42 protein-coding genes are annotated in these 47,173 nt (G+C 69.2%); 22 read left to right on the top strand and 20 right to left on the bottom strand.

The window, feature by feature from the left end; genetic code table 11:
- Positions 1-425 precede the first annotated feature (425 nt).
- Positions 426-668, bottom strand: a complete 243-nt coding sequence (locus tag JWP54_RS02700; RefSeq protein WP_297366840.1) for a DUF3499 family protein — start codon at positions 666-668, stop codon at positions 426-428.
- A 44-nt stretch (positions 669-712) separates the two neighbouring features.
- On the opposite strand from JWP54_RS02700, the gene JWP54_RS02705 reads away from it, so the two are divergent.
- From JWP54_RS02705 to JWP54_RS02715, 3 genes are all read left to right on the top strand, one after another.
- Positions 713-1,159: a metallopeptidase family protein gene (locus JWP54_RS02705; protein WP_297366844.1), complete on the top strand. Its 447-nt coding sequence runs from the start codon at positions 713-715 to the stop codon at positions 1,157-1,159.
- A 195-nt stretch (positions 1,160-1,354) separates the two neighbouring features.
- On the top strand, positions 1,355-2,038 hold the full coding sequence (locus tag JWP54_RS02710) for a hypothetical protein (protein WP_297366847.1): 684 nt from the start codon (positions 1,355-1,357) through the stop codon (positions 2,036-2,038).
- A gap of 162 nt (positions 2,039-2,200) precedes the next feature.
- Positions 2,201-3,784: a glycosyltransferase family 39 protein gene (locus tag JWP54_RS02715; RefSeq protein WP_297366850.1), complete on the top strand. Its 1,584-nt coding sequence runs from the start codon at positions 2,201-2,203 to the stop codon at positions 3,782-3,784.
- Here the strand turns inward: JWP54_RS02715 and JWP54_RS02720 are convergent.
- A complete protein-coding gene (locus JWP54_RS02720) occupies positions 3,759-5,171 on the bottom strand; it encodes a glycosyltransferase 87 family protein (RefSeq protein ID WP_297366853.1) in 1,413 nt (470 codons plus the stop codon). The two genes, JWP54_RS02715 and JWP54_RS02720, sit on opposite strands and share 26 nt — an antisense overlap.
- Positions 5,172-5,282: 111 nt before the next feature.
- Between JWP54_RS02720 and JWP54_RS02725 the strand changes: the two genes are divergently transcribed.
- Together JWP54_RS02725 and JWP54_RS02730 are read left to right on the top strand one after the other, a co-directional pair.
- Entirely contained in the window at positions 5,283-6,515 is a 1,233-nt protein-coding gene (locus tag JWP54_RS02725; RefSeq protein WP_297366856.1) for a molybdopterin-dependent oxidoreductase, read from the top strand.
- 44 nt (positions 6,516-6,559) lie between these two features.
- A complete protein-coding gene (locus JWP54_RS02730) occupies positions 6,560-7,003 on the top strand; it encodes a hypothetical protein (RefSeq protein ID WP_297366859.1) in 444 nt (147 codons plus the stop codon).
- Here the strand turns inward: JWP54_RS02730 and JWP54_RS02735 are convergent.
- Genes JWP54_RS02735 through JWP54_RS02745 form a run of 3 tightly spaced genes read right to left on the bottom strand, consistent with a single transcriptional unit; the run spans position 6,952 to position 8,947 of the window.
- Positions 6,952-7,644 carry a methyltransferase domain-containing protein gene (locus JWP54_RS02735; protein ID WP_297366862.1) on the bottom strand — a complete coding sequence of 231 codons (693 nt, stop codon included), beginning with the start codon at positions 7,642-7,644 and terminating at the stop codon, positions 6,952-6,954. The two genes, JWP54_RS02730 and JWP54_RS02735, sit on opposite strands and share 52 nt — an antisense overlap.
- Entirely contained in the window at positions 7,641-8,282 is a 642-nt protein-coding gene (locus JWP54_RS02740) for a DUF2064 domain-containing protein (protein WP_297366865.1), read from the bottom strand. The genes JWP54_RS02735 and JWP54_RS02740 overlap by 4 nt, the downstream gene beginning before the upstream one ends.
- Positions 8,279-8,947, bottom strand: coding sequence for a glycosyltransferase family 2 protein (locus tag JWP54_RS02745; RefSeq protein ID WP_297366868.1), 669 nt, complete (start codon positions 8,945-8,947; stop codon positions 8,279-8,281). Before JWP54_RS02745 ends, JWP54_RS02740 begins: the two co-directional genes overlap by 4 nt.
- A 99-nt stretch (positions 8,948-9,046) precedes the next feature.
- On the opposite strand from JWP54_RS02745, the gene JWP54_RS02750 reads away from it, so the two are divergent.
- Together JWP54_RS02750 and JWP54_RS02755 are read left to right on the top strand one after the other, a co-directional pair.
- On the top strand, positions 9,047-9,808 hold the full coding sequence (locus tag JWP54_RS02750; protein ID WP_297366871.1) for a response regulator transcription factor: 762 nt from the start codon (positions 9,047-9,049) through the stop codon (positions 9,806-9,808).
- Complete coding sequence (locus JWP54_RS02755) at positions 9,805-10,938, top strand: cell wall metabolism sensor histidine kinase WalK (protein WP_297366874.1); 1,134 nt, start codon at positions 9,805-9,807, stop codon at positions 10,936-10,938. Before JWP54_RS02750 ends, JWP54_RS02755 begins: the two co-directional genes overlap by 4 nt.
- A 136-nt stretch (positions 10,939-11,074) precedes the next feature.
- Here the strand turns inward: JWP54_RS02755 and JWP54_RS02760 are convergent, their stop codons facing one another.
- The 6 genes from JWP54_RS02760 to JWP54_RS02785 all read right to left on the bottom strand — a co-directional run bounded on the left by JWP54_RS02760 (position 11,075) and on the right by JWP54_RS02785 (position 18,496).
- Positions 11,075-12,127, bottom strand: coding sequence for an NAD(P)-dependent oxidoreductase (locus JWP54_RS02760; protein ID WP_297366961.1), 1,053 nt, complete (start codon positions 12,125-12,127; stop codon positions 11,075-11,077).
- 71 nt (positions 12,128-12,198) lie between these two features.
- On the bottom strand, positions 12,199-13,653 hold the full coding sequence (locus tag JWP54_RS02765) for a DUF5719 family protein (protein WP_297366877.1): 1,455 nt from the start codon (positions 13,651-13,653) through the stop codon (positions 12,199-12,201).
- A complete protein-coding gene (locus tag JWP54_RS02770) occupies positions 13,643-16,777 on the bottom strand; it encodes a glycosyltransferase (protein WP_297366964.1) in 3,135 nt (1,044 codons plus the stop codon). The genes JWP54_RS02765 and JWP54_RS02770 overlap by 11 nt, the downstream gene beginning before the upstream one ends.
- An 87-nt stretch (positions 16,778-16,864) precedes the next feature.
- Complete coding sequence (locus tag JWP54_RS02775; protein WP_297366880.1) at positions 16,865-17,200, bottom strand: WhiB family transcriptional regulator; 336 nt, start codon at positions 17,198-17,200, stop codon at positions 16,865-16,867.
- A gap of 147 nt (positions 17,201-17,347) precedes the next feature.
- Positions 17,348-18,313 (bottom strand): UDP-glucose 4-epimerase GalE, encoded by a 966-nt coding sequence (gene galE / locus JWP54_RS02780; RefSeq protein ID WP_297366883.1) that lies wholly within the window; start codon positions 18,311-18,313, stop codon positions 17,348-17,350.
- A 51-nt stretch (positions 18,314-18,364) separates the two neighbouring features.
- Positions 18,365-18,496: a hypothetical protein gene (locus JWP54_RS02785; protein ID WP_297366886.1), complete on the bottom strand. Its 132-nt coding sequence runs from the start codon at positions 18,494-18,496 to the stop codon at positions 18,365-18,367.
- 101 nt (positions 18,497-18,597) lie between these two features.
- Here JWP54_RS02785 and JWP54_RS02790 point away from each other — a divergent pair, with 101 nt between their 5' ends.
- Positions 18,598-19,647: a GlxA family transcriptional regulator gene (locus JWP54_RS02790; RefSeq protein ID WP_297366889.1), complete on the top strand. Its 1,050-nt coding sequence runs from the start codon at positions 18,598-18,600 to the stop codon at positions 19,645-19,647.
- Here the strand turns inward: JWP54_RS02790 and manA are convergent.
- Entirely contained in the window at positions 19,560-20,852 is a 1,293-nt protein-coding gene (manA, locus tag JWP54_RS02795) for a mannose-6-phosphate isomerase, class I (protein ID WP_297366892.1), read from the bottom strand. The genes JWP54_RS02790 and manA overlap by 88 nt on opposite strands.
- A 133-nt stretch (positions 20,853-20,985) precedes the next feature.
- Between manA and JWP54_RS02800 the strand changes: the two genes are divergently transcribed.
- From JWP54_RS02800 to JWP54_RS02810, 3 genes are all read left to right on the top strand, one after another.
- Positions 20,986-22,164 carry an acyl-CoA dehydrogenase family protein gene (locus JWP54_RS02800; protein ID WP_297366895.1) on the top strand — a complete coding sequence of 393 codons (1,179 nt, stop codon included), beginning with the start codon at positions 20,986-20,988 and terminating at the stop codon, positions 22,162-22,164.
- A 79-nt stretch (positions 22,165-22,243) separates the two neighbouring features.
- Positions 22,244-23,728: an NAD(P)/FAD-dependent oxidoreductase gene (locus tag JWP54_RS02805; RefSeq protein WP_297366898.1), complete on the top strand. Its 1,485-nt coding sequence runs from the start codon at positions 22,244-22,246 to the stop codon at positions 23,726-23,728.
- A 4-nt stretch (positions 23,729-23,732) separates the two neighbouring features.
- Positions 23,733-24,176 carry an SRPBCC family protein gene (locus JWP54_RS02810; protein ID WP_297366900.1) on the top strand — a complete coding sequence of 148 codons (444 nt, stop codon included), beginning with the start codon at positions 23,733-23,735 and terminating at the stop codon, positions 24,174-24,176.
- A 70-nt stretch (positions 24,177-24,246) separates the two neighbouring features.
- Here the strand turns inward: JWP54_RS02810 and JWP54_RS02815 are convergent, their stop codons facing one another.
- Complete coding sequence (locus JWP54_RS02815) at positions 24,247-24,558, bottom strand: rhodanese-like domain-containing protein (RefSeq protein WP_297366903.1); 312 nt, start codon at positions 24,556-24,558, stop codon at positions 24,247-24,249.
- A gap of 114 nt (positions 24,559-24,672) precedes the next feature.
- Between JWP54_RS02815 and JWP54_RS02820 the strand changes: the two genes are divergently transcribed.
- The 3 genes from JWP54_RS02820 (at position 24,673) to JWP54_RS02830 (ending at position 28,650) form a co-directional block, all read left to right on the top strand.
- Positions 24,673-25,986 carry an O-antigen ligase family protein gene (locus JWP54_RS02820; RefSeq protein ID WP_297366906.1) on the top strand — a complete coding sequence of 438 codons (1,314 nt, stop codon included), beginning with the start codon at positions 24,673-24,675 and terminating at the stop codon, positions 25,984-25,986.
- Positions 25,983-27,287: an O-antigen ligase gene (locus tag JWP54_RS02825; protein WP_297366909.1), complete on the top strand. Its 1,305-nt coding sequence runs from the start codon at positions 25,983-25,985 to the stop codon at positions 27,285-27,287. Before JWP54_RS02820 ends, JWP54_RS02825 begins: the two co-directional genes overlap by 4 nt.
- Positions 27,288-27,366: 79 nt before the next feature.
- Positions 27,367-28,650 (top strand): hypothetical protein, encoded by a 1,284-nt coding sequence (locus JWP54_RS02830; RefSeq protein WP_297366912.1) that lies wholly within the window; start codon positions 27,367-27,369, stop codon positions 28,648-28,650.
- A 1-nt stretch (position 28,651) separates the two neighbouring features.
- On the opposite strand, the gene JWP54_RS02835 is transcribed toward JWP54_RS02830, so the two are convergent.
- Positions 28,652-30,541 carry a hypothetical protein gene (locus JWP54_RS02835; RefSeq protein WP_297366915.1) on the bottom strand — a complete coding sequence of 630 codons (1,890 nt, stop codon included), beginning with the start codon at positions 30,539-30,541 and terminating at the stop codon, positions 28,652-28,654.
- Positions 30,542-30,676: 135 nt separating this feature from the next.
- Between JWP54_RS02835 and glf the strand changes: the two genes are divergently transcribed.
- From glf to JWP54_RS02855, 4 genes are all read left to right on the top strand, one after another.
- The gene (gene glf, locus JWP54_RS02840; protein ID WP_297366918.1) at positions 30,677-31,843 is read left to right on the top strand and encodes a UDP-galactopyranose mutase; all 1,167 of its coding nucleotides are present in this window, start codon (positions 30,677-30,679) and stop codon (positions 31,841-31,843) included.
- 15 nt (positions 31,844-31,858) lie between these two features.
- Positions 31,859-33,868 (top strand): glycosyltransferase, encoded by a 2,010-nt coding sequence (locus JWP54_RS02845; protein WP_297366920.1) that lies wholly within the window; start codon positions 31,859-31,861, stop codon positions 33,866-33,868.
- Between the two features lie 93 nt (positions 33,869-33,961).
- A complete protein-coding gene (locus JWP54_RS02850; RefSeq protein ID WP_297366924.1) occupies positions 33,962-34,834 on the top strand; it encodes an ABC transporter permease in 873 nt (290 codons plus the stop codon).
- Complete coding sequence (locus JWP54_RS02855) at positions 34,818-35,570, top strand: ABC transporter ATP-binding protein (RefSeq protein ID WP_297366927.1); 753 nt, start codon at positions 34,818-34,820, stop codon at positions 35,568-35,570. Before JWP54_RS02850 ends, JWP54_RS02855 begins: the two co-directional genes overlap by 17 nt.
- A gap of 91 nt (positions 35,571-35,661) precedes the next feature.
- Here JWP54_RS02855 and JWP54_RS02860 read toward each other — a convergent pair whose 3' ends face one another.
- The 4 genes from JWP54_RS02860 to JWP54_RS02875 form a co-directional block, all read right to left on the bottom strand.
- Positions 35,662-38,013: a hypothetical protein gene (locus JWP54_RS02860; protein ID WP_297366930.1), complete on the bottom strand. Its 2,352-nt coding sequence runs from the start codon at positions 38,011-38,013 to the stop codon at positions 35,662-35,664.
- A 170-nt stretch (positions 38,014-38,183) separates the two neighbouring features.
- Complete coding sequence (locus JWP54_RS02865) at positions 38,184-39,023, bottom strand: glycosyltransferase (protein WP_297366933.1); 840 nt, start codon at positions 39,021-39,023, stop codon at positions 38,184-38,186.
- 2 nt (positions 39,024-39,025) lie between these two features.
- Complete coding sequence (locus JWP54_RS02870; protein ID WP_297366936.1) at positions 39,026-39,979, bottom strand: glycosyltransferase; 954 nt, start codon at positions 39,977-39,979, stop codon at positions 39,026-39,028.
- Complete coding sequence (locus JWP54_RS02875; RefSeq protein WP_297366939.1) at positions 39,976-42,207, bottom strand: hypothetical protein; 2,232 nt, start codon at positions 42,205-42,207, stop codon at positions 39,976-39,978. The genes JWP54_RS02870 and JWP54_RS02875 overlap by 4 nt, the downstream gene beginning before the upstream one ends.
- A gap of 99 nt (positions 42,208-42,306) precedes the next feature.
- Between JWP54_RS02875 and JWP54_RS02880 the strand changes: the two genes are divergently transcribed.
- From JWP54_RS02880 to JWP54_RS02890, 3 genes are read left to right on the top strand one after another with little or no spacing between them, the layout of a single operon-like run.
- Positions 42,307-43,215: a glycosyltransferase family A protein gene (locus JWP54_RS02880; RefSeq protein ID WP_297366942.1), complete on the top strand. Its 909-nt coding sequence runs from the start codon at positions 42,307-42,309 to the stop codon at positions 43,213-43,215.
- Positions 43,216-43,255: 40 nt separating this feature from the next.
- Positions 43,256-44,272 (top strand): glycosyltransferase, encoded by a 1,017-nt coding sequence (locus JWP54_RS02885; RefSeq protein WP_297366945.1) that lies wholly within the window; start codon positions 43,256-43,258, stop codon positions 44,270-44,272.
- Complete coding sequence (locus tag JWP54_RS02890; RefSeq protein ID WP_297366948.1) at positions 44,269-45,237, top strand: NAD(P)-dependent oxidoreductase; 969 nt, start codon at positions 44,269-44,271, stop codon at positions 45,235-45,237. Before JWP54_RS02885 ends, JWP54_RS02890 begins: the two co-directional genes overlap by 4 nt.
- 83 nt (positions 45,238-45,320) lie before the next feature.
- On the opposite strand, the gene rfbA is transcribed toward JWP54_RS02890, so the two are convergent.
- Positions 45,321-46,187 (bottom strand): glucose-1-phosphate thymidylyltransferase RfbA, encoded by an 867-nt coding sequence (rfbA, locus tag JWP54_RS02895; protein ID WP_297366951.1) that lies wholly within the window; start codon positions 46,185-46,187, stop codon positions 45,321-45,323.
- Positions 46,188-46,190: 3 nt separating this feature from the next.
- A complete protein-coding gene (locus JWP54_RS02900; RefSeq protein WP_297366954.1) occupies positions 46,191-46,799 on the bottom strand; it encodes a dTDP-4-dehydrorhamnose 3,5-epimerase family protein in 609 nt (202 codons plus the stop codon).
- A gap of 124 nt (positions 46,800-46,923) precedes the next feature.
- Between JWP54_RS02900 and JWP54_RS02905 the strand changes: the two genes are divergently transcribed.
- The coding region (locus JWP54_RS02905; protein WP_297366957.1) for an NAD-dependent epimerase/dehydratase family protein at positions 46,924-47,173 on the top strand (250 nt) is incomplete at its 3' end.

A 47,173-nucleotide genomic window follows, 5' to 3' on the forward strand; every position in this document is an offset into this window, starting at 1 on the left:
CCTTCACCGCTAGAAACGGATCCAAACCACGAGGTTTTTGGCATTTGACATTGTGCACGCTGTTGAGTTCTCAAGGATCGGACGCACCCGACTTCAGGCCATTGTGACTGGCTTTCGCTCCGGGGCAACTTGTCTAACTTAGCCGCCGCTCGAGTCCGTGTCAAATCAACTGAGCGGTGAGTTTTCGGCAGACTAATGCCGAAAAACACTCCGTTCGACCGTTCGAAGGATGTGGAGCGAAGAGCTGATTCCCGGTCAAAACCAACGCCCACATCGGTGATGACGTGGTGTGTTTTGACTGGGAGATGGTCCCGCTTGAGGCCGGAAGCTCTGCGGCTTTTCCGAACCTGTGGGGTGACGAGAGATGACATTACGGGGATTCCGAGGGGGCTGCAAATCACCTTCGGCGCCCGGGCGTGTCGCGCCTAGGAGGGCCGGTTCGACGCGTCCTGGCCGGCATCCTCGATCGACACGATCCGGTGCCGAATGAGTTGCCAGCCCTGTGGTGGGGAGGTGAGTCGCGCGTGCCGATCGCAGAGGTCATAGGTGTGCGGTTCGTGGGTGTCGGCGAGCGGGCCGAGCACCGCCATCGAGTCGACATAGGAGAAGGTCAGCGTGGCAACGGCATCCTCGCTGCAGGAGATTCGGGAACAGGCTCTGGCTGACATGGTGATTCAGGATACCTCCGAAGGCTCGGAAGTAGACTGTGGGCATGTTTCGTTCACGCCGCACCACCGTGCAGACCCCGATCCTGCGGGGCCGGGGACGGGACCGGCACGGTCGCGGATTTCGGAGCTCGGCCACCGGCCCGTTCCTGCCTCCCCTGCGCACGAGGATCGACACGTTCGACATGACAATCGCCTCCACGGTGGACTACCTGCGTATGGTGTGGCCCACCGAACTGTCCGACGTCATCTTCGAGGTGGCTCCCGGACCGGCATCGGTCGTTCCGGATGTCGGCGTGGAGCGGTACTCGGTGGACAACCGCGAGCGTCGGATCACGTTCTACCGGTTGCCTATTCAGCGTCTCAGCCGGTTGCACCGCAATGATGAGTTCCACCAGCGCATGGTCATCGAGAGCTGCGTCTTCCGCGCGGTCGGGGAGTTGCTCGGCAAAGACCCCTGGGACCTCGCGCCCGACCGGTTCCGCCACTTCTAGGCGGCCGCTTCGCTGCTTCGCGCGCGCGCGACGCAGCCGTGCGTCTGCGGGTCACTTCGGCGCGCTCAGCACCGCGTCGACGAGATCGATGGGCGACGGTGCGGAACTTCTTGTGCGAGGGACCAAACCTTTTTCGAGGTGGGGCCGAACCATGTGCAGACCAAGCAACACTCCATCACAGCGAAGGAACACATCATGCGCAGCTTCACCAAGACCGCACTCGGACTGACCACTGCCGGCCTGCTCGTCGCCGGGCTCGCCGCCTGCTCCACCCCCGCAGCCGAGACCTCGACGTCGTCGTCCGGCTCATCCAGCTCCTCCTCCGCCGAGGCCACCCCCACCCCGGTCGCCTCGATCCCCAGCCTCACCGGCGTCGACACCGCCGTGCTCCTGGACGCCGACTTCGCCGCGGCCCTGACCAGCCTGGGCCTCACCCCCGGCACCGTCGGCACCGCCACCCTCGAAGAGGGCAGCCTGCACTTCCCGATCACCGGCGGCAACGTCGACTACTACGACCCGGCCGAGGACTACCGTCCCTACGTCCAGGGCAACATCGAGCACGAAGGATCCGGCTTCTCCCTCACCGCCGGCGAGACCGTTGTCGAGCTGACCAACTTCACCATCGACCCCGGCACCTCCGAGCTCTTCGGCGACGTCACCGCGAACGGCGAGTCCGCCGCCACGCAGGTCAAGCTCTTCGACCTCTACGGTGGAACCCTCAAGCCGCTCCAGATGGACGGCGACAACGGCATCCTGACCGGCACCACCGTGCACATCTCCGCTGAGGCCGCCGAGCTGCTCAACGCCACCTTCAAGACCGACGCCATCGCCGACCAGCTCCTCGTGGGCATCGCGACGATCACCGTCAACACCAAGTAACACCACGCAGCACCCAAAAACGGCCGAGCCACGCTCGGCCGTTTTTGTCGTGGTGACGGCCAGCTCCGGGTAGATTCTCCGGAAAGGTCGCCTACCCTCGGGTGAGGGGTCACGGTGGCCGCACGCCGACTTGACTGGGAACGAATGCGAGACCGATCGACCATGACCTCCGCCAGCGCCACCGCGATGCGACCGGCCGCCCCGGCCTCTGGCCGCATCCCCGTGCGGCGGGGATACCGCGACGCGCTTCTGGTCGGCCTGTTCGGGACGCTGCTCTCCCTGGCCTGGTCCTGGCAGCCGTCGATTTGGTTCGACGAGGCCGCCACGGTCTCCGCCACGATGCGCAGCTGGCCGGAGCTGGCCCGCATGCTCCACACCATCGACGCGGTCCACGGCCTCTACTACGCCGGAATGCACCTCTGGCTGGACCTGGTGGGCTATACGCCCTTCACCCTGCGTCTGCCAAGCGCCGTCTGCGTTGGCGTCGCGGCCGCCCTGCTGCTGTTGCTGGTGCGGTCCCGGGCATCCCGCCGCGCCGCCCTTCTCGCGGGAATCGTGTTCTGCCTGCTGCCCCGGGTCACCTGGATGGGCGCGGAGGGGCGCTCCTACGCGTTGACCGCCGCCCTCGCCGTTGCGCTCACCCTCGTGTTCCTCGCCGCGTGGCGTCGCGGTCCGGCGCGCCGGCGCGTTCGCGTGCTCTGGTGGACGCTCTACGGTGTCACCGCCGTCGTCGGCACGGTGACGTTCATCTACCTCGCCTTCCTGGTGGCCGCTCACGGGCTGACCGCGCTGTGGACGCTGTGGGCAGGCCGGCGAGAACGGGCCGTCCGGGCGTCGATGCTGGGCTGGGCTTTGGGCGCCGGAGCGGCGGCCGTGCTGCTGATGCCGTTCGCACTCAGCGTGGTGCGGCAGTCCGGCCAGGTGAGCTGGATCGCCCCGATCAGCTGGGGCAGCTGGCGCGGCGTGTTCCTCACCCAGTGGTTCTACCTCAACCGTCCGTTCGCCCTCGCGGCCTGGGCGTTGGTGGCCGTCGGCCTGGTGACGCTGGTGCTCGCCGCCCGGCAACGGCGCGGCAGCCGGTCCGCCGCGGCCGGCCCCGGCAGCCGGAACCCCTCCCTGCTCGCGATAACACTGCCGTGGCTCGTGGTGCCGACACTCGGGGTGATCGGTGTATCCGCGTTGGTGGCGCCGCTCTATTCGCCCCGGTATCTCACCTTCTGCGCTCCCGCCGTTGCGATCCTGATCGGTGTCGGATTGGAAGCGCTCCGACGCCGTTGGCTGATCGTCGCGGTGCTGGTCGCGCTCGTCGGCCTTGCCGCCCCGCAGTTCATCGCCCAGCGGCAGCCGGAAGCCAAACAGAACTCGTCATGGAGCGAGGTCGCCGATCTCATCACCCGCGAGCGGGCCGCGCATCCGGGCGAAACCGCCGCCATCGTCTACGGGCCGGTGCGCCAGCATCCGTCGGCGACCACCCGGGTGATCGCGTACTCGTACCCGGATGCCTTCGACGGGCTGATCGACGTGAAGCTGAAGACCCCCGCCGCGCAGACCGGCGACCTGTGGGAAACCCGGTACCCGCTGAGCGAGGTTACCGACAGGTTCGCCGGCGTGGATGCCGTGTGGCTGGTCACGAGCGACAAGCAGGATTGGCGTCCGGGCGTCACCGCGAAACTCGGCGACCTCGGCTACAGCCGTGTCGAGGAATGGGCCCTCACCGGCGTCAACGTTCTCCGCTACGAACGCTGACCGGCTCCGGACCGCCCCGGCGGCGGCCGAGACTGCGCCAGCGGTCCAGCGCGCCGGGGCCCGCGCGTCGCACCGACACGACCACGATGACCACCAGCGCGATCGTTAGCGACACCCGGGTGACCGTGAGGGAGGGCACCAGCAGGCGCACGGTCAGCGCCAGTGGAATCGCCAACCATTCCCACCTGCCGCTGAGCGCGATGAACGGCAGCAGCAGGAGCGCGTACCAGGGGTACCGGGGGCTGAGCACCAGGAGGGTGCCGCCGATCATCAGGAGCTGGCCGAGCCAGGGGCGCTCCGGATCGGTCTTCCAGATCGTGACCGCGGCCAGGCCGGCCAGGAACATCGCGGCCACGACGATGGCGGAGCTGCCCGGCGCGATCAACGACACCAGCGCGAACCGGGATCCGTCCTCGTAGCCTTCCTCGGTGAGGTAGCCGGGCAGGTAGCCGAGCACCCCGATGCCGGTGGCCAGCACGTACGGCACATAGAGCAGGGCGAACGTCACCACCGCTGCAGCCATCACCTTCCAGCCCTGCCGTGCCAACAGCGCCGGCGCGGCGATTGCCGGGATCAGCTTGACCCCGATCGCCACGCCCAGCAGGATTCCGCCGCGCACATATTTAGCGCTGCTGATCCAGAAGACGGCGGCGAGGACGAAGGCCACGCCGAGCAGGTCGACGTGCGAGTTGGTGATGCCTTCCGTTGCGACCAGCGGGCACCACGCCCAGAGCGCCGCGTGCCGCTGGTCCAGGCCGCGGCGGTGAAGGCCCAGCAGCAGCATCCCGCTGATGCCCACACACAGCAGCAGCCCCGTCACCTGCAGGGGCCAATACCCCGCGTCGGCGCCGACCACCGCGCGGACGCCGGCGAAGTAGATCTCAGCGGCGGGCGGATAGATGGTGGGCACCGTGGTGCGGTTCAGCGCTGAACACAGGGGCGGCCCGGTGTCCCGGTCGACGGTTTCGATGCGCTCCCCCGCGCAGCCCGGTTCGGCGGCGTCGCCCACCGGCGCCGGGAACAGCCAGTCCGGCCGCAGGCTGTCCAGGCGCTCGTCAGCGGGAACGAAAGCATACGGCGAGATCCCGGCGTTCTGCACGATGCCGTCCCAGGCGTACCGAGCGGAGTCCGTGCTCGTGTTCGGCGGGCCGGCCATCGCCGCGCCGCCGAGAACAACCGACCCGGCCAGCACCAGCACCACCACCGCCCGACCCTGGACCTTGCGCAGGGCGATCACCGCGGCGGCGAACAGCACCCACAGAACCAGCGTGCCAACGAGGAGCGGAATCGTGTCCCGGTACGGGCGGAACAGGTCGAAGGACACCACCAGGGCCGCGGTGACGGCGGCGCTGGCGGCCAGGAGGATCGAAACGACGATGGTGCGCACCCTGCCATCCTTCCGCACCCGACGGCACCCGGACCGATCGGCCGGCGCCGATGTCAGCGAAACGTAAGGATTGCAGACGCTCCCGCGCCCGCCGGGATGGTGGAATGGACTATGCGCCGATTGATGTACGAGGCCAGGGCCCAGCTCGCCTCTCCGGTGCGGAATCCGCGGATGGCCACCGTGATCGGCCGGCTGCTCGGCCTGGCCTTCCTGCTCTGCTTCGGCACCGGCCTGTACAGCCATTTTCTGCAGGAGCCCCTATCGTGGATGGTGTTCCCGACCCGGCCGGCCGGGCTCTACCAGCTCACCCAGGGCACCCACATCGTGGCGGGCATCGCATGCTTCCCCCTGCTGCTCGCGAAGCTTTACGTGGTCTTCCCGCAACTGTTCGTCTACCCGCCGGTGACATCGTTCGCCCAGTTCCTGGAGCGGGCGTCGATCGCGTTGTTCGTCGGCGCCTCGCTGGTCGAGATCACCATCGGCCTGCTCAACACGTACCAGTGGTACCCGTTCCCGTTCCCGTTCCGGCAGGTGCATTTCGCGTTGTCCTTCGTGATCATCGGGTCGTTGCTGGTGCACATCGGTGTGAAGCTGCCCCTGATCTCGGCGCACTGGCGGGCCGAGCGCACGGCAGGGCCGCCGGAGCAGCTCCGCGCCGGCCCCACGCAAGAGGGCCTGCCTCGCACCCGTGGCCTCACGGGACGGATCCTGTCCTACATCGACGCCACCCCGACGGTTCCGGCTCGGACGAGCCGCCGCGGATTCCTGGCCACGGTGACGCTGGGCGTCGCGACGGTCGTGGGCCTCACGGCCGGCCAGACCTTCACGCCGCTGGATGCCCTGAACGCGTTCGGACCGCGCAAGAAGGGTGTCGGCCAGCAAGGGGTGCCCGTCAACCGCTCGTCGGCGCAGGCGAAGGTGGCCACGGCCGCCATGGCCACGGACTGGGTGCTGACGGTGGCGTCCGGAGACACCGAGCGGTCGTTCAGTCGCGCCGAGCTGGCCGCCCTCCCCCAGACCGACGTCGACCTGCCGATCGCCTGCGTGGAGGGCTGGAGCCAGATGGCCTCCTGGCGCGGCGTGCGCCTGCGCGACCTCATCGACGAGGCCGGCGGCTCCCCCGACAGCGATCTCCGGCTGATCAGCCTGGAGCAGCGCGGCGGCTTCCGGCAGACCGAGATGGGCCGCGAGTACGTGCGGGACCCGCTCACCCTCGTCGCCCTCGAACTGAACGGCGAGACCCTCGACCTGGAGCACGGCTACCCGGCGCGAATGATCGCGCCGGGCCGGCCCGGCGTCCTGCAAACCAAGTGGCTCAGCCGAATCGAGGCGATCGACGCGTGATGGGATCAGAAGCGGAAGTGGCGCTGCCCTCTCGACGGATACGCGTGGCGCGGTCCGTCCTCGTCGCCGTCGGGGTGCTCGGTCTCGGCCTTGGCGCCTACGTCCTGGTCGACTCTGTCGCCCTGCGGCGCCTGCCGGGGCTGGCGCTGTGGATCGCCGGTGCGATCGTGCTGCACGACGCCGTGATCTCGCCCCTGGTGTTCGGGCTCGGTGTGCTCACCCGCCGCGCAGGCCACCGGGTCGCCGGCAGCGTCGTCGTGACGGTGCAGGCCACGATCGTCCTCGGCTCGTTGATGACGCTGATCGTGCTGCCGGCGATCGCGGCCCAGCGGCAGGGCCCCAGAAACCCCACCGTCCTCCCCCTGGACTACGCCGCGAACTTGGGCCTGTTCTGGCTCATCCTGGCGGTGGCCTGCGCTGCCGTCTCGCTGTGGTTCTACCTGCGCACCAGACGGGCGAACCAGCGCCCGTCCCGGATCCAGTCCTGACTGACCCGCAGGCCGGCTGATTCGGCACGCGCCCGGAGAGCGACGATACCGATCTCCGCCCAGGGGAACACCGCGCTGCGCCGGCCCCTCGCGTCCTCGAGGATACCCTCGTAGGCATGGTCGCAGTCGGGGTCGCCGCTGACCTCCACCAGGAGGGCACCGTTCCCGCCGATCAACTGAGCGCATCGGGCGAGCAGGGCTCCGGGGTCGCCGCCGATGCCGATGTTGCCGTCGAGCAGGAGCGCCGTGCCCCAGCCACCCGCGAGCGGCAGGGGGTCGAAGACCGACCGGTTCAGCACGGTCAGGCCGGCCGCGGTGGCGATGCGCACGGCGGTCGGTGACACGTCCACTCCCGCGGCGGCCAGTCCCAGGTCCAGCGCCGCCCGAATCATCCGGCCGGGTCCGCAGCCGATGTCCAGGACCGGCCCGGTCGCACCGTCCAACACGGCGAGGTCGGTGGCATCGGCATCGGCGCTCCACCGGCCGGCGTCCATGGGCACTGACGCGGGCAGTCGCGCCGTGTCGTGCCGGAGGAACAAGACCGCAGTTTCCGCCACGAGCGCTGCCGCGTAAGGCTCGCCACCGCCGGATCCGAAGGTGCTGGGGGTGTCGAGGTCTGGCCGGCCCGCGAGCATCGTCATCGCAGTGCCTCGCTCAACTGGGCGACGCCGAAACCGGCCAGGGTCGCCGCGAACCGGCCGTGGGGCTCGAGGGCCGCCACCGTGTAGGCGTCCTCGATGTGATCGACGTCGGTGAGCGTCGGCAGCATCCGCACCCGAAGCCCGGCTCCGCGCAGCCTGTCGAGCTGGCGGGCACCGGTGTCGGCCCGGGACATCGGCACGCCGCGGACGAGGTCGCCGTCCGGGTTGCGCAGCGCCAGAGCCCAGAAGCCGCCGTCGGCGGCCGGGCCGAACCACGCGTCGACGTCAGCCGGCCAGTCCGCGAAAAGAGGGGCCAGTACGCGGGCGGACACCTGTGGGGTGTCCATCCCGATGAGCACGGCGGGTTCGGTGCAGCCGTCGAAGATCGCACCGATCCGGGCGTCCAGGCCCCCGGCCACCTGCGGCACAACGTCGTACCCCGCGGAGGCCGCGGGCGCGCGATGGCCGTCGAAGGCGAGCACCCGGCGAGTGGCCGGCAGCGACCTGACCGCGGTGAACGTGTCGTCGAGGCTGGCTGCGGCGAGCTCCGCCGCCTGCTCGAGGCTGAGCGGCGGGTGCAGCCGCGTCTTCACCTTGCCGGGCAGGCACTCCTTGGCGAGCAGGATGAGCGTGGTCATCGCCCGGCCTGCTTGAGGAGCCGGGACATGTCGCCGATGGCGGTGAGGGTGCCGCGCACGGTGCCGGTCACTTTGCTGCGTCCCACCCGCGGGGCGTAGGGCGTATCCACCTCGCGGATGCGCCAGCCTGCCGCGGCGGCCTTGAGGAAAACCTCGAGCGGGTAGCCACTGCGTCGGTCCTGCAGGTCGAGGGACAGGAGGTCTTCCCTCCGGGCGGCCCGCATCGGGCCCAAGTCATAGATGTTCACACCTGTTATTCGGCGCAGTCGCCAAGAAAGAGTGGTATTTGCTATCCGGGCGTGCAGCGGCCATGATCCGGCGGTCGTGGGGCGGCGCCGGCCGAGTACCAGATCGGCGTCCCCGGCGGCGACGGGGTCCGCCACCAGGGGCAGGTCCCGCGGGTCCATCGACGCGTCGGCATCGCAGAACGCCACGACAGGAGCGCTCGCGTGCAGCAACCCGGCGTGGGCAGCGGCCCCGAAACCGCGGCGCGCCTCGTGCACCACGGTGGCGCCGGCGGCGAGGGCGATCTCGGCGGACCCGTCGGTCGACCCGTTGTCCACGACGATGGCCCGGTAGCCTTCGGGCAGCCGGCCCAACAGCCACGGCAGCGCGCCGGCCTCGTTCAAACACGGCAAAACGACATCGACCCGGAACTCACTCACTCTCCGACCCTACGGCGGGGGACGCCGCCGACCGGCCCGCGAAACGTTACGGAGTGCGGACGGATCCGAAAATAGCGGCGAAGCGCATAACCTTCAGGAGTGACTCCATCGCCCAGCGCCGGCTCGCCCGACGCGCCACGCCGCGTCCTCGTCGTCGACGACGACCCCACGGTATCCGAGATCGTCTGCCGCTACCTGAGCGCGGCCGGGTTCGCCGTCGAGCGGGCGCCAGACGGCCTGGCCGGCCTCCACCAGGCCGAGGAGAATCGGCCCGACCTGGTGGTCCTCGACCGCATGCTGCCCGGGCTGGACGGACTCGAGGTCTGCGGACGACTCAAGGCGGCGTGGGCCGTGCCGGTGATCATGCTCACCGCCCTCAACGAAGAGGAGGACCGGATCGACGGCCTCGAGGCCGGCGCCGACGACTACCTCGCCAAGCCGTTCTCCCCGCGGGAGCTCGTGCTGCGGGTGCAATCCGTGCTGCGCCGGAACGCGCCGGAGCCGGCACCAGGTGGGCCGACCGAGGTCGGGCCGTTCTCGTTGGACCTGGCGGCGCACGAGGTGCGGATGTTCGGTGTCCCGCTCGTGCTCACCGCGCGTGAGTTCGACTTGCTGGCCCACCTGATCGGGCGCCCGCACCTGGCGCTGAGCCGGGAGGACCTCCTGAAATCGGTTTGGGGTTGGGATTTCGGTGACCTGTCCACGGTCACCGTGCACGTGCGACGGCTGCGCGAGAAGATCGAGGTGGACCCGACCCGCCCGCTCCTGCTGAACACCGTCTGGGGCGTCGGCTACCGGTTCGACCCGTCACCGCTGGGCGCCTCCGGTTCCGCCCAGCAGGACGCCGGGGCCCGCCGGTGAACGTCACCGGACTGGTGAGCGTCGTGGTGATCGCGCTGGCCAGCGCCATCATCGTCGGAGCGCTCGGCCTGATCACCCTGCGACTGCTCTCCCGGTACTCCCTGGTGCTGCAACTGCTGGTGGTGGCCCTGGCCACGATCGTGTCGGTGGTCAGCGGGATGGCCGCGGCCGCGTCGCTGATGTACGTGTCAGACCACGACCTGACCGTGTTCTACTTCGTCGCCGGCGTCGCCGGCAGCGTGTCGCTACTCATGGCGGGCCTGCTGGGTCGCGCACTGGTGCAGGACAGCCGGCACCTCACCCGGGCCGCCGCGAACCTCGGCCGCGGCGAGCCGATGACGTCGGTCGAGCGACACAGCAATACCGAGTTCGCCGCGCTGGCCGGCCAGCTCGCCGCCACCGGGGAGCGCCTGCAGGAGCTGCGTGACCGGGAGGGCCGGATCGATGCGTCCCGCCGGGACCTGGTCGCCTGGATCTCCCACGATCTGCGCACCCCGCTGGCCGGCATCCGGGCGATGGCGGAGGCGCTCGAGGATGACATGGTCGAGGACCCCGCCCGGTACCACCGTCAGATCCGCGGGCAGGTGGACCGGCTGAGCGGGATGGTCGACGACCTCTTCGAGCTGTCCCGCATCCACTCGGGTACCCTGCGTCTGAGGGTGGTGCAGGTGGCCCTGTACGACCTGATCAGCGACACCGTCGCCGACCTCGGGCCGGTGGCACGCGCAAAGAGCCTCGACCTGCGTTTCGAGGGAGCGATGGGACTGACGATCCCGGCCGATCCGGCCGAGTTGTCCCGTGCCGTCGGCAATCTCGTCATGAACGCTGTGCAGCAGTCGGCGCCGGGCAGCGCCATCGTCGTCGCGGTGACCGAGCACGCCGACGGCCGCGCCGTGATCTCGGTGCAGGACAGCGCCGGCGGCATCGATCCCCGCGACCTCGAGCGGGTTTTCGAAGCGGGTTGGCGCGGGACCGAACCGCGCACGCCGGGCGCCGAACCCGCCGACGAGGGTCGCGCCGGCCTGGGCCTGGCGATCGTGGCCGGCATCGTCGCCGCGCACGGCGGTGACGTGGCGGTGCAGAACCTGGCCGGCGGATGCCGGTTCGACCTGCTGCTCCCGGCATCCTGACTCGCGCATCCCGTTACGCGGGTCGTACGCCGCTGCGCGGGTGGCGCGCCACCCGCGTTGCGGCGCCTTGCCCGCGTAGCGCGCGAAGGCTTCCCGTCCGAGGGCGCCCACGTCGGCGGTGTTGCGGGAGGGGGGATCAGCGCACGGCGGTGCGGAGCGGTGCGCTGGCGAACTCGATCATGCCGTCCTCGAAGCTGATCGACGGGCGCCAGTCCAGTTCGGTGCGCAGCCGTTCGGACGATGCGGTGATGTGCCGCACATCGCCCAGGCGGTACTGCCCGGTCACAACCGGCGCCGGGCCGCCCGCCGCTCGGCTGAGCGCCTCGGCCATGTCGCCGATGGTGTGCACGGTACCGCTGCCCACGTTGAAGGCCCGGAAGGTGCCGTCACCACCGGTGGCGGCGGTCCAGCCGATCGCGGCGAGATTGGCGGAGGCGATGTCACGCACGTGCACGAAGTCGCGGCGCTGCCGGCCGTCCTCATACACCTGCGGAGCCTCGCCGCGTGCCAGCGCCGACCGGAACAGCGAGGCGACGCCCGCATACGGCGTGTTCTGGGGCATTCCGGGTCCGTAGACGTTGTGGTAGCGCAGGGCGGCCACCCGTCCCCCGGTGCCGCGGCTCCAGGACGTCGCGAGGTATTCCTGGCCCAGTTTGCTGCTCGCGTAGACGTTGCGCGGGTCGAGCGGGTCGTCCTCACCGACGAGGGCCGGCTCGAGCGGCTTCCCGGTCGCATCGTCGACCGGGTCGAACCGTCCCGCGTCCAGATCGCGCGCGCGCCGGGGGCCCGGACGGGCGAATTCGGTGGCGCTGCGATAGCTGCCCTCGCCGTAGACCACCATCGATGACGCCAGGACGAGGCGTGCGATACCGGCGGCCTGCATGCCCGCCAGCAGCACGGCGGTGCCCACCTCGTTGCTGTGCACGTAGTCCGGCGCGTCGGAGAAGTCGACGCCGAGGCCCACCTTCGCCGCCTGATGGCAGACCACGTCGATGCCGCGCAGGGACCGCGCGACCACGGCCGCATCCGTCACGTCGCCGACGACGAACTCGACCCGGGGGTCCGGAGTGGGCAGGCCGCCGTGCACATCGCCGCGGAGGGAATCGAGCACCCGCACCTGCCAGCCCCGGTCCAGCGCTGCCGACACGATGGCGCCGCCGATAAAGCCGGCGCCGCCGGTGACCAGCAGGTTGCCGGGTGTCGGCGCGGCGGCAGGCTCGGTGACGGCAGGATTCTTCGGCTGGGAAGCGGACACGATGATTACCGCGGGTAGACCGGGATGGCCTGTACGAGCGCCCCGATCGGGCTGACGGTGTAGGAAGACGCGAGCCCGTCACCCGAGTAACCGACCGACGCCGCGATCCCCTCACCTCCGGTGACCAGGTAGGCGATGGATTCGGTCACGCCGGTGACGACCGACTGGCCGGCCGGCACGGTGAGGGTGGTGACCGCGCCGCCGTCGGCGGTGAGGGTGAGCACGGAGTCCACGTCGGACGTGTTCGCCAGGTGGAGGGCCGGCGCCGGGCCCGGCGCGATGTAGACGAGGAACTCGTCCGCTTGGGCGGCGGCGGCGCTGGCCCAGGTGAAGTCCCGGGTGGCGGTGCCGGTGACAGTGGTCAGGGCCGCGGCGACGAGGGGCTGGTCGCCGGCCAGGCTCACGGTGTAGTTGCCCGGCGCGATCCCGCTCAACGGGATCTCGGTGGCCAGGCCGGGCTGGATCACCACCTCGAGCGACGTGCCGGCCGAGGCGCCGTCTTCGCTCTGCACGCCGACGCTCACCGTGGCCGGGGCGTCGCCGGGGACCAGCACCCGCACCGTCGGGGTGTCCTCGGACACTGCTCCCTCATCGACGGACACCTCGGCGCCCGGCGGTGTGACGACGACACCGGGGATGACCTGCTCGGTCGCGGCGTCGGTGGTTGGGCCGAGAAGTTCGGCTCCGCCGGGCTGGATGCCGCTGATGACGCTCTGCTGGAGGGCCGCAGCGACCTGCCCCCCGGTGGCCTGCACGTGCACCACCGGTGAGAGCAGGTTGGGGGCGAGGCCGGCGAGGGAGATGATTCGCTGGGTGCCCGGCTGGACCAGGATTCCGGTGGATCCAGGGGCGTCCACCTGGCCGGTCTCGCCGTAAACGGTGAGGTCGACCGTGGCCACCACCGTGGAGGGGTTGCTGAGCAGCACCAGGCTGGTGCGGCCCACGTCGGTGGAGCCGCCGACCAGCCAGGAGTCGCTGTCGGCTGCAGTGCAGGCCGACGTGGCGAGCCCGCCGAGGGTTTCGCTGGCGGCGTTCTGGGACTGGGCGCCGTTGACGAGCGCGGCGGCCTGGGCGGCGGCGCCCGCCGGCACGGTCAGCAGTTGCGGGGCGCCGTCCCTGGCGCTCTCGGCGTTTTCGACGGCAGCCAGGTCGGAACGGGTGACGTCCACGACGGCACCGCCGGTGCCGGCAGCCCGGGCGCCGTAGACGGTGTCGAAGCGGCTGACGGACGTGGCGACATCCGCCTGGCTGGAGTCAGCGGCCAGGGTGAGCAGCGGACCGGGACACACCTGCGTCTGGTCGCTGGCGACGGGGGTGACCAGCGTGGCCTCCGGCTCGCTCACGACCGCCGGCCAGGGCGCGAGTGCCGCTCCACCCACGGCGACGACGACGACGACGATGCCGGCCAGCCCGGCGGTCATCCGGGCTCCGACGAGGGCCACCCTGCGCTTAGTGACCATTGTCGGTGTCCTCTGTGCTGTCGGTGCGGGCCGGCGCTGTGGTCACGCCCGGCGCCTGGCGGTCGGGGCCGGCCGTCGGTTCAGGTGCGGTCGGCGCACCGGGCTCCGGCGCACCGGGCTTGCTCGTGGGCTGCGGTGTGGGCTTGGCGTCCGCGGTGGTCCTGGTGCCGGCCTTGGTTTTGGATTTTGCTCCCGGTCGTTCCGAGCGGGGCACCCTGGGGGCCCGCGAGCTTCGGCGCACCTTGGTGGGCTTGACCGGCTTGCTCATCCGTGAGGCTCGCCGGATGGCGTCCCGATGCGCCTGGTAGACGGCCTCCCGGCCGGCTCCGGTCGGGATCGAGAGTAGGACCGTCGCACCGATGACGAGCACGGCGACGATAGTGGTCAGCAGTCCGACGACTCCGCCGGCATCCGCGGGAATGGCTCCGTTGACCGCGACGTCGGTCTGCGCATCGGAGCGCCACAGCCGGCCGAAGGCGGTGTCCCCGACTGGCACGAGGGCGGCGGTTCCGTCCAGGGAGGTGGTGGTCCGGGTGCTGGTCTGGGTCGCGGCGGTGGTCACCGCACCCGCCGCACCCCACTCGGTGGGCGTCTGGGCGGCGGGACGCAGCAGCACGAAGCGGATGCCGAACCTGGCCAGCTCAGCCGACGCGTCCAGCCCGCTCTGCGAGGCGAGGTTCCCGGCGAGGGTCGCCAGTTCGGCCTGCTCGTCGGTGGTCCCGGTGGCGGTGCTGGAGAGAGTTGACTGGGCGTCGAGGCGTTCGCCGGCGCCGCGCACGATGGTGGCGAGGATGCCGCCGTCGGGCTGCGGCACGATCTGCAGAGTGCCGACCCGCGGCGTGACGAGCGCTTCCGCCGTCACGAAGGCCGGCTGGGTGCGGCCGAGGGTCTCCTGAACGGCGGCGGTTCCGAGCGGGAGGGCGGCCGCCAACGGCAGCGAAACCACGGCAAGGGCCAGGGCGGCAGCCACCAGCGGAGCCACCGCCACCTTGTGCAGCCCGCGGGCCGCGAACACCACGGCGCCGACGATGCCCAGCCAGTACAGGCTGAGCCCGGCTCCCGGCCAAATCGTCACGGACTGGTCGCCCACGGCGGCCAGCGACAGTGAACTCGCGCCGATCGCGGTGCCGAGCCCGAGCAGGGCGCCGATCAGGGCGGATGCGGCGCCACGGGCGCCGGGCAGGAGCAGCGACACGAGCGCCAGCACCGCGAGGGGAACCAGGAGCAGCGGCACCATCAGGTCCGCCGCGGTCGCGGTACCGCCCCAGAGCGGCAGCAGCTGCGGCCAACCGCCGAGGTCACCGGCGGGGAAGCCGAGGATCATCTGCCAGACCGGTACCGGCGAGGTGGGCACCGGGACGCCCGGATCGGCCAACAGGGCCAGCCAGTTGGCGCGCAGCACCTGGTCCCAGATCAGCGGGAGCGCCAGCGCGAGAGCCGGCAGCGGGATGCCCACGAAGCGCATCACCCGGCGGCCGCTGGCAAAGACGCAGAGCAGCCAGATGATGAGCAGGGCCGGGGCCAACGACGGGGCGCAGGCCACGATCGCAGCGAACAACAGGGCGGCGGAGCCCGACGCCGACCAGGACCTGGCCGCGGCGATGCCGGCGAAGAAGAGCCACGGCAGCAGCAGGTGAACGAGGATCGCGGCCGGGCGGCCGGTGGCGAGCGCGGTGAGGAACGTCGGGGACAGCATCCACAGAACCGCGGCGGTGGCACGGATCGAGCCGCGGTGGGTGAGCCGGGTCGAAGCCATCCACGCTCCGAAGGCCGCCAGGGGCAACGCGAGCAGGTAGAGGAGCACCATGGCGAAGGACGGTGACCAGAACGTGAGGGTGCCGAGGATGGCCAGCACCACGGCGAAGGGGTCGGCGCCGCCGACGAAGCCCAGCCCGATGTCGCGCCAGCCGTAGCCGACGTTGGCCCAGAGCGCGCCGACGGAATCGGACAGCGGCAGCAGGCCGCCACCGCTGAGGGCCTGAGCGCCGAGGAACGGCGCGAACACGACGACGCCGACCACCACGGCGCCGAGCAGGGTCCACGCCCCGCCGCGGGAGAAGAACCGGATCTCCGGCCGGTCTCCCCTGGCGCCGGTCAGGGCGGCCTCCCGGGTGAGGGCATGCCGCCGGCGGACCTCCGCGGCGGACACCCGCAGGGACGAGATGGACGACCAACCGAGCGTGCGGGTGGCGGCGAGCTTGCGCCTGGCCTGGCGCACCTTGCTGCCGAGGAACGCGGCGGAGAACGCCGCCGCGAATTCACCGATGATCGAGCCGGGCTCCTTGCGCAGCAGGTCGATGATCGAGCGGAGGAACGCGAGCGGCACGAGCGAGAGCCAGTGCACGGCCAGGGCCCAGGTGGGCGCGTAGACGAGGCGGCGGTGCAGCGCGGCGGAGCGTTCGGCTCGGACCCGGCGCCGGCTGGTCCGGCCGCGGGAGGAACCGTCCGGGCCGGCGACGCCGTCCCCGGCCGAACTGACCCTCGCCGCGGAAACCACGGACACCCGGAATCCGGCCAGACGCACCCGTACGCAGAAGTCGAGGGAATCGTCGACGACGGGAAGCGCCGAGTCGAAGCCGCCGAGGAGGTCCCAGACCGTGCGGCGCACGAGCATGCCGCCCGCGCTGACCGCGAGGACGTCGCTCAGGGCGTCGTGCTGTTCCTGGTCGAGTTCACTCTCCACCAGGGTGACCGTCGACCCGTACGGCGTCATCGACAGGCCGAAATCGTGGATGTAATCGTCGGCGATCCACTCCATCACCTTGGGGCCGGCAACCGCCACCGACGGGGCGATCTCCAGCTCGGCGACCAGTTTCTGCAGCGCCCTGGTCTCCGGGGCGCTGTCCTGCGCCAGCAGCCACAGCAGCTCGTGATCGCCCTCGGGGTCCGGCAGCACGCGGACGGCGGTCTTGATCGCGTCGCCGAACGACAGGCTCGCATCCGCCGAGATGAAGTGGGTGGGTCCGTAGGCTGCCAGCAGTTCCGCGGAAGCGTCGGTGGACCCGCAATCGACGGCGACGACGGTGTCGGGCTGACGGGTTTGGCCGCGCAGGGCTTCGAGGGTTCGCTGAAGGTGCGCAGCTCCGTTACGGGCAACAATGATGGCGGTGACTCTGGCTTGCATATCGTTCACTAGCCTAGGTCGGTTATCCGTGTGCACCGCCCAAGCGGCAGGCGCGCCCCGAAAACGAGCCCAGCCGGTGGGGCCCGGTCAGCCCGCGCGCTTGCGGAGCTTACGTCGCTCGCGCTCGGACAGTCCGCCCCAGATGCCGAAGCGTTCGTCGTTGGCGAGGGCGTACTGCAGGCACTGCGGTCGAACCTCACAGGAGCCGCAGATCTTCTTGGCATCCCTGGTCGAGCCGCCCTTTTCGGGGAAGAATGCCTCAGGGTCGGTCTGCGCGCAGAGCGAGTCGGACTGCCAGGCCAGAGGATTGTCATCGGCGCCGTCGTCCGCCGGGGGCTGCTTGCGCACTCCGGGCACTCCGAGACGGACTGGGTCTACAAACCAGTCGTCGGGTACTCCGGAACGATATTCGGACAACGTCATATCGCCTCCACCCATCAGCTTCTGCACATTTCCGCGCTAGAACTAATTACACCCGTGTAGTTCGCCTGCGTCAAGTCGCGGATGCTAAACCCTCAAGGCGGGCTGGAGGGTTACGACTCGCCCACGTGCCCTGATCGTGTCGTCGGGTCAGACGGCGGCTGCCTGCCGGGACTCCCAGGCGCTTCGGACCATGTCTTCGAGGCTGTGGCGCATCTTCCAGTCCAGGTCCCGGGCGGCCATTTCGCCGGACGCGACGATGCGGTCGGGGTCGCCCGTGCGGCGAGGGCCGATCACCGGCGTGAAAGGGATACCGGTGACGGCCGCGACGGTGCTCATGATCTCGCCGACGGAGACGCCGTCGCCGCTGCCGAGGTTGTAGACCGGGGCGATCTCCTGGCCGGCGTCCAGCCGGCGGGCCGCAGCGACGTGCGACACAGCGAGGTCGGCCACATGGATGTAGTCACGGACGCAGGTGCCGTCGTCGGTCTTGTAGTCGTTGCCGTTGATGCGCGGGGTTCGGCCGTCCAGAAGAGCCTCGAACACCATCGGGAAGAGGTTGTGCGGGCTGGTGTCGCGCAGCTCCGGCGCTCCGGAGCCGACGACGTTGAAGTAGCGCAGCGACGTGTGGGCGAGGCCGGCGGCCACCGCCTGGTCACGCAGCAGCCACTCGCCGATCAGCTTGGACTCGCCGTACGGCGACTCGGGGCTCTTCGCGGTCTCCTCGGTGACGAGGTCGGTGAACGGGGTGCCGTAGACGGCGGCGCTCGACGAGAACACGATGCGGCCCACCCCGGCATCCTGCATGGCGGCCAGCAGCAGTGCCGTCGCCGTCACGTTCTGCTCGTAGGTGTGCAGCGGCCTGGACACCGACACCCCGGCGTACTTGAAGCCGGCGACATGCACGACGCCGCTGATGGAGTGTTCGGCGAAGGTCTTCGCGATCAGGCCCGTGTCGAGCAGGGTTCCCTGGACGAACGGCACCCCGGCCGGGACGAACTCGGCGTGACCGCTGGACAGGTCGTCGAGCACGACGACGTCGATCCCCTCTGCCAGGAACGCGCGGACGACGTGGGAGCCGATATAGCCGGCCCCTCCGGTAACAAGCCAAGCCATGTGGTGCCCCTGCGCTTTCCAGGCAGCCGCGTGCTGCCGTTCCAGACCACACTATCGCCCGCGGGGGAACGGTTCGGGATGCCGGTTGCGCCGGGCAAGTTCGACATCGTTCAGGCCGTCGGAGCGCACCGCGACGATGCTCGCCGCAACACCCCAGATGACCAGGGCCACCAGGACACTCATAAACAGGATCATGGCAGTAAAAGTAAGCCTTGCGACATCCTGCCACCAGTGGCAGAGTTGCCGCTTACCGACACATTCCTGCCACACCGTACGGAGAAGCCATGCTTAAGAAAGTCGTCTGCGTCGCCATCCCCGGGATGGCCCCGTTCGAGTTCGGCGTGATCTGTGAGGTGTTCGGCATCGACAGGTCGGACCAGGGCGGTCCCGTCTTCGATTTCCACGTCGTCACCGCCGCCCCCGGGCCGTTGCGCACCAAGATCGGCTTCGACATCGTGGTGCACGATGACCTGGCCGCCGCCGCCGACGCCGACCTGATCGCCATCCCCGCCTACGAGGCCGGCTCCGAGATCCACCCGGAGGTGCTGCGCGTGGTGCGGGACGCGGAGGCCAGGGGCGCCTGGGTTCTCAGCGTCTGCAGTGGCGCGTTCATCCTCGGCGCCGCCGGCATCCTGGACGGTCGGCGCAGCACCACGCACTGGATGTACGCCGCCGCCCTCGCCGAGGCCTACCCGAACACGACCGTCGACCCCGACGTGCTCTTCGTCGACGACAACCGCGTGGTCACGGGTGCCGGGACCGCGGCCGGTATCGACGCCGCCCTGCACGTCGTGCGCCGGGAGCTCGGCGCCACGGCGGCCAACGTCATCGCCAGGCGGATGGTGGTTCCGCCGCAGCGGGACGGCGGCCAGTCCCAGTTCATCCAGGCGCCGATGCCCGAGCAACGCAACGATTCCTTCGCCGAGATCACCGACTGGATGCTCCGCAGCCTGGACCAGGACCTCACCGTCGACCAGCTCGCCCGCCGCGCCCTGATGTCGCCGCGAACCTTCGCGCGCCGCTTCCGGGCCGAGCTGGGCACCACGCCGACGGCGTGGCTGAACCGGCAACGATTGATCCTGGCCCAGCAGTTGCTCGAGGAGACCGACGGGACCCTCGACCTCATCGCGCTACAGACCGGGTTCGGTGGCGCGGCGGTGATGCGGCACCACTTCGTGCGCACCCTGCAGACCACGCCGACGGCCTACCGCCGTACCTTCGGCCGGCGCCGCCCCGCGCCGGCGGGCTACGCGCCGGCGGAGTCCGGGGTGGTGGCCAGGAAGACTTCGCCCGAGCCGGCAAAGGTCAGCGTTCCCTCGTCGGGAGTGATGTAGACGGATTCTCCCCTGGCGAGCGTGAGCGAGGATGTCGCACCCGCGACCAGGAAACGGCCGGCCGTGCAGATGGCGATGGCAGGCCCGGTGAGGGTGACCTGCCGCATGGGCACGCCGGCGGCGGCCCCGGCCGCGCCGTCCGCCGGCACCTCGATGTGGGCCAGCTCGAAGTCGGGCACGTCGGGCCGGTACACGGCGACGCCGTCGGCGTGGCGTTCGGGGGCCAGGTACGGCACCGGCAGCGGCGTGAAGTCGAGCAGTTCGAGGAGCTCGTCGACGTCGATGTGCTTGGGGCTGAGCCCGCCGCGCAGGACGTTGTCGGAGGAGGCCATCACCTCGACGCCGAGACCGGTCAGGTAGGCGTGGATGTTGCCGGCCGGCAGGAACAACACCTCGCCGCGCTTCAGCGACACCAGATTGGTCAGCAGCGAGATCACGATGCCGGGGTCGCCGGGGTAGGCGCTTGCCAGGGAGCGCACCGTGGCCAACTCGGCGGCGAAACTGACCTGGGCGCCGCCATCGATGAGGAACGCCGCCCGTTCGGCGAGCGCCACGACGCGTTCAACCAGCCAGGACACCTCCCCGGAGTCGCCGCCGCGCCCATCGCGGAGCAGCCAATCGACGGCGTCGTGCAACGCGTCGTCGCCGACCAGACGGTTCTCCAGCCCGAGCAGCGCCGCGGGCTGCGGGTCGTCCATGGTCGCGTCGAGTGCGCGCAGTTCGGCGAGGATCGACCGGACCTGACGCGGGTCGCGAAAACCGCACAGGGCCTCGAAGGTGTCGCTGAGCGCGAAGATGATCTCCGGTTTGTGGAACGGGTCGCGATAGTTGCGGTCGACGGCGGTCAGCGGGATGCCGGCGGCGTTCTCCAGGGCGTACCCGGCCGCGGCGCGTTCCGGCGACGGGTGCGCCTGCAGGGACAGCGGGCTGTGCGCGGCGAGGATCTTCATCAGGAACGGCAGTCGTGCCGTGGGGGCGAGTTCGGCGCCGAGCGATGCGGCGGGGTTCGCGCGGATCCACTCGGCGAGGTTTGCGGCGCCCCCGGTGAGCTCCGGCCGGGTGATCTGCGACGGCCAGCCGGGGTGCGCGCCGAGCCACAATTCGGCCTCCGGCCCTCCGGACGCCTGGCGGCCGAGGAGGTCGGCGATTGCGGTGGGAGAACCCCATGCGTAGTCACGCGGTGTGTTGCTGATGCCCACAAACATGCTTGGCTCCTGAGTCGAATGGTTTAGACCAAACTACCAACCGTTTTCCCGCAACCGCCGTCGCCGACCTAGGCTGAAAGTCCCGGTCGGAGCGCTCGCGCGGCCGGCCAGTCCTCGTCGCAATGGAGCACAGATGACCCTCGAGCCGCTCGGCAGTGATTTCTTCGGATACGAGAACCTTCTCAGTGGTGACGAGAAGGCGGCGCTGGCGCGGATTCGCGACTACCTGGAAGCCGAGGTACGGCCGGTCGTCAACGGCTACTGGGAGCGGGCCGAGTTCCCGACGCAGATCGTCAAGCCGCTCGGCGCCCTCGGCGCGTACTCGTTCGGCTGGGAGGAGACCCGGCCGTTCAAGAATTCCGCGGTGTTCCGCGGCTTCGTCGCGCTCGAGATGGCGCGAGTCGACGCATCCGTCGCCACCTTCGTGGGGGTGCAGAACGGACTGGTCGCCGGGTCGATCGCCGCCTGCGGCTCGGCCGGGCAGCGGGCGGAATGGCTGCCGAAGCTCGCCGCCGGCGACATCGTCGGCGCCTTCGCCCTCACCGAACCGCTGAGCGGCTCGGACTCCGCCCAGGGGTTGCGCACGACAGCGACCAGGACCGGAGACACCTGGGTGCTCAACGGGCAGAAGCGCTGGATCGGCAACGCCACCTTCTCCGACATCACCATCGTCTGGGCCAAGGACACCGCGGACGGCGCCGTCAAGGGCTTCATCGTGCCCACCGACTCCCCCGGTTACACGGCCACCAAGATCGAGGGCAAGATCAGCCTGCGCTCCGTGCAGAACGCCGACATCACCCTGACGGAGGTCTCTGTGCCCGAGCACAACCGGCTGCAGGAGGCCAACTCGTTCCGGGACACGGCGCGGGTGCTGCGCTTCACTCGCGCCGAGGTGTCCTGGGCGGCCGTCGGCCTGGCGATGGGGGCCTACGAGGCCGCGGTACGCTACGCCGCCGAGCGGGTGCAGTTCGGCAAGCCGATCGGCGGCCACCAGCTCGTGCAGGACCTGCTCGTGAAGAGCCTGGGCAACATCACCGCCAGCCTGGGCATGGTCGTGCGGGTCTCGCAGATGCTGGACGACGGCACCCAGCACGACGAGCACTCGGCGCTGACGAAGTCGTACACCACGTCCCGGATGCGTGAGACGGTGGCCTGGTGCCGGGAGCTGTTCGGCGGGAACGGGATCGTGCTGGACTACGACATCGCCCGGTTCTTCTCCGACGCCGAGGCGATCTACTCCTACGAGGGCACCCAGGAGATGAACACCCTCATCGTGGGCCGCAGCATCACCGGCCTGGCGGCGTTCGTCTGAACATCCCGCCGCAGACGCGGCGATGGGGCGAGAATAGGACCATGGCAACTGCGGGCGGCGACGGGCACGGCACCACCGCATGAGCGTGCAGCGGGGTGCGCCCGAGATCGACGCGATCGTGGTCGGCTCCGGACCGAACGGCCTGGCCGCGGCCGTGACCCTGGCCAGGGCCGGCCTGTCCGTGCGGGTCTACGAACGTGCGGCGCACGTCGGCGGCGGCGCGGCCACCGCAGAGCTCACCCTGCCCGGCTTCCACCACGATGTCTGCTCCGCCGTGCACCCGATGGCGCTGGCCTCCGAGTTCTTCCGCCGGTTCGGCCTCGCCGACCGCATCGACCTGGTCGTGCCGGAGGTGTCCTACGGGCATCCACTGCCCGGCGGCACCGCCGGCCTGGCGTATCAGAGCCTTGCCCGTACCGTGGCCGAGCTGGGCCGGGACGGCCCGGCCTGGCGCCGGTTGTTCGCCCCCCTGGTGGAGCACGCCGAGCAGGTCGCCGACTTCACCGGCAACCAACTGCTGCGCCTCCCCCGGCATCCGGCGACGGCGCTGCGCTTCGGCCTGCGCGCTCTCGAGCAGGGCGGCCCGCTGTGGAACTGGCGGTTCAGCGGCCAGGCCGCGCCCGCCCTGCTCACCGGCGTCAGCGCACACACGATCCGGGCGCTGCCGAGCCTCGCCACGGCCGGAGCCGGCCTCACCCTGGCCACCTACGCGCACACCGGCGGCTGGCCCATGCCGGTGGGCGGCAGCGGCGCGATCGTGACGGCGATGGTCGATGACCTGGTCGCGCACGGCGGTGAGATCGTCACGTCCACCCCGGTGCGACGACTGAGCGACCTGCCGCCGGCCCGGGTGGTGCTGCTGGATGTGACCCCCCGGGCGTTGCTGCGGATGGCCGGGAGCGACCTTCCCGCCACCTACGCTCGCAGGCTGAGTCGCTTCCGGTACGGCAACGCCGTCGCCAAGGTCGACTTCGCACTGTCCGCCCCGGTCCCCTGGCAGGCCGCCGGGCTGCCCGCCGCCGGCACCGTGCACGTCGGCGGCACCCGGGCAGAGATCCGCCGGGCGGAGAACGCCGTCGCCCGCGGACGGCACGCCGAGAATCCCTACGTACTGGTTTCCCAGCCCAGCGGCAGCGACCCCAGTCGGGCCCCGGCCGGCAAGCATGTGCTGTGGGCGTACACGCACGTGCCGCGCGGCTCAACGGTCGACCAGACCGAGGCGATCACCCGGCAGATCGAGCGTTTCGCACCCGGCTTCCGCGACACGATCCTCGCCTCCGCCGGTCGGAGCGCCCAGGACGTGCAGGCGCACAATCCCAACTACGTCGGCGGCGACATCTCGGCCGGGGAGATCAGCATCCGCCAGCTGCTCGCCCGCCCCGTGCTCTCCGCCGACCCGTGGCGCACCCCGCTGGCCGGGGTGTACCTGTGCTCGTCGTCGACCCCGCCGGGACCGGGCGTGCACGGCCTGGCCGGCTGGCATGCTGCGCTCAGCGCGCTCCGGCACGACCTCGGCGTGTCCAGCGCGCCGGACCTCTCCCCCACCCTGCCCGACGAAAGGTGACACCGTGGCCGTCAACTACCGCCCCTTTGATTGTCCTCCGGAAAAAGTTTTCGCCGTGCTCGCCGACGGCTGGTTGTATCCCAGCTGGGTCGTTGGCGCGTCCCGGATCCGGAACGTGGATGCGGCCTGGCCGGCCAGCGGCAGCGCCATCCACCATTCGGTGGGGGTGTGGCCGGCACTCATCGACGACTCCACGTCGGTCCTGGAGTGGGATCCGCCCCGGCATGCGTTACTCAAGGCGCGCGGCTGGCCGATCGGCGAGGCGCACGTGGCCATCGATGTGAAGCCACGGGAGCACGGCTGCGTGGTGCGGATCACCGAGGACGCCACCGCGGGACCCGGGCGGTTCGTGCCGTCGTTCCTGCGGGATGCGGCGATCGGCGCCCGTAACACCGAGACGTTGCGGCGCCTCGCCTACCTCGCCGAGGGCGGGGCCGGCCTCGACTAGGGGCGCGACACACGCGCATGTCACGAGGTCTCGACACGCTCGACCGGCGGATAGGCGCGATGCGCGCGAGTCAGACCGTGGCGCCGCCCTGGACGGTGGGCAGGCCGGCCTGCTGCCACGCGGTCATGCCGCCCGCCACGTTGACCGCCTGGACACCGCGGCTCTCGAGGAACGCCGCACCCTGCAGGCTGCGACCACCGGCGGCGCAGATGACATAGACGGGGGCCTCCGTGGGCACCTCCCCGACCCGGTCAACGAGGTCGCCGAGTGGAATGTGGATCGCCGCAGCCGCGTGGCCGGCTTCCCACTCGAAGGGTTCGCGTACGTCGATCACGACGGGGTCGGTCAGCGCGGAAAGGTCGGTCACGGAGATATCGATCATGTGCTGGTGTCCCTTCGGGCGGGAACCGGTGCCCGGCTTCCCAACGACTAGTACCCACACGGTATCAACAGATCTCCGCGAGTCGAGGAGAGGTCGCCCCAGTACCCTAGTCACATGCCCGTCGTGCAGAGCCGTCTCCCTGTTCGTCTTTTCGCGACCCTTGTGTTCTTCACGGTGCTGGCCGGGCAATTCTGGCGCAACCTGCTCGGCTGGTGGGGTTTCGGCGCCATCGCCGTGATCATCGTGGTCGCCAGCGCCTGGTTCCTGGTGTCGACCAAACCCGCCTGGGCCTGGCGGACGTTCCCGAAGTCGCTCGTGGGCTTCATGCTCCTCGCGACCGTGTCGATCGCCTGGTCGGCCTACCCGAGCGTGAGCGCGTTGGGGATCACCCTGCAGTGGATCACGACCATCACCGCGTTGTTCATCGCCCTGTGCCTGTCCTGGACCGAGTTGCTGCGCACCCTGGCGGTGGCCCTGCGGGTGGTCCTCGCCCTGTCGCTGCTCTTCGAGGCATTCATCGCCGTGTTCATCGGGCACGCCGTGCTACCGTTCTGGGTCGAGTACAGCGGCAAGATCCCCGCCGCGTTCTACTGGTCGCGCAGCCTGCTGCTGGAGGGCGGACCCGTCGAAGGCATCGTAGCCAGCCGCAACCTGCTGGGATTCATCGCCCTCCTGGCCCTGATCGTGTTCGCCGTGCAGCTGGCCGCGGGGACCGTCGCCCGCGGCCGCGGCATTTTCTGGGTCGTCCTGGCGCTGGTGATGCTGTGGCTGACCCGGTCGGCCACCGTCTCCGTCGCACTGCTCGCCGTGGTCGTCGCCCTGGTGTTCGCGCTCTGGGCCCGCCGGGTACCACCGCTCGGGCGGCGCGGGCTGTACCTGACCGCCGCCGCGTTGGTCGCGGCCGTCGTGGTCGGCGTCGTCGCCTTCTCGTCGACGCTGCTGGGCCTGCTCGGCAAGAGCGACGACCTCACCGGCCGCTTCGACATCTGGAACCGGGTCATCGAGCTGGCCGGCCAACGGCCCGTCGCGGGCTGGGGCTGGGTGAGCTACTGGGCACCGTGGGTCGAACCGTTCGACGGCCTCGCCGTGCGCAAGGGCGTGCAGTACCTGCAGGCGCACAACGCCTGGTTGGATGTCTGGCTCCAGCTGGGCGTCCTCGGCCTGATCGTTTTCGGCGCTCTCGCCGTGTCGACCCTGTGGCGTTCCTGGTTCCTGGCGGTCGACCGGCCCCGCCTCGGCATCGCCGACACGGCGCCGTACTCGATGACGGCGCTGCTGCCGCTGCTCCTGATCGTCGCCCTCCTCGCGCAGAGCCTGGCCGAAAGCCGTATCCTCGTCGAATCGGGCTGGGTGCTGTTGCTGGTGCTCGCGGTGAAGACCAAGCGCCCCAGCGCCGCGGAGGAACTGCTCGGCGTGGGCAGGCGATGACCGACCGCGCCCGGCCGCCGCAGGTTCCGGCGGCGATCTCGGCGGTGTTCTCCTCTCCGAGATTCAGCGCGACCCTCACCCACCTGATCCTCGGGCTCGCCTTCGCGACGCACCTGCTACGCAGCCTGATGGGCTGGCCGGGCCTGCTCGGCGCGCTGGCCTGTCTGGTCGCGCTCGCGACGGCATCGCTCATCGCCCGTCGGCGCAGCATCGAATGGCACGGCATCCTGCCGGTGTCGATCCTGGTGTTCCTGATCTGGTGCGCCCTGTCGGTGCTCTGGAGCGGCTACGCCGGCCGAACCGTACTCGGGATCGGCTACCAGCTCACCTTCGCGTACCTGGCGATCTACGTGGCCCTCGTGCGCGACACCATCCAGATCGTGCGGTCCACCGGTGACGTCCTTCGGGTGCTGCTCGGCCTCTCGATCGCCCTGGAGGTGTTGAGCGGCCTGCTGCTCGATCTCCCGATCGCCTTCCTCGGCGTGCAGGGAAACATCGCCGAGCTCGGTCCCATCCAGGGTGTTTTCGGCTCGCGCAACGTGCTCGGCCTCGTGTCGCTGATCGCCGGGGTGAGCTTCCTCGTCGAGCTGCGCTCCCGCTCGGTGCGCCCCGGCCGCGCCGCCGCATCGATCGCCCTGGCCACTCTCGGCGTTCTCCTGACCCATTCCCCGGTCTTCGTCGTCGTCGCCAGCGCCGTGGCCATCGCCGCGCTGGCCCTGTACTGGCTGCGCCGCACTCCCCCCGAGAACCGGTGGCTGCTGCAGCTGAGCCTGCTCGGCACCGTGCTCGTCACGACGCTGCTGGTCTTCATCGGCCGGGCGAGCATTATCGACCTGCTCAATGCCGGCAGCGAGTTCGAAACCCGGTCGACGCTGTGGTTCGAGATGTGGCGGCTCGTGGAGTTGCATCCGCTCGAGGGCTGGGGCTGGGCGGGCTCCTGGCCGCAGGACGTGAGCCCGTACGGCTGGCTCGACTTCGTCACCAGGACCGAACACACTTCGGCGCTCAACGCGTTTCTCGACGTGTACTTCCAGGTCGGCCTCGTCGGCTTCCTGTCCTTTCTCACCCTGGTGACCCTGGCCTTCATCCGGTCGTGGCTGCTCGCTTCGAATAAGCGCCCCGTCGTGTACGTCTGGTCGCCGCTGGTGTTGGTGGCCCTGCTGGTCACCTCGGCGGCGGAAAGCACGGTGCTCGTCGAATCCGGCTGGCTGCTGCTGCTGATCTGCTCGGTCAAGGCCGCGCAGGGTCAGAGCTGGCGGCGCCAGTTGAAGCCCAGCCCGCGGATCCACCTGGACGGTTAGGACGAGCGGGACGGCGCGACCGGGGAGCCCCGACGGGCAGAATGGAACGAACCAGTCGATGGAAGCGAGACCCGTGCACGTGAGTCACACAGAAGAGCCGGACCAGGACCAGCCCACTCTCGCCCCGGCGAGCCCGAACGCCGGGAACGGCTTCATCCTGATCGTCGCGGCGACCGGGCTCGTCGGGATCGCGGGATACCTCATCACCGTGTGGGTGCCCAACCTGATCGGATTCGGGCCGTACGCCACCTTCGCGGTGTTCTGGGCGTTCACCTTCCTGGTCGCCGCCGCCCTCACCGGGATCCAGCAGGAGATCACCCGCGGGACCCAGGCGAGGCGCCCCGGCGACACCACGCGTGCCGGCCAGGCCGGGAAGTTCGCTGCACTGGCATCCGTCGTCGTTTTCGTGGCCGTCCTCGGAACCGCGCCCCTGTGGCAGGCCGCGGTGTTCCCCGACCACGGCTGGGCACTCGTCGTCCCCCTCGCCGTCGGCGCCGCGTCCTATGTGCCCCTGGCCGTCCTGGCCGGCTCCCTCTACGGCGTCGGGCACTGGAAGGCCCTGTTCGCCCTGATCTCCATCGAGGGCCTGCTGCGTCTGGTGCTGGTGATCCTGGCGGCGTATCTCCGGCCGGATGCCGCCACGTTCGCCTGGGCCATCGCGATACCGTTCCCCGTCGCCGTGCTCGCCGTGTGGCCGTTCGCCCGGGCGCGCATCGTGGGCAAGACCCGCCTGGACGTGTCGCTGCCCCAACTCACCTGGAACGTGTCCCGCACCATCGTCGCGGCCTCCGCGATGGGCCTGATGATCAGCGGCTTCCCGCTCATCCTGCAGCTCACGTCACCCGGACAGCCGGAGGGTCTGATGGGGCTCGTCATCGCCACCGCCACCCTCACCCGCGCTCCGCTCATCGTCGTCGGAATGGCCCTGCAGAGCTTCCTGATCGTGTTCTTCCGGGCCAGGGCCGCGCACTTCTGGCGCACCCTGCTCATGCTCGAAGCCGCGGTGATCGCCATCGGCGTGGTGCTGGCCGTCGCCGGCTACCTGCTCGGCCCCGCGATCTTCGCCTTCGCCTTCCCCAACGAAGAGGTGCCGGCAGACTGGCTCATCGCGACGTTCGTGCTCTCCAGCGCCCTCGTCGGCGCGCTGTGCGTCAGCGCTCCGGCCGTGCTCTCCCGAAACGCGCACGCCGCGTTCAGCGCCGGCTGGATCGCCGCCGCGGCGACCACCGTCGTCTGCCTGCTGCTTCCGCTTGGCTTCGTGGAGAAGACCGTGCTCGCCTTGCTGGTCGGACCGACGGTGGGCGTGCTCGTGCACGCGGTCTACCTCGCGGTCGTGCACAAGACCGAACCCGCTCGGGCCTGAGCTACCGCAGGCCCCACAGGGTGATGGTGCCGCTCGTGCCGTCGGCGTCGGTGTACGGCAGGCTGGCCTGTTCCTCGAGGTCGGCCGCGTACCGGTCGTTCCAGAAGTCACCGCATTCGCTGTCGGTGATCACCTGAGTGGCATTGGCCTCGATGGCCGCGTCCCGGTCGAGGTTTCCCCCGAGCCGGCTGGACACGATGGTCGCAACGGCGTCGTACTCGGTGGGCCAGGCCATGCCGAGGTGGTAATACGCGATCGGCACGCCGGAGGTAACCTTGAGCACCCGCGGGTCGACGCAGAAGTCGACCATGATCAGGGCGTCGGGGTGCTCCTCGGCGGACTGCAGCGCCAGCTTCGTCGCGGCCTGGTCCTTGGGCGTGTCGGTGGTCATCAGGGCGGTGGCCACGTCGCTCTGGTAGAAGGTCCACCAGTCGGTGAGCGACACCGCCGCGACTCCGACGACGAGCGGCACGGCCACGACGACGATCCAGCGCGACCCGGCCCCTCTCCCGCGCCGCGGCCGCCGCACCGCGGCGTGCCGGCCGGCCTGGAGAGGGGCCGGTGCCCCATCCGCTGCGACCTTCTCGTCAGCAGCCACGGTTCGCGCGCTCCAGAGGCCGGAGAACACCATCACCAGCACGGGGGCGATGGTGGCCGCCAGCAGGAAGAACACATCCATGTAGAGCCGGTACGGCTCGGCGTTGGCCCCCCAGACATCGTTGGTGCCCAGCAGAACCCAGGCGACGGCCGCTCCGATGGCATAGGCCCCCCAGACCGGGCGCCGACGCAGGATCGCCGCGATCAGGATGACGGCCAGGGGAACGATCAAGGCCAGCCCCGAGATCATCCCGACGTCGAGGGGGACGCCGAGCTTGCTGTTGGACGCCACCCGGTAGGCGAGGAACGGGTCCCCGGTGACGATCCCGTTGATGGTTCCGACGACCTGGGGGGCGGCGCCGCCCACGACGGCGACGCAGTACAGGAGCACCCACCCGCGGCTGCGCACGATGAGGGCGATCATGCCCGGCACGGCGGGGAGCAGCCCGAAGACCAGCGTCGGCAGCTGGCCGCCCTCCTCCGCGACGGTGGGTCCGAGCCAGAACACCACCGGGATGAGGGCTGCCGACAGCTCGGCCAGCACGATGTGGCGGCCGCGGAGGATGACCCAGGTCGCCAGTCCGAAGGCGAGCAGGTAGATCGCTGCGATGAATGAATAGGTCTGCACGTTGGCCAGGCCGCCGAGGACCAGGCAGATCAGGGTGGTCAGCAGCACCCGGGTGCCGGTCCGGGCCGGCCGCAGCCATAGCAGGGCCAGCACCAGCAGGCAGATCGCCGCGATGGACAGCGACACGGTCTCGCCGTTGAGGGTGTGCAACAGCGCGAACGGCCCCCAGATCAGGGCGTGGGATTCGAGCGGGGTGTACCAGTCGGCGACGGTGTAGGTGGAGAAGGTGCCGAGCATGAACGGCAGCGGGGCCACCAGGCCCACCCACCAGCGCCGGCTCAGCCCGATCAGGATCACGGCCAGCAGGGCAACGAGCACGAGCTGCACGGCCAGGCCGCAGATGTTCCAGGCCACGATGGGGTCCCAGCCGGTCGCCCGCGCGACGAGGCCGATGGCCTCGTAGTACATCCGCGGGTAGCTGATGGCGCCGGTTTCGGTGTCCGGCTCGACGGCGGCGAACTCGCCCTCAGAGAAGTTCTTCACGATGGCGAGATAGCCGAGCTGGTCGTGCACGAAGTAGTCGCGGAACCGGCTCAGGGAGAACCCGGGCACTGCCAGGTACATGCCGGCCTGGGCGAGAAGGTGCAGCACCAGCGCGGCCACCACGACCACACCGGAGGCGACCCGGCGCAGCGCTGAACCCTGGGCCACTCGCGCGTCTGTCACTGCCCCACCCTACAACGGGGCCAGGGGACGGATCGGCCCGGCAGCGGGTCGGGCGGGACCCTCCCAGCAAGCATCGGCTATCGTGGAACGTCGCAGAATGTTGGCTGCATCCCCCGAAACTAAAGGACTTTTAATATGACGGTTGACCTCGTTGTCGTTGGCTCGGGCTTCTTCGGCCTGACCGTTGCGGAACGCGCCGCCAGGGAACTCGGCCTGAAGGTGGTCGTTATCGACCGGCGCAGCCACATCGGCGGTAACGCGTACAGCGCGCCCGAGCCCGAAACCGGCATCGAGGTCCACCAGTATGGCGCGCATCTCTTCCACACCTCCAACGAACCGGTGTGGGAGTACGTCAACCGCTTCACGAAGTTCACCGACTACGAGCACCGGGTCTTCACCAACTTCGGCGGCGAGGTCTTCCCCCTGCCGATCAACCTGGGCACGATCAACCAGTTCTTCCGCGCCGCGCATTCGCCCGACGAGGCGCGCGCGCTGATCAAGGGCCAGGCCAGCGAGTTCGCCACCGGCGAGTCCCGCAACCTCGAGGAGAAGGCGATCTCCCTGATCGGGCGCCCGCTCTACGAGGCGTTCATCCGCGACTACACCGCCAAGCAGTGGCAGACCTCCCCGACGGCGCTGCCGGCCGAGGTCATCAGCCGGCTCCCCGTGCGCTACAACTACGACAACCGGTACTTCAACGACACCCACGAGGGTCTTCCTGTCGACGGGTACACCGCGTGGATCGAGCGGATGGCCGATCACCCGAACATCGAGGTCCGCCTCGACACCGATTTCTTCGACGAGACCCAGGAATACAACAAGAAGGCCGTCGTCGGCCGCGTCCCCGTCGTCTACACCGGACCGGTCGACAAGTACTTCGACTACCAGGGTGGCGAACTCACCTGGCGCACCCTCGACTTCGAGCAGGAAGTGCTTCCCGTGGGCGACTTCCAGGGCACCCCGGTCATGAACTACGCCGACTCCACCGTTCCGTACACCCGCATCCACGAGTTCCGGCACTTCCACCCTGAGCGCACCGAGTACCCGACCGACAAGACCGTGATCATGCGCGAGTTCTCCCGGGCAGCCACGAAGGCCGACGAGCCGTACTACCCGATCAACACCCCCGCTGACCGCGAGAGCCTGCACTCCTACCGGGCGCTCCAGGCCGGCGAGCCCGACGTCTTCTTCGGCGGCCGCCTCGGCACCTACCAATACCTCGACATGCACATGGCCATCGGGTCTGCGCTGTCCATGTACGAAAACAAGCTGAAGCCGCTGCTGAGCGGCCGCGGCGAATAGCGACACGGAGGTCATATGTCCACGCCCATCGTCCTGCAGAAAATCGTCTTCCCCTCTTCCTCCGAGCCGGATGTCGCACCGCTCTACGTCGACCCCGACGAGTGGACCCAGATCATCACGCCCGGCCAGGAGTCCCCCAAGCGCCGCGGCGGTCCCCGAAGCGAACCCACCACACAGCCGCTGCGGCTGACCCACCACAACGTCACTCCGATGCTCGACGGCCGACGCGGCCTGAAGCCCGGCCTGGACAAGCGGGTCTCCCTCGGCACCTACTTCAACGCCTTCCCCGCCAGCTACTGGCGCCGGTGGACCAGCCTGACCGGGGTGCGCCTGAGCATCTCCACGACCGGCACCGGCGACATCATCGTGTACCGGTCCAACGCCCGCGGCGTCATCCAGGTGGTCGACTCCGCGCACGTCGAGGAGACCGGCACGGTCAACTTCGACCTCGGCTTCGATTACTTCATCGACGGCGGCTGGTACTGGTTCGACCTCGTTTCCCGCGGCGAGGACTTCGCGCTCACCAGCGCGGAATGGCAGGCGCCGCCCAGCGACGCCCCGGCGCCGCCGGAGCGCACGCTCACCATCGCCATCACGACCCTGAACCGCACCTCGTACTGCCTGGAGCTGTTGGCCACGATTGCCACGGACTCCGATGTCCTCGCTGGCCTTGACCAGGTCATCGTCGTCGACCAGGGCACCGACAAGATCCGGGAACACGCCCGGTACGCCGACGTCGACGCCGCCATGGGCGGGCGGCTGCGGGTCATCGACCAGGTCAACGCCGGCGGCTCCGGCGGGTTCTCCCGCGGGATGCTCGAAACCGTCGCCGCGGGCACCAGCGACTACGTGATGCTGCTGGACGACGACGTCGTCGCCGAGCCCGAAAGCATCCGCCGCGCCCTGGCCTTCGCCCGGCTGTGCACCGAACCGACCATCGTCGGCGGCCACATGTTCGACATGTTCGACAAGACCAAGCTGCACGCCTTCGCCGAGTCGATCGACAGCTGGAACTTCATGTGGGGTCCGATCACCCCGTCCCGCCACGACTTCACCGCCAGCAACCTGCGCCAGACCACCTGGCTGCACCAGCGCAACGATGTGGCCTACAACGGCTGGTGGATGAGCCTGATCCCGGTCGAGGTGATCCGCGAGATCGGCCTGTCGCTGCCCGTGTTCATCAAGTGGGACGACGCCGAGTTCTCGCTGCGCGCCTCCGAGCACGGCTACTCGACGGTCAGCCTGCCCGGCGCGGCCGTGTGGCACGTGTCCTGGGTGGACAAGGACGATTCCCGGGACTGGCAGGCGTTCTACCACGCCCGCAACCGCCTGGTCGCGGCGCTGCTGCACTCCCCGCACGCCAAGGGCGGCCGGCTCACCCTCAGCAACCTGGCCTCCGACGTACGCCACCTGCTGACGATGGACTACTACACGGTGAAGCTGCGCCAACTCGCCTACGAGAGCGTCCAGGCCGGCCCCGGAGAGCTGCACTCCGAGCTCACCACGCGGTTGCCCGCCATCCGGGCGCTGGCGAAGGACTACCCCGAGTCCACCCTGATCCGCGATCTGGGCCACTTCGGCAAGTTCCCGATGACGAACCTCGTCGGCAGCGGCGCACCGCGCCCCTCCGGCCGTCAGCTGTACTCGTTCCTGATCACCAACTTCGTGCGCCACGGGCTGAAGAAGCCGCACGACCAGAGCAAGGTGCGCCCGGACACGCACCTGCCCCGCACCGCCCCGTGGTGGACGGTACCGAGCATGGACAGCGTGGTCATCACCAACGCCGAAGGCTCCGGGGTCACCTGGCACATTCGGGACCGCGCCATGTTCCGGTCACTGCTGTGGTCGAGCCTCACCCAGAACCTGCGCTTCCGCCGGCGCTGGACGGGGCTCAGCGAGCAGTATCGGGCCAGCGAACACGACCTCACCTCGCTGGAGTCCTGGACGAGCACCCTCGGCCTGGATCCCGCCACGGGAACCGGCGCCGCGATGCCGGCCGTGCCGGCGGACAGCGCCCACGGCTAAGGCGCTCCGGCGCTAACGGCTAGAATCACGGGTGGGCCAGTTGCCCCCACCCGAGAGGCACCTGGCAGGCGACCCAAGGATCAAAGGAATCGCGTGACCCAAATCGTTCCAGTACCAGACCTCGACGGCTTCGTCCGCCCGGGTCAAGGGGCCGGACTGATCGACGTATTCCGCCGGCGGTACCTGCTCTCCCTCCTCGTCCGCAAGGAGGTCCAGGTCCGCTATCGCGGATCGGTCCTCGGCTGGATGTGGTCCTACGTCAAACCGATCACCCAGTTCCTGGTGTTCTTCGTCGCCCTCGGCGTCTTCCTGCAGCTCAACGGCACCATCCCGAACTACCCGGTCTACCTGTTCTCCGGGCTGATCGTGATCAACCTGTTCAGTGAGGCGTTCAGCAACGGCACCAAGTCGCTGGTCGACAACGCGCCGCTGATCAAAAAGATCTACCTCCCCCGCGAGCTGTTCCCGGTGTCGTCCACCCTGGTGGCGTTCGTCAACTTCCTCCCCCAGGCCCTGGTGCTCGCCGTGGTCTGTGTGTTCACGGGCTGGCGCCCCAGCGTGGTCCAGCTTCTCGGCATCCTTCTGGGCGTGCTCATCATCGTGCTGCTGGCCATGGGCCTGAGCCTGTTCTTCGGCTCGATCAACGTGTCCTTCCGCGATGCGCAGAACTTCGTCGAACTGGTCCTGCTCGTGGCCACCTGGGCGTCCCCGGTGCTCTACCAGTGGAACACCGTCGCCAAGGTGCTGCCGGACTGGATGATGGTGATCTACCAGCTCAACCCGATCACCGCGGCCGTCGAACTCATGCACGCCGGCTTCTGGTACCCCACCACCGACGGAAGCAGTCCGCTGCCGCCGAACCTGTGGTTCTTCGGCCTGTGCGCCCTGGTCACCTCGAGCGTGCTCCTGGTCATCGGACAGCTTGTCTTCCGCCGATTGGAGCGTCGTTTTGCCCAAGACCTTTAACGAGCAGGCGCCGCCGCGACTGGCCATCATCGTCTCCGACCTCCGCAAGACCTTTCTGCTGCGGCACACGCATTCCCTCAAGGAATCCGTTATCGCCGCGGTCCGCCGCAAGCCCATCTCGTCGAGTTTCAACGCGCTCGAGGGCGTCAACTTCACCATCAACGCCGGTGAGTCCGTCGCCCTGATGGGCTTCAACGGCTCCGGCAAGTCCACGCTGCTCAAGCTGATCTCCGGCGTGCTCCGGCCCGACACCGGGGAGGTCCTCACCCGGGGCCGCGTCGCCGGTCTCATCGAGGTGGGCGCCGGGTTCCACCCCGATCTGTCCGGCCGGGAGAACATCTACCTGAACGCCGCCATCCTCGGCATGAGCCAGAAGGAGATCGACGCCCGGTTCGACGCGATCGTCGAGTTCAGCGAAATCGCCAAGTTCATCGACACCGAGGTCAAGCACTACTCCTCGGGCATGTTCCTCCGCCTCGCGTTCTCGGTCGCCATCCACACCGAGGTCGACATCCTCCTGGTCGACGAGATCCTCTCTGTGGGCGACGAACCGTTCCAGCGCAAGTGCCTGGCCAAGATCCGCCAACTGCACGCTGAGGGCCGCACCTTGGTCGTTGTGAGCCATGACCTGGGCATGGTCGCCGACCTCTGCGACCGGGGCATCCTGATCGACAAGGGCAAGGTCGTCTTCGACGGCGAATCGCACGAGGCCGTCGCGCGCATGCGCGCCCAGTAACACCAGCACCCACGCCGGGATCCCGCCGACGGCAGCACGACGAAGCGCCCCGACCGAGGTCGGGGCGCTTCGTCGTGGTGTGGAGTCCGGGTTACTTGGTGATCGTCCCGCCCTTGGGCATGCTGCCCAGCTCGGCGGAGGTGACGGTGTACACCTTCGGTGCCTTGCCGCCGTTCAGCCGCAGCAGGACGGCCCAGGAGCCCACCTCACGGTACTTGCCTTCGGCGATGTAATACACCGCCGGTGTGCCGGCCACCGTGACGAAGACCCGGCCGACGGTCTCCTGGGACAGCGTGAGCGTCGAACAGGTGGTGTCGCGCAGGCTCGTGAGCGCGAATCCGGTGGTGTTGCCCGAGCCGAGCCGGTACAGGGTGCCCTTGAGGCCGATGTACTGGGTGCCGAAGCAGGTGACGACCCGGCTCACCGAGCCCGCGGTCTTGGTGTACCCCGTGATGACGGAGTCCGGCACCGTACGGTAGCCCGTGATGCCCAGGGAGTCGGTTGTCCCGAACGAGCCGACCCGTGTCATCCGGTCGTGTCCGTCGGTGAGGTACACATTGGGGCTGCCGGCCGACTTGATCAGCGACGCCGGAGCGACGATGCCGCCCGGGCGGGCGAAGGTCTTGATGGTGCCCGACGACCACGTCACGATGGTCGGGGTCTTGCCGCCGTTGAGCGCTATCACGTCGCTCCAGGCCAGGACCTGGCGGGCGGTGCCGTCGACGATGCGGTACACGGTCGGTGACCCCTTCGCCATTGCGAAGACCTTGTTCGAAATCGTCGCGCCGGCGCCCAGCGCTCGGCACGTGGACGGTGTGAGAGTGGTGGTCGCGATGCCGGCGCCGTTGCCCTTTCCCAGCGGTGAGGCCTTCTTGCCGTGAACGAGGACGAGCTTGGAATTGCAGGTGGCGACCAGGGTGAGGTCGGCGGCCGCCCGATTGTAGCCGCTCATCGTTGCGCTCGACACCGTCTTGATCGACGAGGCACCGTACTCGCCCAAGACCGCGAGCGAGGGCACCCGGATGCGGGAGAAGGTGCCATCGACCAGGAAGACGTCGCTGGATGTCGCGGTCTTGATCGCCGTTCCCGGCGTTTCGAGTGTCCGTCCGACGGGGTAGCGCTTCGCGTTCTCGGTGTCCATGGTGCCGACCCAGGGGCTCTTGCCGCCGTTGATCCGCAGCACGCCGGTCCAGGACGCGACCGGGAACCGGGTCGACGAGTTCAGGAAGTAGGTGGTGTCTTTGCCCGGCACCACCATGAAGTTGGAGACTTCCCCGCCGGTGGGGAGCTTGCTCCACTGGCCCGGCATCAGGTCGGTCGGTGACCCGCAGTCGTAACCCCACACCGAGACCTGGCCGCAGCTGGTGAACCGGTGCCGGGAGTTGGCCTGCACCAGGGCGATGTCCCCGGTCAGGGGGTTGCGCACCAGCGGGCTGGCGTTCGTCCCGTTGCTGTAGCCGGCCAGGTAGGCGGTGCTGACGTTGCGGTAGGTGCCCAGCTTGGCGAGGGCGTTGTAGACAGCGGTGGTGGGGACGTAGTGCTTGACGGTGCCGGTGATGAGGTAGATGGCGCCGGACACCTTGTCGCGCACGAAGGAACTGCCACCGCTGGTGCTGCCGAACCAGTTCGTGAAGTACGCCCAGAAGTTACGGTTGCCGTACGAGGAGCAGCCGTCGCCGGTGCGGCCGATGTTGTCCAGCGAGGCCTGGTTCGGCCGGTACGGCGTGTAGACGTACAGCGCGGCGGTGGCCTGGTTCTCGATGTAGACGCTGGACGTTCCGCAGGAGGCGTTCGGGTGGTACTGGATGGTGTTCCACCGGCCGGCGACATAGCCGCGCGATTCCGGCCGCGCCTGGTACTTCTTGAACTGCCAGGCGGCGTTGTACACCTGGTTGAAGAAGCCGTAGTAGGTGGAATCGCAGACCGCGGTATCCGGGCAGCCGTATCCGGTCGCCTTGCGGTAGGTTCCGCTGGTCGGCGCCGTGCCGGAGATCAGGCCGGTCTCCTTCTCCAGGAGCACCAGGAGCACCTGCGGGTTGATGCCGCAGGCGGTGGCGACCTTCGAGATGATGGCGGCGGCGCTCTCCTTCGAGGAGCCGGAGTAGGCGGTGCAGCCCTCGCTCTTGGCGCTCTGGGAGGCGGTTTTCTGGCTGTAGCTCTTGAGGCAGGTGTAGCCGGACCGGCAGTTGGGCACCTTGCTGTTCAGGAACGACTGGATCTCGGACTTCGACAGGGTGCCCGAGTTGTAGAAAACGGCGTCGCTCATGATGTTGCCGGCGTTGAAGTCGCTGCCGGAAGCCGCGGCTGCTGAGTCCTCCGTCGTGGTCGCGCCGACCGTGAGGAACCCGATGACGAGGGCGAAAACACCGATCGTGGCGGTCAGTCGGCCGATGCCGCGTCTGACTCGGTGGGCTCGAGGCCACTCTGGGGCAGGTCGGAACACGGCGGGGCCTCGGCTATCTTGTCGGTTTGCTGAACCTGGCAAAAGCACGAGAAAGCCCGCTGGGATGCAGAGATTCGCCCCCACGGTTATGCTCACGCGTCTGCACACGTGTAACAACCATAACCTGCGGTGTTCGCGAGGATCCGCTCCTGGTGGGTGTGACGCGCCGGTCAGTCCCCGTCGGATCGGAAGTTGCGCACAATGAACCGGCGGTAGGCGACCCGTCGGACGGCCACGGGGACGAAGCGGTATCCGCCGCGGACGAGCACGTTGCGCGCGAACTGGCGGCGGGTGACGAATCGGTCCTTGAGCAGGCTGCGCTGCAGGGCGATCTCGCTGCGGAACAGCGTGAATCCGCCTCTGCGGCCGTAGGCGCCGGCATCCACCCGGTACATCACCAGCGGATCCGGCAGGTTCGCCACCACGGCGCCCGCCTGGATCATCCGCGCGAACAGCCAGTAGTCCTCCATCAGCGGCAGTTCCCGGTACCCGCCGGCCCTGGCCACGACCGACCGGCGGTACACCACGGTGGGGTGGTTGAACGGGTCGGAGAATCGGGCGCTGGTGACGATGTCGTCGGGGTCGGTGGGCGGGATCCGCTTGCCGAGAACCCGGCCCGCCTCGTCGAACTCGAGCATGCCGGTGCCGACGAGGTCGTAGCCGGACTCCATGACGGCCAGCTGGCGTTCGAAACGGGTCGGCAGGGAGATGTCGTCGGCGTCCATCCGGGCGACGACGTCGTGGGCGCAGTGGGCCAGGCCGCTCTCCAGGGCGCGGGCAAGGCCGACATTCGCGGGCAGCCGCACGTGGTTCACGGGCACCGGCGAGCTGGCCGTCGCGGCCGCAACGGCCGCGGCCAACTCGGTGCCGATGGGGCCGTCCTGCACGATGACGACGTCGCTGGGGCGGCGGCTCTGCTCGATGACGGTGCTGGCGAACGCCTTGGTGAAGTACGCCGCCTTGTCCCCGGCGTAGACCGGCAGGAGCAGGGAGAATTCGGTTCCGGCCACGGTCAGGACACCCCGGCTTCGCAGGCGGCGACATCGTCGGATGCCTCGCCCAACCCGGCCAGCGCCACCCGGTTGGGCCGGGGGCGGCTGCGGAAACCGTCGCGGAGCCCGCTGCGCAGGCCCCTCGCAAGCAAGGGCCGGTCGGCGGACGCCGTGAAGGTACGGGCCCAGCGGCGCAGGGACGATCCGGTGTAGAGAAGCTTCTCGGCCGGGCTCAGCCCGCGGGAGCGCCGGAGAAGCCAGACCTTGTTGCGCACTTCGTAGTAGAACCGGGCGCCGGGGTCTACGTCCGTGGCACCGAGCTTGACGGTCTTGTGCACCACGACGCTGCCGGGCACGAAGAAGCCGCGACTTTTCCGCAGGATGCGCATCGAGTATTCGAAGTCGTCGTTCCAGATGAAGTAGTCGGCGATGGGCAGCCCGTGCCGGCGCACGGCGTCGGCCCGCACCAGCATCGACACGAACGACGTGCTGCGCACCGGGACGGCGTCTCGGGCCTCGGCGGCGGCCTTCTCGGCGGCGCGGACGAAAGGCTTGGGCCGGGGGGTGTTCATCGGGTGGTCCTGCCCGTCGGTCCACACCACCCGGGAGCCGGCGATGGTGACCCGGTCATCGTCCCCGACGCTCGCAAGCAGCGCCGCCAGGGCGGTGTCGGTCGGCACCGTGTCGTCATCCATCAGCCAGACCAGGTCGGCCGCCTGGCGCACCACGGCTCGGGCGGCTCCGATCGCGAAGCCGCCGGCGCCGCCGGTGTTGCGGGCGACGGACACCAGGTCGACGTGCGGGTACCGCGTCCGCACCACGTCGGCAGTGTCGTCGGTGGAGGCGTTGTCGACGACGACGATAGCGGCGACCGGGCTGGTCTGCCCGGCGAGGGCGTCCAGCACCTCGATCAACAGGTCGCGACGGTTGTAGGCGACCACGACCGCTATGGTGCGAACGGCCCCACCTGTCATACCGTCACCTCGGGTGCCGGTCGGCGGCTGCCGACCGCCAGCCGCCCCACGGCGTTGGTGTTGCCGTCCCGTCGGCGGCCGATCAGGCGCAGCACCGGCCAGCCCAGCAGGATCAGCAGGATCAGCGCGGCCGCCGCAAGCTGCAGCGGGTACCCCGGCGAGTGGAACGACACCGTCACGGTCTGACCGACCTGGGAGGCGTCGATGTCCACGCCGAGGAGGAAGGTTTCGACCGGCTCGTCGGAGATGGTGGCGCCCTCGGCCTCGTAGCCGGGCCACGGGATCCTGCTCAGCGCGACCTGGCCGCCGTCGGGACCGACGGCGTCGACCTGGAAGGTCACCCCCATCGCGTCCTCGCTCAGCACGCTGACCTCGGTGCCCTCGGAGGACCACACGACGGATCCGGCGCCGGGAACGGGTTCGTCGCGCACGATCAGGCGGGTCTGGTCGGAGTCTTCGACGATCGCCCAGCCGTCGGGAACGTCATTCCAGTCCCGTCTCGGCACGACGCCCTTCACCGACTGCACCGAGCTGATGCCCATCAGGTCGGCTGCCGTCAGCCCGGTCTCGTCCATCGGCTCGAACAAACGGTCGTAGAGGTCGGGGCAGGTGGAACCGTTGTAGGACATGCAGGTGAGGTTGTTGTACGGGCTGTAGTACACGGCGGAATACGCGTTCTGCACGTCCTCCTCCGCCACGTACCAGAGGTTCCCGACCAGGAGCTCGTCCCAGGCGTCGGGGTCGTTCACGTCCGGCACGCCGCCGACGACGACCACGTCGCCCTCGGCGGACTGGAGCTGGTCCTGGTACTCGCTGACGTCGACGGGGACGTTGTAGTCCGGCAGCGGCGAGGTGGGCGAGGACACGTGTTGGGGAACCAGCAGCAGCACGGTCAGGGCGATGCCCGTCCAGCCGAGAGTCGCAACGCCCCGGCCCGCGAGCCGACCGGAGGTATTGCTGCCGAGGAACGGGAGACCGCGGCCGGACAGGATGCGGTAGGCCACCCACAGGGCGGCGAGGATGATGACCGTCACGAGGAGCAGCAGTTTGATGTACTGCGGGGCGGCGGCCCAGGTGAGGCCGGCGCCGACGAGCACGAAACCGCCGGCGAGCAGGAACCGGCCGCGACCGATCACGGCCGCCGTGGCGTGGGAGAGGCCCACTGCGAGCAGCAGCAGCACAGCGAGGGTGACGTACGGCATCATCCGCACCGGGAACCGCAGCGCACCGAAGTCGCTGGGCAGCAGCACTCCGATCAGCGCGGCGATGAGGATGATGACAATGCTCAACCGGGCGCGCAGCAGGCCCCACAGGCGGCCGAAGTCCACGAACGCCAGCAGCGGCAGGAACCAGGCGATGTAGAGCAGCGGCGCGTACGGGAAGTTCCCGCTGAAGAACAGCATCGAGGGGGTGCCGACCGGAGTCGACGACGCGAACAAGCCGCTGAGGTTCACGGTCAGCAGTCCGGAGTTCTCGTAGGTGCTGGTGCGCCCGGTGACCGGCGCGGTCAGCACGCCGGGCAGGTGCACGATGACGGCGAAACTGCCCGCGGCGAAGGCCAGGCCGAACGCCCGCACGATCGACGGACGGTGCTTGCTGACGAACGCCTCGACGATCAGGGCGCCCAACACGAGGGCGAGGAAGATCGTGGCGTGCGCGTAGCCGATGCCGACCAGGCAGATCGCCGAGAGGATCGGCAGAACCGGCGACTTCGCCTGCAGCACGGCCCGCCGCGCCAGCACCCAGGTCAGCGGGAGGAAGCTCCACGCCATCAGTCCGTTCACCCAGGACGACGCATCCATATACAAGGTGAACCCGGCCAGGGGCGCGGCGACGGCGACGAGGGCGGACCAGGGGCGGAGCGCTCCGAAGTTGCGGGCCAGCGCGTAGATGCCGACGGCGCCGAGCAGCAGGAAGGTGACCTTGATGACGGTGCTGAAGATCAGGGCGTTGCCCGCGTAGTAGGCGCCGATGCCCACCAGCCAGAGCAGCGGGCTGAAGATGCCCCAGGCGCCCTCGGCCAGGTAGTTGCCCGACTGCCAGACGCGGGGGTTGATCAGCGACCAGTCCAGGTCGAGCACCCGCCGGCCGATCTCGTACCACTGCCCGAATGCACCTGACTGGGTGTCGTCGACGAAGTAGAAACCGTGGTCGAAGAGCAGTGGGACACTCGCTCCCACCAGGACTGCCACCACGACGAGAATGGGCCACACTATTTTGGACTGCACCAGAAGATTATCCCTCACGGTGCCTTCACAAGCGCACGCCGGGGCCAGCGGGTATCGTGGTGGGGTAGTTTCCCCAACGAAACGAGCAACCACCTACACATGAGCATTCACGCGCAGCCCTCCGGCCCCACCCCCGCCGCCGCTGACGAGCCCCTCGTCTCCATCGTCATCCCCGCCTACAACAACGCGGACTACCTCGACGAGACGATGAAGTCAGTGCTCGGCCAGACCTACGCCAACCTCGAGGTGATCGTGTCCGACCACGCGTCGACCGATGCCACCTGGACGGTGATGCAGCGCTACCGCACCGACCCACGGGTCACTCTGCTGCACACCGAGGCCGGCGGCGGCGCCCTGCGCAACTGGAACCGCGTGAGCCAGGCGGCCACCGGCGACCTGATCAAGCTCGTCTGCGGTGACGACCTGCTCTACCCGACCATCGTGGCCCAGCAGGTGGCCGCGCTCGTCGCCGAGCCGACCGCCGTGCTCGCCGCCTCCCCGCGTGACATCGTCGACGCCAACAGCGTGCCGGTGATCAAGAATCGTGGCCTCGCCGGGCTCACCGGCGTGCACGACGGCACCGTGGCCGTGCGGAAGAGCGTCACCCAGGGCACCAACATCTTCGGCGAACCCGGCTGCGTGCTGATGCGCCGCAGCGTGCTCGAGAAAACCGGCTGGTGGGATTCTCGCTGGCCGTACCTGATCGACCAGGCCTCCTACTCCCGGGTGCTCCTGGAAGGCAAATTCGTCGGCGTCCCCGGCAGCCTGGCCGGCTTCCGCATTTCGGACAGCCAGTGGAGCGTTCGCCTCGTCGCGGAGCAGGCCGCCCAGGCGATGGGCTTCCACAATTGGATGGCCGAGACCCGCCCCGATGTCGTGTCGAAGGCCGACCGGATTCTCGGCAACACCCGGGCACGGGTGATGGCGCAGGTTCGTCGCCTCGCCTACGTCTGGCTCGGCCGGCGCATGTCGAAGGCGGTGAGATCGGATGCAGCAGCAAGCGCCTGATCCGGCCGGTGAATCCGGCCGTGTGGTAGGTTCTGAACCCGTGACACTCCCCGCAGCAGAACCCGGCGTCGCCGACCACAGCATCTCCATCGTGATCCCCGTGTACCAGGGCGAACGCACCCTGGGCGGCGTGCTCGACGAGATCGAACCGCTGACCCGGCTGAGCATCACCCCGGACGGCTACACCTTCCAGGTCGAAGAGGTCCTGCTGGTCTTCGACCACGGACCGGACAACTCGGCGTCGATCATCCGTGACATCACCGAACGGTACCCGTTCGCGCGCGGGATCTGGCTGAGCAAGAACTTCGGGCAGCACGCCGCCACCCTGGCCGGAATGGCGTCCTCCGGCGGCGACTGGATCGTCACCCTCGACGAGGACGGCCAGCACGATCCCCGCGCCATCGGCGGCATGCTCGACACGGCCATGCGCGAGCAGGCCAGCGTCGTGTACGCCAAGCCCACCAACCCGGCTCCACACGGCGCCCTGCGCAACGGCGCCTCCAAGGGTGCCAAGTACCTGCTCACCAAGCTCTCCGGCTCCGGCGCCGCCGCCGACTACCAGAGCTACCGGCTGATGCTCGGCAACATCGGGCGTAGCGTCGCCGCGTACGCCGGCAGCGGCGTCTACCTCGACGTGGCCATCGGCTGGGTCGCCGCCCGCGTCACCACTTCCCCCGTCGAGCTGCGCGAGGAGGGCGAACGGTCGTCCGGCTACTCCGCACGCCGGTTGTTCTCCCACTTCTGGCGCATGATCCTCACGACGGGCACCCGGGGCCTGCGTCTGGTCAGCGGGCTCGGTGTGGTCTTCGCTCTCGTCGGTGTCGTCTTCGCCGTGGTGATCTTCATCCAACGCCTCGCCGGCGACATTGCCATCCAGGGCTGGGCCTCCCTGAGCGTCCTGGTTCTGCTCAGCGCCGGTTTCATCCTCTTCTCCCTCGGCATCATCGCCGAGTACATCGGCATCAACGTGAACATGGCGATGGGCAAGCCGCCGTACCTGATCACCACCGACCCGGCGGATGGTCCACTCGGGCGGACGCGCAAAGCGCTCAAGTGACGACCTATGCCTGGGTGATCGGTGCCCGCGGCCTGCTCGGTAGCGCCACCTCCGCGGCCATCGGGCGACGCAACGGCTGGGTGCTGCTTCCGGCGGAGCCGCTGCCGTGGGAGGACGATGCGGCGCTGGTCGAGTCGGCCTCGGCGACCGCCGAACGGTTGCTGCGCGCCGCCGCCATCGATTCCGCGGACTGGGTCGTGCTCTGGCTGGCCGGCAACGCCGTCACGTCGACTCCCCCGGCGGCCATCGCCCGGGAACTGCATCAGCTCAAGCTGGTGCTGGACACGGTGCGCACCACCGCGGGTTCGCACGGCACGGCCGCGCGCGGCGCGGTGTTCTACGCCTCGTCAGCCGGCGGCGTCTACGGCGGGTCGGCGCATCCACCGTTCGACGAGACCAGCACACCGGTGCCCATCTCCGGTTACGGCCGGTTCAAACTGGACGCCGAAGCGAGCCTGTTCGAGTTCTCCCGGTCGTCCGGGGTCTCGGTGCTGGCCGGCCGGATCGCGAACCTGTACGGGCCGGGCCAGAAGCTCGGCAAGATGCAGGGCCTGATCTCGCACCTGGCCAAGGCCCAGTTCTCCCCCCGTCCCGCTTCGATCTTCGTTCCGTTGGAGACCATGCGGGACTACATCTTCGTGCGCGACTGCGCCGAACTCGTCGTGGACTGCGTGGACCGCCTCCATGCCGTGTCGGCCGTGGCCGGTCGTACCGAGGTGGTGAAGAACCTTGCCTCCGGCCAGGCCGTGACGATCAGCAACCTGCTCGGGCACATCCGCAGCCTGGCCAAGGGCCAGCCGAACGTGATGCTCGGCTACTCGGCCGAGGCGTCCATGCAGGGCCTGGACCTGCGCATCACCTCGACGGTGTGGCCCGACCTCGACAAGCGGCAGCTCACCAGCCTGCCCGCCGGAATCAAGGCGACCATGGACGACGTCCTCGCCCACATCCAGTCCGGCGGCTGAGCCGCGCCCGCACACCCGCGAGTTCCCGCAAAAGGCCCCGTGGAACTCCAAGGGGCCTGTGCGGCAGGCGGTGGGACCGATCGTTAGTCGGTCGTGAGCAGCCCGGCGAGGTAGCCGCCGTAGCCGCTTTTGGCGAGGGGTGCGGCGAGTCGGCTGAGTTGGGTGTCGTCGATCCAGCCGGCGCGCCAGGCGATCTCTTCGATGCAGCCGATCTTGTGGCCTTGGCGGTCTTCGATGACGCGGACGTATTCGGAGGCCTGCATCATGGATTCGAAGGTGCCGGTGTCCAGCCAGGCGGTGCCGCGGTCCAGGACCTGCACGTGCAGGTTGCCCTGGTTGAGGTAGCGCTCGTTGACGGTGGAGATCTCCAGTTCGCCGCGGGCGGAGGGCTCGATGGACTTGGCGATCTCGACGACGGAGTTGTCGTAGAAGTACAGGCCGGGCACGGCGTAGTTGCTCTTGGGCTTGACCGGCTTCTCTTCGATCGACACGGCGGTGAAGTCGTCGTCGAACTCGACCACGCCATAGGAGGTGGGGTTGGACACGTGGTACGCGAAGATCAGCGCGCCATCGATGTCGGCGTTGTTGCGCAGCGCCGTTCCCAGGCCCGCGCCGTGGAAGATGTTGTCGCCCAGGACCAGGGCGACGCTGTCGTCGCCGATGAAGTCCTCACCGATGGTGAACGCCTGCGCGAGGCCGTCCGGGGAGGGCTGCACGGCGTATTCGAGCTTCAGGCCGAGGTCGCTGCCGTCGCCGAGGAGCGCTTTGAACTGGTCGTTGTATTCGGGGGTGGTGATGATGAGGACCTCGCGGATGCCGGCCATCATCAGCGTCGACAGGGGGTAGTAGATCATCGGCTTGTCGTAGATCGGCATCAGTTGTTTGCTGATGCCCTTGGTGATCGGCCACAGGCGGGTGCCAGAGCCTCCGGCGAGAATGATTCCGCGCATGGGTCAGTTCCGTTCGTTGAGCGTCTGGTAGTAGGCGCGGGCGGCGTCCCAGGTGGGCAGCAGTCCGCTTTCGGCGGCCTCGGCGAGGCTGAGCGCGTCGGTGTCCTTCGGGGAGAGCCGCAGTTCGCCGGCCGCGGACGGGAAGACCAGGCCGACCTCCTCGTCGAGGGGGTTGATGCCGTGTTCGGCGCCGACGGTGTAGGTGGAGGAGACCAGGTAGCTCACGGTGGCTTTGTCGGTCAGCGCGACGAACGCGTGGCCCAGGCCCTCGGAGAGGTACACGGCCTTCCGGTCGACGTCGTCCAGCAGCGCCGAGTCCCACTGGCCGAAGGTGGGCGAGCCGACCCGGATGTCGACGATGAAGTCGATGATCGCCCCGTGGGTGGCGGTGACGTACTTGGCCTGGCCCGGCGGGATGTCGGCGAAGTGGATGCCGCGCACCACCCCGCGGCTGGACACGCTGGTGTTGGCCTGGCGCAACTCCAGCGGGTGCCCGACGGCCTCGGAGAGCTTGTCGAAGCGGTACCACTCCAGGAACACGCCCCGGTCGTCACCGAACTGCTTCGGGATGATTTCGTAGGAATCAGGGACTTTGAGTTCGCGGATCTGCACGGCGCCATCCTATTGGCCGGTGGTTTCGGTCGGATTACATGACGGCATGGGTCAGCGTCACGCGTGAGAAATATGGAGCCGCTACTATTCAGTCCTCAGCAGACCTAAGGAGCGCCTACTCTTCATGAAGATCCTCGTCACCGGCGGCGCCGGGTTCATCGGCTCGAACTTCGTTCGCCGCACCCTGCAAGACGCCTACCCGGGCCTGGAGGGCGCTGAGGTCGTCGTCCTGGACGCGCTCACCTATTCCGGCAACCTGGAGAACCTGGCCCCCGTGGCCGACTCCCCCCGGTACAGCTTCGTCCAGGGCGACATCCGCGACGGCGCCCTGCTGGACACCCTCTTCCCCGGCCTGGACGCCGTGGTGCACTTCG

Source organism: Cryobacterium sp. (genome assembly GCF_025463825.1).
In the GTDB taxonomy this organism is placed as follows: domain Bacteria; phylum Actinomycetota; class Actinomycetes; order Actinomycetales; family Microbacteriaceae; genus Cryobacterium.

Coding starts and splice junctions, on each gene's coding strand:
- JWP54_RS02700 (WP_297366840.1), bottom strand. CDS start 668: ATGTCAGCCAGAGCCTGTTCCCGAATCTCCTGCAGCGAGGATGCCGTT.
- JWP54_RS02705 (WP_297366844.1), top strand. CDS start 713: ATGTTTCGTTCACGCCGCACCACCGTGCAGACCCCGATCCTGCGGGGC.
- JWP54_RS02710 (WP_297366847.1), top strand. CDS start 1,355: ATGCGCAGCTTCACCAAGACCGCACTCGGACTGACCACTGCCGGCCTG.
- JWP54_RS02715 (WP_297366850.1), top strand. CDS start 2,201: ATGACCTCCGCCAGCGCCACCGCGATGCGACCGGCCGCCCCGGCCTCT.
- JWP54_RS02725 (WP_297366856.1), top strand. CDS start 5,283: ATGCGCCGATTGATGTACGAGGCCAGGGCCCAGCTCGCCTCTCCGGTG.
- JWP54_RS02735 (WP_297366862.1), bottom strand. CDS start 7,644: ATGACGATGCTCGCGGGCCGGCCAGACCTCGACACCCCCAGCACCTTC.
- JWP54_RS02740 (WP_297366865.1), bottom strand. CDS start 8,282: ATGACCACGCTCATCCTGCTCGCCAAGGAGTGCCTGCCCGGCAAGGTG.
- JWP54_RS02765 (WP_297366877.1), bottom strand. CDS start 13,653: ATGGTCACTAAGCGCAGGGTGGCCCTCGTCGGAGCCCGGATGACCGCC.
- JWP54_RS02770 (WP_297366964.1), bottom strand. CDS start 16,777: ATGCAAGCCAGAGTCACCGCCATCATTGTTGCCCGTAACGGAGCTGCG.
- JWP54_RS02775 (WP_297366880.1), bottom strand. CDS start 17,200: ATGACGTTGTCCGAATATCGTTCCGGAGTACCCGACGACTGGTTTGTA.
- galE (WP_297366883.1), bottom strand. CDS start 18,313: ATGGCTTGGCTTGTTACCGGAGGGGCCGGCTATATCGGCTCCCACGTC.
- JWP54_RS02785 (WP_297366886.1), bottom strand. CDS start 18,496: ATGAGTGTCCTGGTGGCCCTGGTCATCTGGGGTGTTGCGGCGAGCATC.
- JWP54_RS02790 (WP_297366889.1), top strand. CDS start 18,598: ATGCTTAAGAAAGTCGTCTGCGTCGCCATCCCCGGGATGGCCCCGTTC.
- manA (WP_297366892.1), bottom strand. CDS start 20,852: ATGTTTGTGGGCATCAGCAACACACCGCGTGACTACGCATGGGGTTCT.
- JWP54_RS02800 (WP_297366895.1), top strand. CDS start 20,986: ATGACCCTCGAGCCGCTCGGCAGTGATTTCTTCGGATACGAGAACCTT.
- JWP54_RS02805 (WP_297366898.1), top strand. CDS start 22,244: ATGAGCGTGCAGCGGGGTGCGCCCGAGATCGACGCGATCGTGGTCGGC.
- JWP54_RS02815 (WP_297366903.1), bottom strand. CDS start 24,558: ATGATCGATATCTCCGTGACCGACCTTTCCGCGCTGACCGACCCCGTC.
- JWP54_RS02820 (WP_297366906.1), top strand. CDS start 24,673: ATGCCCGTCGTGCAGAGCCGTCTCCCTGTTCGTCTTTTCGCGACCCTT.
- JWP54_RS02825 (WP_297366909.1), top strand. CDS start 25,983: ATGACCGACCGCGCCCGGCCGCCGCAGGTTCCGGCGGCGATCTCGGCG.
- glf (WP_297366918.1), top strand. CDS start 30,677: ATGACGGTTGACCTCGTTGTCGTTGGCTCGGGCTTCTTCGGCCTGACC.
- JWP54_RS02845 (WP_297366920.1), top strand. CDS start 31,859: ATGTCCACGCCCATCGTCCTGCAGAAAATCGTCTTCCCCTCTTCCTCC.
- JWP54_RS02870 (WP_297366936.1), bottom strand. CDS start 39,979: ATGACAGGTGGGGCCGTTCGCACCATAGCGGTCGTGGTCGCCTACAAC.
- JWP54_RS02880 (WP_297366942.1), top strand. CDS start 42,307: ATGAGCATTCACGCGCAGCCCTCCGGCCCCACCCCCGCCGCCGCTGAC.
- rfbA (WP_297366951.1), bottom strand. CDS start 46,187: ATGCGCGGAATCATTCTCGCCGGAGGCTCTGGCACCCGCCTGTGGCCG.